The following is a 43,963-nucleotide window of genomic DNA, read 5'->3' as shown; positions in this document are numbered from 1 at the left end:
GTCTCGTGGGCTCGGAGATGTGTATAAGAGACAGGTGGCACCGGTAGCACCAGTAGCACCTGTGTTACCTTGAACGCCTTGAGGTCCAGTAGCGCCAGTGGCACCGGTAGCACCTGTGTTACCTTGAACACCTTGAGGTCCAGTAGCGCCAGTGGCACCAGTAGCACCTGTGTTACCTTGAACACCTTGAGGTCCCGTGGCACCGGTAGCACCTGTGTTACCTTGAACACCTTGAGGTCCGGTAGCGCCAGTGGCACCAGTAGCCCCCGTGTTACCTTGAGGTCCAGTAGCGCCGGTAGCGCCCGTGTTACCTCGAGGTCCAGTAGGCCCAGTAGCACCGGTAGCACCCGTGTTACCTCGAGGTCCAGTAGGTCCAGTAGCACCGGTAGCGCCCGTGTTACCTCGAGGTCCAGTAGGTCCAGTAGGTCCAGTAGCACCGGTAGCACCGGTAGCACCCGTGTTACCTCGAGGTCCAGTAGCACCGGTAGCGCCCGTGTTACCCCGAGGTCCAGTAGGTCCAGTAGGCCCTCTGCCGAACGAAGCTGAATTAACTAGAGTAGTTTGTAACTCTGCAATTAATTTAAGGAGTTCTTGGAGTGTACAATGATCGATCCGGAATAACTTTGTAATGTAAAGTAAATAATTAATTAAAATTTGGAGTTCAACAAATACAGCACTTGCTACGAAGGTTGGATTTCTTAATATAGTTATTAAGTTTTTTATAATAGCTAATCCTTGCGCTTTCAGGGAGGAAGTAGCGTCTAGCGAACAGATGAACTTACTTAGTAGGTTTAATGTATCAATTAAATCTTCGATGTTTTTAGGAGATGGATTGGCGAAAAGTTTTGGAATTATTTTAATTAAATCGTTAATAATCGCTCGAAATGTTCTAATTTGTGCTTTAGAAATTGGGATGGATGGTGTGTTTGAGATTCGCCCGGCACTACTTGGAAAGCATGGTTTGGAGAATTTGTTTTGACTGTCGTCATAACGAGACATTAAATCTCTCCTTTCTAATGAGAATGTGAATGAAACTCATCATAGTAAATGCAAAAATTAGTTAAATGGTCATAGTAAAATCGTTTGTTTAAAGAAAAAAATAGAAAAAACGCCTTACAATAAGGCGTTTTTTCTATTTTCTGCGTATTTATAATATCGTTTTAGTGAAACTTTTGATTTGAATCCAGCTAGTTTTATAATTTCTGATTCCGGCGTTTCTTTTTTTATTAAGTTTAAAATATAGGTGTTACGAAAGTGTTGTCCTGAGATGCCTTTGCGTAAATTAGCTCTAGCTACTTCAAGGCGAATCATTTTTTGGATAGCGATTTCTGTTAATCCCTTCGGTGAATCATTCTCGTATACCCATCTGTATGTTCCGCGGTTAAAATCGAATGCGACAAACAGTGGGTCATTACTATGGTATTTTGGACGAACGGGTTCAGGGATGCTTTTGTAGTATGTGTATAATTGCTTTTTGTCTTCTTTTGTTAATGTAATCGTTCTTTCCACTCCTGCGGTTGCTGGGATAGATAATGTATTAGTTTCAAAGTGAACGTGATACATAGTTAATGCTGTAAGCTCTTGTAGGGATAAACCATAGTCAATTAATAGGTTTAAAATAGTGATATTACGATCCATCAATAAAGGTCGTACAGGACGTTGTTTTTCTGATAGTCCTTCCAATGAAGTGACGATACGCTTTAATTTTTTTTCTTCATTAGATGAAATAAAATCTTCATTTCGTAGTGCGCGATCTGGTTGAATGGAAATTTCCATATTCTTTAATGGATTAGGGATGTTTAGGAAATGATTCATTCTATTTAGTACAATAAATACACGATGCATCGTCTTTTCTGAGTAGTGTCGATTCGTTTTTAAGTCAGAAAAGTAATCTTCGTAGTCTTTTGTACAAAGTGTAGCCCATATATTACTGGAAGGGAGCTTTTTGTTTTTTTCTAACCAATGTCCGAAATCTTCAATGTCATAAACATAACGTTTAATGGTTGAGGTTTTTCGGCCTTTATTCAATAAAAAAATAGAAAAGGCTTGTATTGTATCATGGAATTCCGTTGTCTCCATAGTCCCACCACCTTAATTATTTCTTATATTATAGCAAACTTTTCTGAAAATAGGCATTTGTAAGAAGGACGGGAATAATAATATGTGTTGAGTGGATAAAGTGAAACTTTAATCAGTGGGGGGTTTGTTCATCCTCCGCTGATTATCAGCCCACACCAATTGGGCATTTACGGGCAGTTATCCCCCGCCTAACTTCCTCACATTTGCTGAATTTTGAGGTGGGAGTCTTACTGCCTGCAAATTGCGGGATAAAATGAGGTGATTGTATGGAACAATCGATGCGAAAGAAAAATAATAATCAAATTAATATTGTGTTAAACCATCGAAAGAAAATTTCTTTACCAGCATCAGAAAATAAAACGGAAATTTCAAATGAAACTACAATTAAACATGAGATGCTGCAAAGAATTGAAGAAGAGATGGGGAAACTCGTTGGGATGGATGATATAAAAAAGATAATAAAAGAAATATATGCTTGGATTTATGTAAATAAAAAAAGACAAGAAATGGGATTGAAATCTGAGAAGCAAGTACTCCATATGTTGTTTAAAGGGAATCCAGGTACAGGAAAGACAACTGTTGCTAGAATGATAGGGAAATTGTTGTTTGAGATGAATATTCTATCAAAAGGGCATTTAGTTGAAGCGGAACGTGCTGATCTTGTAGGAGAATACATTGGCCATACGGCTCAAAAAACAAGAGATTTAATAAAAAAAGCAATGGGAGGTATTTTGTTTATTGATGAGGCGTATTCTTTAGCTCGAGGTGGAGAGAAGGATTTTGGGAAGGAAGCAATTGATACGCTCGTAAAGCATATGGAGGATAAACAACATGGTTTTGTATTGATTTTGGCTGGGTATTCAAGAGAGATGAATCACTTCCTTTCGTTAAATCCAGGACTGCAATCTCGTTTTCCGTTTATTATTGAGTTTGCGGACTATTCGGTAAATCAGTTGTTGGAAATTGGGAAGAGAATGTATGAAGAGCGTGAATACCAGTTATCAAAGGAAGCGGAATGGAAATTTAGAGATCATTTACATGCTGTAAAGTATTCGTCGCAAATTACATCGTTTAGTAATGGCCGATACGTACGGAATATTGTTGAAAAATCGATTCGTACACAGGCTATGCGGTTGTTGCAAGAAGATACGTATGATAAGTATGATTTAATTGGAATATCAAGTGTTGATTTAATGTTGGAAGAGGAGACGCACAGTACATAAACTGTGCGTCTGTTTTTTGTGCATATGTTCGTTTATTCTTTTTTTTCTTTTTCTTGGTGAGATTTATGGAAGCGTTCCATTTTAGCGCTCTTTTCGTGTGCTGAATTAGAATCGTGCCCAAATTGGTTTACTGAGCTTTTTTGAGCTCCTTTATTAACGTGGTTTGTCATTTGTATTCACCTCACTTTAAAAATTAGTATAAACATTAAGTAAAGAAAAAATCGTTAGAAAAGAAAAACCTCTTTACGATATGTAAAGAGGTTAGAATTGCTATTTATGCATTGAACGTTCGTTTGTGTCGATACGTCGATGCGGTAAATGCCATTTGTAATGAATAGAAAGCATGCGGAAGCAAACAATTAAAATGAATAAGGTGTAAAGAGCCCAATCACTAACAATAATTTGAGCCCCAATTAAGAAGCCTGCTAGAATTGTCCAAAAAGCATATACTTCAGCTCGAAGGACGAGAGGTTTTCTACGGGCTAAAAGATCGCGAATAATACCGCCACCAATACCGGTTAAAACAGCTGCTACGATTGTAGCGCTAATAGGTAAATTTAGTTTTTGAGCATATAATGCCCCTTGTACGGCGAATGCTGATAAGCCGATAGCGTCAGTGATGTTTTCCCATTTTTTCCAATGTTTAATTAATTTATTTGGAAAAAGAAAAATAATTGTCATTGATAAAAGTGCGATTTGGAATAACATGTCTTGTTGCCAAAACGCGACAATCGGATAACCGATTAGTAAATTACGAAGGGCACCTCCCCCAAATGCGGTTGCCATTCCTAAAATATACACCCCGAAAATGTCATAATCCTCTTCCATTGCAACAATGGCTCCGCTTAGTGCGAATGCGATTGTGCCTATGATGCTAAAAATCTCCCATGCCATGAATTTTCTCCCCCGCTAACTAGATGAAATGTGCTTCCTCTGCTATTATATTAGAAGGTTTAAATTTCGAAAAGGATGAGTGAACATATTTGATGGAAGAAAAAGAAAAAGTCATATTAGTAGGCTGTCAATTACAGCAAGATGACGATGAACAGTTTATGCATTCCATGAAAGAACTTGCATCGTTAGCAAAGACTGCGCGAGCGAAAGTGTTAGTGTCAACAACGCAAAAACGACCGAAGTTTCATCCAGTGACTTATATAGGTAAAGGTAAATTAGAAGAGCTTACAATGTTAACGGAAGAATTAGAGCCGGATGTTATTATATTTAATAACGAGTTAACGCCGAGTCAAATTCGGAATTTATCCTCAGTATTAGATGCAAGAGTGATCGATCGAACGCAACTCATATTAGATATTTTTGCGCAACGTGCGAAGTCGAGAGAGGGTAAGCTTCAAGTGGAGTTAGCCCAGTTGCAATATACAATGCCGCGTCTAATGGGGCAAGGTTTGTCTTTGTCACGTCTTGGTGGTGGTATTGGAACAAGAGGGCCGGGTGAGACGAAACTTGAGACGGATCGTCGTCATATTCGATCGCGTATTGATGAAATAAAGAAACAACTTGCGGTTGTTGTGGAACATCGAAAAAGATACCGTGAGAGAAGAAAAGACAATAAAGTATTTCAAGTTTCATTAATAGGATATACAAATGCAGGGAAATCGACGCTATTTAATAGATTAACGGAAGCGGATACGTTTGAAGAAAACTTATTGTTTGCAACGTTAGATCCGACAACAAGGAAGATGCCGTTACCTTCTGGTTATACAGTGTTGCTAACTGATACGGTTGGTTTTATACAAGATTTACCTACGTCGTTAATTGCAGCTTTTCGTTCAACACTAGAAGAAGCTGGTGAAGCAGATGTTATTTTACATGTTGTTGATTCTGCAGATCCAAACTATGTAGGGCATGAGAAAACGGTAAAGAAGTTATTGTCAGAACTTGAAATTAATCATATTCCGATTATTACGTTATACAATAAAAAAGATGCATTACATCAAAATTTTATTCCGTTTCCGAAAAGCGACTTCTTAATGACTAGTGCTTTTGAAGAAAGCGATTTATTACATATAAAAGAAGCGATAGAAACGAAAATGAAGGAAGAAATGGATCCATATCAAGTGGAGATTCCTCCGAGTGAAGGTAAGTTGTTAACGTTATTAAAGACGGAAACTCTATTAACAAAGATGGAATTTCTGGAAGATAAATTTGTATATAATTGTACAGGATATATATTTGCCTATTCGCCATATAATGGGCAGTTAAAGCGATTTTTAGTGGAAGAAGGAGAAAATGATAATGTTTGATCGTTTAAAAAATGGAGAAAAAATGGCTCCTATTGTAAAAGAAGTAGAAAGTCAAATTACAGAAGTGCATAAACGTGCAGATGAAGTGATTGAAAGTAATCAATTTCGTGTATTAGAAAGTTTTCGTAAACATAAAATTAGTGACTCGCATTTTATTCCAACGACTGGCTATGGATATGACGATATTGGTCGTGACACATTAGAAAAAGTGTATGCTGATGTATTTGGAGCGGAAGCGGGTCTTGTTCGTCCGCAAATTATTTCGGGGACTCATGCGATTTCAACAGCTTTATTTGGTATTTTACGTCCGGGAGATGAGCTACTATACATAACGGGGAAACCGTATGATACGTTAGAGGAAATCGTTGGTGTACGCGGAAAAGGTGTAGGGTCATTTAAAGAATATAATATCGGTTATAACGCAGTTTCGTTAACGGAAGAGGGGCTTGTGGACTTTGAAGCTGTTGCGGCTGCGATTCATAGTAATACGAAGATGATTGGTATTCAGCGCTCAAAGGGATATGCTACTCGTCCGTCGTTTACTATTTCTCAAATTAAAGAGATGATTTCGTTTGTTAAGGAAATTAAACCTGATGTAGTTGTATTTGTTGACAACTGTTATGGCGAGTTTATTGAAGAACAAGAGCCGTGCCATGTAGGTGCAGATTTAATGGCGGGCTCGCTTATTAAAAACCCAGGCGGTGGAATCGTTAAAACTGGTGGTTACATTGTTGGGAAAGAACAATATGTTGAAGCATGTGCATATCGTTTAACATCTCCAGGGATTGGTGCTGAAGCAGGGGCATCTTTATACAGTTTACAAGAAATGTACCAAGGGTTCTTCTTAGCGCCGCATGTAGCGGGACAAGCACTAAAAGGTGCAATCTTTACAGCGGCATTTTTAGAAAAGTTAGGAATGAACACGTCACCAGCGTGGAATGCGCCAAGAACGGACTTAATTCAATCTGTTCAATTCGATGATAAAGATCGTATGGTTGCCTTTTGTCAAGCGATTCAATATGCATCTCCGATTAATTCTCACTTCACTCCGTACGCAAACTATATGCCGGGTTATGAAGATGATGTAATTATGGCTGCGGGAACGTTTATTCAAGGTGCAAGTATTGAATTGTCGGCTGATGGCCCAATTCGTCCACCTTACGTTGCCTATGTACAGGGTGGATTAACGTATTCTCATGTGAAGATTGCAATTTGTTCTGCAATTGATGCGTTAATTGAAAAAAAATTATTAACAATTTCTTAAAGAGAAGCTGTCGATTTCGGCAGCTTTTTTCGTGTAAAAGTAATGATTTGTGCCATTAGAAAAAAGAATGAAAAAAAACCTAAAAAAATCATGTAAGAAAAGCTAACATCTATTGACACTAAACATAACATAATATAAAATGAGAAGCAGTTAAGGCGAAGGAGGAACTGAAACAATGAAAGAAGATAGACGTTCTGCCCCGCTGTTTCCTATTGGTATTGTTATGGATTTAACACAATTGTCTGCACGTCAAATTCGCTACTATGAAGAGCATAATCTTGTTTCTCCAACCCGTACAAAGGGGAATCGTAGATTATTTTCATTTAACGATGTAGATAAGTTGTTAGAGATTAAAGATTTATTAGATCAAGGCTTAAATATGGCTGGTATTAAGCAAGTGTTACTAATGAAAGAAAATCAAACAGAAGCAGTGAAAATAAAAGAAGAAACGAAAGAAATTTCCAAAACGGAGCTTCGCAAAATACTTCGAGATGAACTACAACATACAGGTAGATTTAATCGAACTTCATTGCGACAAGGTGACATTTCAAGGTTTTTTCACTAAAGATAACTGATTCTGAAGGTGTTTAGAGGGACTAAGGAGGAATTTATAATGGCTAGGTACACAAAAGAAGATATTTTCCGTTTGGCGAAAGAAGAGAATGTAAAGTATATCCGTCTGCAATTTACGGACCTTTTAGGAGTAATTAAAAACGTAGAAATTCCAGTGAGCCAATTAACAAAAGCTCTTGATAACAAAATGATGTTTGATGGATCTTCTATTGAAGGTTTCGTACGTATTGAAGAATCTGATATGTATTTATATCCGGATTTAGATACTTGGGTAATTTTCCCTTGGACAGCTGAAAAAGGTAAAGTAGCGCGTTTAATCTGTGATATTTATACTGCAGATGGTGCTCCATTTGACGGAGATCCACGTAACAATTTAAAACGTGTATTAAAAGAAATGGAAGCTTTAGGATTCTCAGATTTCAATCTTGGACCAGAGCCAGAATTCTTCCTATTCAAAGTTGATGAAAAAGGAAATCCAACATTAGAATTAAACGATAACGGTGGATACTTCGACCTTGCGCCGATGGATCTAGGGGAAAACTGTCGTCGTGATATCGTTCTTGAGCTTGAAGAAATGGGCTTTGAAATTGAAGCGTCTCACCATGAAGTTGCACCAGGTCAACACGAAATTGACTTTAAATATGCAAATGCAATTCGCTCATGTGATGACATTCAAACATTCAAACTTGTTGTAAAAACAATTGCTCGTAAACATGGTTTACATGCAACATTTATGCCAAAACCATTATACGGTGTGAACGGTTCAGGTATGCACTGTAACTTATCATTATTTAAAAATGGTGAGAACGTATTCTTCGATCAAAACGGTGATTTACAATTAAGTGATGATGCTCGTCACTTTATCGCAGGTATTTTAAAACATGCACCAGCATTTACAGCGGTAGCAAACCCAACTGTAAACTCTTACAAACGTTTAGTACCTGGATATGAAGCTCCTTGTTACGTAGCATGGTCTGCACAAAACCGTAGCCCATTAGTACGTATCCCTGCATCTCGTGGTATTAGTACACGCGTAGAAGTACGTAGTGTTGACCCAGCTGCAAACCCATATTTAGTAATGGCTACATTATTAGCTGCAGGTCTTGACGGAATTAAAAATAAATTAACTCCACCAGCTGCAGTAGACCGTAACATCTATGTAATGACAAAAGAAGAGCGGGAAGAAGCAGGTATCGTTGACTTACCAGCAACATTAGCGCAAGCGTTAGTTACATTACAATCTAATGAAGTAGTATGCAGTGCACTAGGAGAACATTTACTTGAGCACTTCATCGAAGCAAAAGAGATTGAGTGGGATATCTTCCGCACACAAGTTCACCAATGGGAACGCGATCAATATATGTCTCTATACTAAGAGAGAAAAAAGCCCTGATACTACGGTATCAGGGCTTTTTCTTTTTTATAAAGTTAACTTCAAGTGGCGCAAAATGAAAAGAAACCACAAAACAGCCACTAAAAATCTTCAGTATAAGAGTATCTTAATAATAGAGATGGTAATTCCAATAAACCTTTATTAGAATCGGTTCTTTTTTTAATAAATTGCTAGCGCTAAAAATTTAATAATTTTTTACTGCTTGTACAACGCGACCAATGATTTTTACATCTTCAGCTGAAAGGTCGTAAGTCTGTGGTTTATGGATAGGATCATTACTCAATGGTATTAAAGTAATGATGCTTCCAGATTTTGAGATTTTTTTCACAGTTGCATCATAACCATTGACTTTTACAACAGCAATTTGCCCATTCTCAACATAAGGAGTTTCTTCTACCAGAACATAAGAACCATCAGGGAATTCGAGATTCATGCTAGTGCCTTTTACAGTAAGATAAAAATACTTTTTACGCTTATTTAAAAATGTACTTAGCATTGGTAAATAACCTTCGATATTTTCTTCAGCGAATATAGGTGTACCGGCTGCGACAGAACCAATGATTGGGATATGGATAATGTTTGATTGGTCGTTTTGAATGGTTTCATAAATAGAAACTTCTTCTTTAACTGTATTATGCCCTTTAGTTGTGAGCACCTCTAAATCATCAGTAGTGATCCCTAATCCCTTACAAACTTTTATTACATTATCAACAGATGCTTTACCGATTCCTCTTGATAACATTGATTGCAGTGTTGTGGGAGGGAGCCCGATTTTTTCTGCGAAAGCTCTTTTGCTATATCCAGCTTCTTTTATTAAGCGTGTTACAATCTTTGCTTTTTCCATAAACTTCACCATCCTTCATATAAAATGTATACGATATTGAGTATATTTGTTACTATCATAACTTAGCTGAATGTATAAGTAAATAGTATTTCATACGATATTGAGTATGTTTTTCCTTTTATCCCATTGACTTTGTACGGAAATGCGTATATATTAAATTGTGAATGAACGCAATTTCGTATAAAAATTAAGGAGGTGAGCTAATGTATCCGAATCTGCGTGCAGAGATGGCGAGAAAAGGGATTGTAATTAGCCAAATCTCTTCGCATCTGAATCTTCGCTACGCAACAGTGTGCGACAAAATTAATGGTAAATTTCGTTTTTATTATGATGAGGCTCTTGAAATTAAGGAAACCTTTTTTCCTGATCATAATTTAGAATATCTTTTTGAATTTGAAGAAAACAAACCGAATTGTAGTGTGAAAAGAAACCCTACTTTTTTGGAACATAAAATATTGAATTTTTAACTCGATAACGAAATTATTAAGCAAAGCTTTATTGTAGAGTTAAGGAAATATTTTATATTAAATCACATAATTTGAATGTTGAGGATTGGTTAATGTTCAAGGAAACTGGTAAATAATAACACTTGATGTGAGGGTATGTAAATGTAAGGAAGGTAATTGAAAATTAAAGATGAGGAGGAGATAAGAATGGATCACTTAACCGAAGTATTAGTACATAGTGAACTAGTATTTGAAGTTAATGGTGAGGTAGTAACGGATAGTTTGGTAATTGCGAAAACGTTCGGGAAAGATCATTACTATGTTTTGGAGGATATTCGTAAAAATATTGTATATGCGGGTGAAGAATTTGCGCAAGGAAATTTTTACGAGTCCACTTATATCAATTCACAGGGTGAGCGCATGTCTAAATACAATTTAACTGAAGAAGCTTTCGTATTACTTGCTATGGGGTATAACTCTAGAGAATCTGTGCAAACGAAAATAAAATGTATTGAAGAGTTCAAACGGATGAGGAGGTATATACAAAGTCAGAACAAAATACCAAAGGATGCTATGGGAGTCCTAAAGTTAACGTTTGCAGCTTTAGAAGGACATACGCAAGAAATACAAGAGATTAAGACTGAAGTGAAGGGGTTACGAGAAAACGCTCCGCTATACGCCATTGAATGTGACGAAATAACAAAGGCTGTAAAAAGGTTAGGTGTTTTGTTACTGGGGGGTAAAAATTCGAATTCTTATCAGGATAACAGTCTTAGAAAAAAGCTGTATAGCGATATTTATAGTCAATTACATCGAGAGTTTGGTGTGAATAGTTATAAAGCTATTAAACGTAATCATTTGGATAGAGCTATACAAATAATTAATGAAGAATATTCAATTCCAACAGTTTTAAATGAAGAAATTAAAGTTAAAAACTCACAAATAAATATGGCAGAATTTCAATAGGAGGAAGAAACATGCAACGGAAAATTTTAGTGATTACTGGCAATTTAGTAGGTCTACCAACTGTCAGTGAATTTAAAACAAAAGATGCTGCAAAACAGCAGATTAAAAAGCTTATCCAAAAAGGAATAAGTCCAAATGTTATTCGTATAACACAAGAAATTTCTATGAATATCGAAATTCAAGTTGATGTTGAATTTGAGGAATAAGAAAGATTTAGGAGAAAAAATATGGATAGCATGATGGATTTAAATGAGTACATAAGAAAAGAATCCGTTGCAGCGGATTCTATAAAAAAATATCTCTGAATAAGTATAACATTGAATATCGATTTTGAGAATTTATGAGGTGACTAGTATGGGGATTATTCGAGTGAAAAAAGATAGTAATTATTCCGTCATAAATAATACTGGTTTAAAAGATAAAAGGTTGTCATGGAAGGCAAAAGGAATTTTGGCTTATACACTTACACTACCAGATGATTGGACTTTTCATATTAGTGAATTAGCTCAACATGCAAAGGATGGAGAAGATTCACTACGTACAGGTTTTAAAGAACTAAAAGAATTAGGCTATGTAAAGCGTTATCCCGTTCGTGATGAAAATACAAAAAAAATTAAAAGATGGGATACGGAAATTTATGAAACACCACAAAAGAGAATTCCACAAGTGGAAAAGCAAGATGTAGGAAAGCCATATGAGGAAAATCCGACACTACTAAATATTAATAAACTAAATACTAAAATACAAAATACTAATCATGATGATAAGGATAAATTAGAATCTCATATATTATTCGGTAGAGAGTTTAAAAAAAATTATAATTTTTTAAAAGAGAGAGGCATTCCGTTAAGTGAAATTGCATTTACGGAGTTAGGCGATTTTTGTGATTTGTTTAGTAGTGAGTTAATTCAGTATGCAACTAATAAAGCTATTGATGAGAATGCACCAAGATGGAACTACGTTAAAGCTATATTGAGTAATTGGAAGGAGCAAAAAGTTAAAACATTTGCTGATGTGACCGCGCTAGATAGACGTTTCAAAATGAGTAAGAATAAGAAATTTAATGAATCAGGTAGAAATTATTCGACTAGAAAAGAGCTTGTCCCAGATTGGTTATATAAAGATGACGAACACACGAATCAAGAAGTGGAAAGAAAACCCGCGCAGTATACTGAGGAAGAGCGTGAGAGATTAAAAGAGGTATTAAATAAATATAAGTCTTAAGAAAAGATGAAATGGTCGACGACTTTGGTGTTTAAAAATGTATTATCTTAATGCTAAGATTAAATGATTATATTCTTCAAAGATGTTTGAGGTATATTAAACATCTTTGAAGATATTCGTGAATGTTTGGAGCAAGTATTAACAATTTGTGATTTCTGTTTGATTATTAATGTCTTACAAGGATTGTTCGAAGGGTGTTTTTCATTATCTATTCAGGAGTTAATTACAGTATTGGAATTCTAAAGAGAAAATGAATTTATAAATAGTAGGAAATGGTTGTGTTTATTAAATGAAAGATGTTCTACAAATAACAAAGATTGAAAAAGCCAATAAAGATATAAGTTTTATTAAATTAGTAGTATTTAAATTTACAAAAAGGAAGTAGGTGAATCGTCAGATGTTTGAATGGCTCAAAGATTATAAGAAGCTAGAAGAAGAAATCGCTTATTTAGAATACAACTTAGACAAATCAAAAGCGGAATTAAAGCGCTGGACTAGTGGGGACTTGCAAAATGTACGATTAACCGCTGAGTCAGAAGGGGCTAAGGTAGAAGACCGGGTTGAAGCAATTGAATATGAATTAGCTCATAAGATGAATGAAGAATATGATTTAAAGCTTTTGATGAATAAGTTTGCAGGACTGGATCATCAAATACTTAAAATGAAATATGTTGATGGAATGACCTTAGAACAAATAGCATTTGAATTGCATTATAGTACAGGCTATATTCGACGCAAACACGCTGAAATAAGAAAAATTGTCAAGTTTTTAGATGGATTTTAATGTTACCTTTTTGTAGGGTACATGCGGTGTACAGAAAGTATTGAAAAAGTGATTTATAGTAGTAATATAAGATTTCGACGAAAGAGCAACTATTTTTATGGTTGCTCTTTTTGTTGTGAAAGAAGGTGAGCAACATGAAGTGATTTTATAGATTAATGGGTATTTGGCTGATAACCATATGTAGTGAAGTAGTAGTTTTTTAGACAAAAATAATAGGAAAATAAGGAGATGTTTAGTAATGAGTATATTAGCTGCTTCAGTTAAAACAAAGAATCTGCCACAACAAGTGTTACGTTGGCAATCAATGGTAGAAAGTGAATGTGCTGCACAAGGTGTTTCGGAATTAGTTCCTTACGTACTTGGAATTATTATGGTGGAAAGTGGAGGGAACTCTGAAACAACACCGGATATTATGCAGTCAAGTGAATCACAAGGATGGGCAATGAATACAATCAAGAATCCTAAAGATTCAGTGTATTACGGAGTAAAGCATTTAAAAGGAGCTTTTGATGATGCAAAGAAAAATGGTATTACAGATTTAAGTGCCATTGTTCAATCATATAATTTTGGACGAGCTTATCTTCGCTGGTTAGCTTCTAACAATAAACAACATTCATTACCGGTGGCAGATCTGTATTCTAAGACGGTTGTTGCGCCATCACTTGGAAATACAACTGGTGCTATGGTTAAATATAGTCATCCTATCGCTGTTGCGTACAATGGTGGTTATCGATATAAAAATGGCGGTAATTTTTTCTACGCTGAAATTGTTAAACAATATGTAGATTTTAATGCAGGCGGTGTTCCACAACCAGAAGGAATTGGGTTCGCGAAGTCAATATACTGGGAAGGCTATGGTATTAACTATCATGATAGACCACATGGCAACTATCAGGGAAACTTTACAACAGCAGCAGAAGTATTATACTGGGGTGCGTACTGGGGAGAAGATAATGATGTGTGGTTAGATTTAGGTAGAAGCCGTTGGGTAAAAGCGGAGCATTATTATTGGAGACCTTTCAAAGCAATATCAAAATATCCAGAAGGATATGGAGTAAACTTTTACGATGGAATTAACGGTTCATATAAAGGCCGTATCACTTCAAAAGAACCCCTTACAGTATTCTTCCGTAAAGAAGGCTGGATTGATATTGGTGGGAATAGTTGGGCACCTGAGGAACACTTTGATATTGTAGATATTCGATAAAAAACAACTCTACTAAGAGTTGTTTTTTATACTTAAACTGTAATGTAGGAAAGAAGAATTAGCCATATAAAATAATAGTTTTTCAAGAGTCTTTGGTAATCTTAATAATATTTAACTTATGGTTAAAAGAATAATATTTTGATGGTAGATAACAATGGAGAAATTCTCTGTTTTGTTCGTTTTAAGGTTGGAAAACCTACAATATATCTAAAAATAATAAAAATAGACAATATAAAATAGAAAGGAAGATTCATATGGCAACATTTATTTATCCAACAAATACAACGAGAGTAACAAGTGGTTTTAGAGGTGACAGACCAGATCATCATGGGGTAGATCTTGCTGAAGCAGGCTATCATCCGATTTATGCAGCGGCTAGTGGGAAAGTTAGTCGTTCGTATTTTTCATCTAGTTACGGTGAATGTATTATGATTGTTCATAATATTAATGGAGTTACATGGGAAACTGTATACGCTCACATGCGAAGTGGTTCTCGTACAGTTAAAGAAGGCGATTCTGTTACACAAGGACAAACAATTGGGGTTATGGGAGAAACGGGACAGGCTTATGGTCAGCACTTACATTTTGAAATGCATAAAGGCGGCTGGAATATTAATAAGAGTAATGCTGTGAATCCATTAGACTACTTGGGGAAAGGTGGCGCTGTTGGTACACCGCAACCAGAAGGAATTGGGTTCGCAAAGTCAATATACTGGGAAGGTTATGGTATTAACTATCATGATAGACCACATGGCAACTATCAGGGAAACTTTACAACAGCAGCAGAAGTATTATACTGGGGTGCGTACTGGGGAGAAGATAATGATGTGTGGTTAGATTTAGGTAGAAGCCGTTGGGTAAAAGCGGAGCATTATTATTGGAGACCTTTCAAAGCAATATCAAAATATCCAGAAGGATATGGAGTAAACTTTTATGATGGAATTAACGGCTCATACAAAGGACGTATTACTTCAAAAGAACCTCTTACAGTATTCTTCCGTAAAGAAGGCTGGATTGATATTGGTGGGAATAGTTGGGCACCTGAGGAACACTTTGACATTGTAGATATTCGATAAAAAAACAACTCTATTAAGAGTTGTTTTTTTATTCGTAAATTTTGATATAGGAAAGAAGAGGAATAGAAATGAAGAAAATTGCAGATTTATCTCATCACAATGGTTCAATAAATTGGGCGGCAGCTAGTAAAGAGCTTGAACTTGCTATTATACGTGTACAATATGGATCAAGGACAATTGATACACGTTATAAAGAGTATGTACAAGGTTGTAAAGACTATGGTGTCCCATTTGCACACTATGCTTATGGATGTTATGTAAGTGTTCAGGATGCTATTGTAGAAGCGAACGATTTTATGGCGCGCGCTGACAAAGAAGCGAAATTTTTAGTATTAGATGTGGAGGATGATACATTAGCAAGTTGTGGAGCAGTTAACTTAGCGAAAGCTTCACAGGCATTTATTGATACATGCCGTGCAGCTGGCTGGAAAGTAGGTCTATATGTATCACATCACATGTATACAAGCTATGGACTAAATACTGTGAATGCGGATTTCCTTTGGATTCCACGTTATGGAAATAAACCAGCCTATAACTGTGACTTATGGCAGTATACGGAAAGTGGTAGTCTTGCGGGCGTATCTGGTAATGTAGATTTAAATTACTTAAACGGAGAAAAATCTCTTGAATGGTTTACAGGTAAAGGTGGCGTTGTTGGTACACCGCAACCAGAAGGGATTGGGTTCGCAAAGTCAATATACTGGGAAGGTTATGGTATTAACTATCATGATAGACCACATGGCAACTATCAGGGAAACTTTACAACAGCAGCAGAAGTATTATACTGGGGTGCGTACTGGGGAGAAGATAATGATGTGTGGTTAGATTTAGGTAGAAGCCGTTGGGTAAAAGCGGAGCATTATTATTGGAGACCTTTCAAAGCAATATCAAAATACCCAGAAGGATATGGAGTAAACTTTTATGATGGAATTAACGGCTCATACAAAGGACGTATTACTTCAAAAGAACCCCTTACAGTATTCTTCCGTAAAGAAGGCTGGATTGATATTGGTGGGAATCGTTGGACACCTGAGGAACACTTTGACATTGTAGATATTCGATAAAAATTCCAGTAGTAACTGTTTTTGTATTTTATAAAGTTATGACATAAAAGATAGCTTTAGCAAGAATTATAAGACAGAGATAGCTATAAGGGCATATTGGTGTTAAAAGATGATAAAAGATTAGAGTCACTCGAATGAGTAATTATTTAGATTAGAAAAGGAGTGAGAATAATAGAAGAGCAGATCTTAAATTCAATGATTCAACAAGGAGCATTCGCAGCGTTATTTGTGTGGATGCTTATTACTACACAAAAAAAGAATGAACAGCGCGAAGAACAATATCAAAAAGTTATTGAAAAAAACCAACAAGTCATTGAAGAACAAGCAAAAGCGTTTAGCTCGTTGGCGAAGGATTTATCAGATGTTAAACAAAAAATTTTGGGACATGGTGATATGAAATAAAGCATCATGTTAAACTATTTATTCCGCAAGCAAGTTCACCAATGAGAACGTAATCGAAATACATCTCTATACTAAGAAAAAAAGCCCTGATACTACGATATCAGGGCTTTTTCGTCATTTATCTACAATGAATTGCAGTGAATATTGTCGTAATTTATGAGGTGTAATTAAGAAGTCATTTAACAAGAATAATTTATGTTGACTCGTTCTGTATAAAGAACTAAAATGGCATTAATTAGAAATGTTTGTATATTTGAAAAATAAAACATATTACTTTTATTTCTGTTTTTTTATGGGAATGTCAACTGGAATCTCATTGGTATTAAATGAGGGGGAGAAGTAATGAATAAGGAAATAAATTTAAAAAATCTATTTACTGTTATATGGAAAAGGGTATGGATACTACTGTTGTTTACGACTCTCACAACGGTAGGGGGAGCGATGTATAGTATGTATATGAAAACACCTTTGTATGCCTCCTCAGCAAGGGTTATTGTTCAAGCTAATGCTGAAACGATGAATACATTGAAAGCGATGGTAAATGAGCCTGTAATATTAGAAAAAGTAGCGGCTGAATTAAATATTAACAGATCTGCAGGTGCATTAAGTGGACAAATAAGTCCAGAAAGTGTACAAGGCTCTCAGATTATGAGAATAAATGTAGTGGATATTGATCCTGTACTTGCACATAAAATTGCAAATACGACAGCGGCTGTTTATAAGAAAGAAGTAGCAAATATACTAAATTTTAATAATGTGAGTATATTACCAGAAGACCCAGTTCAAAAACATTCGATGCCTATAAATATAAATCACTTTAAGACGATACTAATTGCGTTCTCTGTAGGTATGGTGCTCAGTATCGGTTTTATTTTTTTATTGGATTCATTTGATGATAGAATCAAATCGGAACGACGAATTGAACAATTGTTAGATGTCCCTGTTTTGGGTGGGATTTCTAAAATGAATAGGAAAAATACGGAAGACAAATTCAGTGAAAAAAATACAGTGGTACTGGGGGATGGAACGGAGTGGCCTACAAAAATAGACGAAAAACAAATAAAGTTAAAGGAGAAAGTATAATTGCTTATACAGCTCCAAGATCGAAAATTTCGGAGCAGTATCGTTCGATTCGAACAAACCTTCAATTATCTTCGTCTATTCATAAAAGCAGAACTATAGTTATTACTTCTCCAAGGTATGGTGAAGGAAAATCAACGATTACAGTTAATTTAGCAGTCTCAATAGCACAAAAAGGTGAAAAAGTATTGATAATAGATGCAAATTTACGAACACCCACGATTCAGGAAATGTTTGGAGTAGAAAATACAGTTGGATTAACTGATATATTGAACGGAAAAACAAATTTAGAAGGCGCTGTAAAAAAAACAGAGATGGAACGTCTTGATGTATTAACTAGCGGTCCAGTACCATTCAATCCATCTGAAGTACTTGGTTCAGATGAGATGGATATGTTAATTCAAAAGGCAATGGAACGGTATGACATCATATTATTTGATTCTTCCCCTGTATTAGAAGTAACAGATACGAGTGTATTAGTTGATAAGTGTGAAGGAGTACTTTTGGTGATCCGATACAATCGTACTGTGAGCGAAGATGCGCTTGAAACGAAAAGAGCGCTAAGTTTTACGAAAAGCAGAATATTGGGTGCGATTTTGAATGGGAAAGTATAAAGGGGATTAGAATAATAGATTTAACCTTCGTACATAAAAATGTTCGTTATAAAGAAAGAATAATAGAACTGTGATGTGGTGATGTCTCCTGACCGCTATCAATGGAGGCACTCGATTATACTGTGGGTTGTGAAAGCAACCTTAGATGCGAGTCATCAAAAGTGTAATGTGAGGGAGGGTTAGATGCCCATATTTTATTAAAGTTTCTAGCTATGTACTTTTAATAAAGAGTATATAGTTAGAAACTTTAACTTTGAAAGAGTTCAGTAAGGAATTGATTAAAGGAGGAAGTTATATGACGTATCGCCGGAGGATATCGTTATTGCTTTTAATGGATTCACTGATTGTATTAAGTGCAGTTTTTTTTAGTTATTTTTTTGTAAATGCTAGCTTTAGTGTTATCACTTTATCATCAGTTATTAGCTCTATCACTCTATTAGTTAGTCATCATTTATTTGCTTTTGTTTATAAATTGTATAAAAAAGCTTTGGAATATGCAAGTATAGGAGAGTTGCTAATTATATGTAAGGTCGTTACATTTTCAATACTTACTACAGCGGTTGTACAGCAAATCATTATGCAAAAAATGTATTTTCGATTGTTAGTTGTAACTTGGATGATTCATATTTTATTAATTGGTGGTTCCCGCTTTATTTGGAGAATGTACAGAGATATTTATTATGTAAAGAAGGGTGATAAAAAAAGAACGTTAATTGTTGGTGCTGGATCAGCTGGGACGATGGTGGCAAGGCAGTTGTTGAAGAATAATACTGCTGAATTAATGCCAGTCGCGTTTATTGATGATAATGTCAAAAAGCATAATCTTGATATTTGGGGGATTCCAGTAATAGGTGGTATGAATCAAATTGATTACGTTATTAAAAAACTGAATATTGAGATAATTATTTTAGCAATTCCTTCGTTAAACAAGAGAGAGAGAAATGTTATTTTAAAGGATTGTTTAAAAACAAAAGTAAAAACTCAAATCCTTCCCATGTTAGAAGACTTAGTAACAGGTAAGGTTTCAGTAAATGAATTTAGAGATGTTCAAGTAGAAGATTTATTAGGGCGAGATCCTGTAGAGTTAGATGTGGAAATTATTTCAGATTATATAACGGATAAAGTCATTTTAGTTACTGGTGCAGGTGGATCAATTGGTTCGGAAATTTGTAGACAAGTTGCGAAATTTAAACCGAAAAAATTGATTTTATTAGGGCATGGAGAAAACAGTATTTATTCCATAGAAATGGAATTAAATGAAAAATATAACGATATGAGAGGCGTGTTTATTCCAGAAATCGCGGATATACAAGATGAAAAGAAGATGCATTTAATAATGAATAAACATCTTCCAAATGTTGTATATCATGCAGCCGCACATAAACATGTACCATTAATGGAGAACAATCCTGAAGAGGCTGTTAAAAATAATTTGATTGGAACTATGAATATAGCAGAGGCAGCGAGAACACATGGAGTAGGAACGTTTGTTATGATTTCTTCCGATAAAGCGGTGAACCCGACGAGTGTTATGGGTGCAACAAAGAAATTAGCTGAGATGGTCATTCAGCACAAAGATAAAATAAGTCATACAAAGTTTGTTACAGTACGTTTTGGAAATGTATTAGGTAGCCGCGGGAGCGTCATACCTTTATTTAAGAAACAAATTCAAAATGGTGGTCCAATTACAGTTACTCATCCTGATATGGTTCGTTATTTTATGACAATTCCGGAGGCATCAAGACTCGTAGTGCAAGCTGGGGCGCTAGCTAAAGGAGGAGAAATTTTTGTGCTGGATATGGGAGAACCAGTAAAAATAGTTGATCTTGCTAAAAATCTCATTCGATTATCAGGAAACTCTTTGGATGAAATAGGAATAGAATTTACCGGTATACGCCCAGGAGAGAAGCTTTTTGAAGAATTACTAAAAGAAGATGAAATGAATGAGAAGCAAGTTCACCCGAGAATTTATGTAGGGCAAGAAATGAATGTTCGTATAGAAGAAATAGAAAAGTTAATTTTGGAATATACAGAGTTAGATGAGATGGAATTAAGAAAGCGATTGTTAAATTTAGTGAATCAGCGTAAAACTTTAAAACTATTAATACCAGTATCAGGTTAATAGCAAAAAATTATTATAAGACGGGTGCGTGGGATGGTGTCTAAAAAAGTTCTGTTTTGTGCAACTGTGGATTATCATTTTAAAGCTTTTCATTTACCGTATTTGAAATGGTTTGCAGACCAAGGATGGGAAGTGCATGTTGCAGCGAATGGGAATATACATCTTCCGTACGTAACTCAAAAATATAATATTCCTCTTCAAAGATCACCGATTAGCGTAAAAAACTTTCATGCATATAAAAAACTTACATCAATTATTCATCAAAATAAATATAATATCATTCATTGTCATACGCCTATGGGAGGAGCAATTGCTCGTCTAGCTGCTAGAAAAATGCGGAGAGAAGGCACAAAGGTTATATATACAGCGCATGGATTTCATTTTTGTAAAGGATCATCATTTATAAATTGGCTTTTATACTATCCAATCGAAAGAATTTTAGCTACTACTACGGATTGTCTTATAACAATTAATCATGAAGATTACAGTTTAGCAGTAAAGCATCGATTTCAGGCGGGAAGTATTAAACTCGTTCATGGTGTAGGAGTAGATATAGAACGATATATTCCTGTTAATGAAAGTGAAAAGGAGCAATTAAGACATAAAATTGGTTATAATTCTGAAGATTTTTTAATGTTTTATGCAGCTGAATTTAATAAGAACAAAAACCAAAGCTTTTTAATTCAATCATTGGCACAGTTAAAAAATGAAATTCCGCATGCGAAGTTACTACTTGCTGGTGAAGGGCCTTTAATGAAAGAGTGCAAAAATATAGCGGCTCAACTAGGCGTGAGTAGTATGGTGCATTTTCTTGGTTATAGAAATGATATAGCCCCTTTGCTGCAGATGTGTGACCTAGCTGTTGCATCGAGTTACCGGGAAGGTTTACCAGTTAATATTATGGAAGCTATGGCTTGTGGACTTCCAGTTATCGCCACGGATAATCGGGGACATAGGGAGTTAATTATTCATAATAAAAATGGTTGGATTATAGATCGTGATGATATAAAGACGATGTCTGAAAGAATAAATTCTATTTCTAAAAGTATTAAATTACAAGCTCAGTTTGGACGGTATGGGCGTACTATTATTACAAGTAAATATTCAGTTAATGAAGTATTAAAAGAGAAAAAAGAAATTTATACAACGTATATGGATGAAATGGAGGATTTAAATTGGGCACTCCATTGAGAGTACTACATGTAGTCGTAAATATGAATAGAGGCGGAGCCGAAACTTTAATTATGAATTTGTATCGTAATATAGACCGCTCAAAAGTACAATTTGATTTTTTAACTTGTAAGGAAGGAGTGTTTGATGAAGAAATAGTAAGGTTAGGCGGGAAAATTCATAGAATTCCATATGTTACAGATGTTGGTCATAGGGGCTATATAAAGACGCTAGATAACTTCTTTAGTACCCATACGCAATATAAAATCGTTCATTCACATATGGATAAAATGAGCGGATTTGTACTTCGTTCAGCTAAAAAAGCAAGGGTGCCAGTTAGGATTGCGCATAGTCATAATACTAGTAGTGAGGGTGGTACTGCTGCAAAAATCTATAAATGGTATGCGGGAAAATCAATAGCCATGTGTGCAACACATTTGTTAGCATGTTCAAATGCTGCTGCCAGATGGCTATTTACAGATAAAGCCGATGTAGCAAGAATTTTAAAAAATGGAATTGATTGTGATAAATTTTTGTTCTGTCCAGACATACGAAAACAAGTAAGAGAAGAATTACAAATTGAGAAAGACGCTCTTGTTATAGGTCATGTTGGAAGATTTGCTCATCAAAAAAATCATGCTTATCTTATAGAATTATTCACGCAGTTAACTCGATTTAAGCCGGATTCAATTCTTTTATTAGCTGGCGAAGGACCGCTTCGAGTGGGAATTGAAAATAAAGTAAGGGAATTGAATATGGAGAAGCATATACGGTTTCTTGGGATACGAGACGATATAGAAAGGATACTTCAAGCATTTGATGTATTTGTTTTTCCATCCATACATGAGGGGTTGCCACTCACTCTCATAGAGGCGCAAGGAGTTGGTTTGCCTTGTATTATATCGGATGCTATTACGAAAGAAGTAGACTTGGGAATGAATTTAGTTGAACATGTTCCTCTAACAGATAAATTTGCTTGGATAGAAAAAATGAAAAATATAGAAACTAGTAATTTTTCGAGGAAAACACTAGCTCAAGTAGTATTCGCAAAAGGATATGATATAAAACATACGGCTAAATTGACTCAAGACTATTATTCTGTACTTTCGAGGTGAGTAATTTGAAGAATTTAACGATTTTCACCCCTACTTATAATAGAGCGTATTGTCTTGCAAGTTGTTATGAGAGTTTAAAACGTCAAACATGTAAGGATTTTGTATGGTTAATAATAGATGATGGATCTAGTGATAACACAAAAGAATTGGTCGATAGTTGGATTGCTGAAAAATATATCAAAATTAAGTATCATTGGCAACAAAATCAAGGGATGCATGGTGCTCATAATACAGCATATGAAATGATTGATACGGAGTTAAATGTTTGTATTGATTCTGATGATTATATGCCCGATGAAGCGGTTGAAAAAATCATTTCTTTTTGGAGTAGCTATGGAAATGAAGAAGTTAGCGGGATAATTGGATTGGATTTGTATACAAATGGACAAATAATTGGTTCAAAGTTACCAGAGAACCTTAAACATTCCACGCTTTTTGATCTTTACAACAAACATGGTGTCACAGGTGATAAAAAATTGGTCTATCGTACAGAATTGACTAAGAAATATCCATACCCAATTTTTAAAAATGAAAAATATGTAGGGTTAGCATACAAATATTACATGTTAGATCAACAGTATGAGATGTTACTAATGAACGAAGCGCTTTGTTATGTGGAATACATGGCTGATGGATCATCAATGAATATGCTAAACCAATATCGTAGAAACCCAAAAGGTTTTGCTTTTTATCGCAAGGAACTTATGAAATTACCATTTACTAATCGACTATTTAAATATAGGCAAGCTATACATTATGTATCTAGTAGTTTCATATCGAGAAATAGAAAGTTTATACAAGAATCGCCATGTAAAGGACTGACACTTTGCGCACTACCATTTGGAGCTATCCTTTATAGTTACATTACAATGAAAACAAAAATGAAAGTAAACATGTAGAGACTTATTTAGTAATTAAATGAGAGGACAGAATAATGACCATACTTTGGATGAATCTTGCTATAGTATTCATGCTCGCATTTTTTGCAAGGTATTTTGCTATACCAGTGACTAATAGTCTTACATTGATAAAGCCCAATAGGCTGTTGATTATAATGGCGGCTTTATCTCTTGTGTTGGTGGCGGGGCTTCGAAATAATATTGGGGATACTTATTTTTATATGCATGCATATAAAATAACGGAGTTTAATTGGGAATATGTTCAAACTAATAAAGACATGGGCTTTAATATTTTTCAAATGGTTTTGAAAAAATATACGGATAATCCTCAAGTAATGGTTTTTACTACAGCATTGATAACAAATGTACTCATTGTAGTAACACTATATAAATATTCAAGACTAATTGAATTGAGTTTATATGTTTATATTACGTCGGGTATGTATTTAACATCAATGAATGGGATTAGGCAATATTTAGCCGCTGCAATTATTTTTGCTGCTACAAAATATATTTCTGAAGGAAAATGGAAAAAATATGCATTTATTGTATTATGTGCATCAACATTTCATGCAAGTGCATTAGTTTTAATGCCAATATACTTTTTTGTAAGAAAAAAAGCCTGGTCAGGAACGACATATTTGCTCCTTTTTTTAGCGGTATGTGTAGTAATAGGTTTTAATCAGTTTTCGGAAATTTTATTTTCGGCTATTGGAAATACTCAATATGGTCAATATAAGGAATTTCATGAAGGTGGTGCCAATATACTTAGGGTTGCTGTGAATATAGTGCCAATTATACTGGCTTACCTTGGGAAAGATAAAATGAGGGCGTTATTCCCTGAAAGTGATTATATTGTAAATATGTCTATATTAGGTCTTGTTTTTATGATTATTTCAACACAGAATTGGATATTTGCTAGATTCTCCATATATTTTGGATTGTATCAGTTAATATTAATTTCTTGGGTTGTGAAGTCATTTACAGATAAAGATCAAAAGTTGATTTATTATGCAGTTCTAGTGTGCTATTTTATTTATTTTGTATATGAACATGTAATTACTTTGGGAATTATCTATAAGAGTAATTTACTTTGATAATAAAGTGCAAAATGCTAGGAGAGGATTGTTGAATGGGGATAGATTCTAAGCCTGAACCTATAAATAAAAAGAAGGTTTTACACATTGTCAGCGCTCTGAATCGCGGGGGAGCTGAAACGTTATTAATGAATATATATAGGAAAATAGATAGAGAGCAGCTTCAGTTTGATTTTGTATCCCATCGAAATGAGAAAAATGATTACGAAGATGAAATAATGGCCTTAGGTGGGAGAATATATAAGGTACCTAGTTTAGGACAAATAGGACCTTTTGCCTATGTTAAAGAACTTGTGAAAATTATGTCGGATAATCAATATGAAGTTGTACATGCACATACGGATTATCAAGGTGGTTTCGTTGCTGTAGCGGCAAAAATAGCTGGTGTAAAAAAGAGGATTTGTCATTCCCATAGTAATAATTGGCCACAAGACTCTGGAATAAAAGCAAGAGTTATCCTAAAGGTTTTGCAATCTATTATTAAATATGCTGGAACTAATTATTGTGCGTGTAGCGTTGAAGCAGCACGTTTTTTATTTGGTGAAAGGATGCTTCAAAGTCAGAGGATAGAACTGATTAAAAACGGTATAGATATTAATCAATTTACTGATATAGATGCTGGAAGTAGTGTCAGCGTAAGAAGGGAACTTAATATACCGAATACAGCAAAATTAATAGGACATATAGGAAGTTTTTCAGAGTCAAAGAATCATGTTTTTATCCTAAAAGTTTTAAAGCAAATTTTAAAAAGAGATTCAAATTTTGTTGCTATTCTAGTAGGAGATGGTCCGTTAAGGATTTCTATTGAATTAAAAGCAAAGCAATTAGGGATTTTTGAAAACATTAGATTTTTGGGCGTTAGGAAGGATATTCCACGACTCATGAAGAGCTTTGATGTTTTTATTTTTCCTTCTTTGTTTGAGGGGTTTGGTATTGTAACTTTAGAAGCGCAATCTGCAGGTGTACCATGTGTTGTAGCAGATACACTACCTAATAATACTGATATGGGGTTAGGGATAATGTCATTTGTTGACTTAGATGAAGAAATTGAAATATGGTGTAAAGAAATTTATAAAGCCTTGTTAAAAGAAAGACCAGACAGGGAATTCATAATTAACAATATATCGAAATTAGGCTTTGATATTAACGATAACATTTACGAGTGGCTATCGTTATATGGAATTGTGTGCAAGGAAGAAGTAGGGTAATCTAATTTGTTTTCATTTTATATGTCTGATGTATAAGGAAAATTGGTAAGCGTAACAGCAAAATACTAATATAAAATGAAGAAGAGAAATCAATAATAGATTTTGTGAGGTATCCTATTATGAAAAAGAAAAGAATATTAATTACATCTTTTGATATGGAAATTGGTGGAGTAGAAAGAAGTTTGATTGGTTTATTAAATACAATTGATTACAGTAAGTATGATATAGATTTAATGTTATTTAAACATGAAGGAGGATTTTTCTCTTTACTACCCAAAGAGCCGAATTTATTAGAAGAATTGCAACAATATACTACTTTTAGAAAATCAATCAAACAGATATTACAAGAAGGGCATTTCTCAATTGGAATTACTAGGGTGATAGGAAAAGTCATGGGTGTTATGCATGGAAGGTTTGTAAATAGTAAAGAACCTGGATACTTTGTCATTCAATATGGATGGAGAATATCTCTTCCATTTCTTCCAAAATTGAGAGAAGAGTACGATGTTGCGATAAGTTTTTTATGGCCGCATTATTTTATAGGAGATAAAGTTCGAGCGAAAAGAAAAATTGGGTGGATTCATACTGATTATTCGAACATACAACTTAACAAAGAAATGGAATGTAAAATGTGGGGGGAAATAGATGATATCGTGGCGGTTTCTGAAAGTTGTAGAGAGACATTCCTGAATAGTCTACCTTATATTAATAAAGAGGTACAAGTGATAGAAAACATAATAGATTCTGAATTTGTTTGTGAACAATCCAATGAAGGAGATATTACTCAGGAAATATCAATAAATAGCAAGCGAATCAAGTTAATTACTGTTGCTAGACTTTCGCATGCTAAAGGAATTGATGACGCTATATATGCGCTTAGACAGTTATTAGATCAAAGGTATGATATCGAGTGGTACATAGTTGGATATGGACCGCAAGAAGCGGAACTTAAATTGTTGATAGATAAGCTAGGACTTCATGATAAATTTGTTTTACTAGGTAAGAAGATTAATCCGTACCCGTACATAAAAGCATGTGATATTTATGTACAACCTTCTAGGTACGAAGGGAAGGCAGTAACAGTTCGGGAAGCGCAAATTCTTAAGAAACCAGTATTAATAACTAATTTTTCAACTGCCAAAAGTCAGTTGGAGAACGGAGTAGATGGATATATTTGTCCAATGGGTATAAAGGGAATTGTCGAAGGAATAAAAAAAATGATTGATGATGTTGAATTCAGAAATGAAATTGTTAATAATGTAAGCCAAAAAAATTATGGTAATGAAATAGAAGTGGAAAAGATATATAGGTTAATTGAATTAGAATAGATTAAGCTATAAAACTAAAAAATCTTTTACTATTTATAAAAGATACTTGGGGGAATTATTTTTATGGATAATGTTTTAGTATTAGATACATCAGTAGGTTCTCTTAACAAGGGTGACGATATAATAATGAAGTGTGTAAAGCATCATCTTTCTGATATAACTAAAAATGCATATGTTTTAACATTACCTACTCATGTTTCACCTTTTCATTGGTACCAAGTAGCGAGAAAATCAAATAGGGTAAAGATTTATAGTGATGCGAAATATAAGTTTGTAGGTGGTTCGAATTTGCTAGCGATGGATATGTTTACTCATTTTCCGCAGTGGAATATAAATATATTTAATTATGGTCCTTTAAAGGGGAGTATTCTGGTTGGAGTGGGTGCAGGCAAAGGGAATAAAATAAATCCCTATACAAAAATGTTATATAGAAAAGTTTTATCACATGAATATATACATAGTGTTAGAGATGAAAGAACAAAAAAATTTTTAGAAGAAATGGGGTTTAAAGCTCTAAATACTGGTTGTGCAACTTTGTGGTCTTTTACGCCTGATTTTTGTAGGGGAATTCCGAGTGGAAAATCGGAATCGGTTGTTTTTACATTAACTCATCATTCTAAAGATCGTGAAAAAGATCAATTACTGATAGATATACTTAACAAAAGTTATGAAAATGTCTACTTTTGGATACAAGATGCTGATGATTTTGAATATTTAAAATCTTTAGAGGGTATACAAGGTATAAAAATTATATCTCCTACTATAGAGGCATATGAAAAAATCCTAAATACAGCCGTTGATTATATTGGAACGCGTTTACATGGCGGTATATTTGCTATGCGTCATAAAAAACGTGCAATAATTATCTCTATAGATGAAAGAGCTAAGGGGATGGGGGAAACGTATAATTTAAATCTGATTGATAGAGAAGATTTAAATTATCTCGAAAAAATGATAAATGCAGAGTTTATCACGGATGTTCAAGTGAATTTTGATGTAGTAAATCAATGGTTAAAACAGTTCTCTAATTAACAAATGTATTGTGATAAAAATGGCGATTTATTAGGAGGCTCAAATGAATAGTATAATTCTCGATAAAATTGTCGTAAGAAATAATAGAGTGGATTATTATTTTAGTATTAAGGGGGATTTACAAAAGTATTTTAAGACAAGTAATCATATGTTTCTTGAATATAACTATGATGTATCTGATACCCCTTTAAGTATTTTGGCTATTCCGTTTGTTGCGAATGTAGTTCCTCTTGTATGGATTACTAATTCAACAATAGTAATAAATGAATTAGATAAATCTTTTTATATTTGTTTAAATAATATAAAAAATGCATATCAAAACATGTTTCCTGGTGTGAAATTTAAAGGATCCATGGTTGTAGGAGAAATTATTGATAATGTTTACATTCCGGAACTTGAAGCGGCATCTTTATTTAGTGGTGGATTGGATGCACTTACTACATTTATAAGAATAAAAGATAAACACCCCTTGCTAGTTACTGAATATGGATGGCATGAAAATGAAATAGAGGGTAGTAAAGTATGGGAGGCAGATAAAGAAAATGCCGTAAATTTTGTAAAGGATAATGGACTAGAAAATATTTTTATACAATCTAACTATGGGACCTTTATAATTGCAGGGAACATTGACCATGATTTTAGAGAAAAGTTAAACGATACATGGTGGCATGGATTGCATCATGGTCTAGCAATAATATCTGCAGCTATTCCAATAGCTTTTAAACTTAAGATAAAATGTATATATATTGCAAGTTCTAATTCCCCATTATATCAAGTTACTTGTGCATCTGATCCAACTGTGGATAATGAAATAAAATATGCATCTGGAACAGTCTTTCATGATGGATACGAACTTACTAGGCAAGAAAAGATTAAAGTTGTTGTGGACCATTATTCAGCTAGTAAAGAACCTGTTAATATCAGGGTATGTTTTAAAAATGAAGAAAATTGTTGTAAATGTGAAAAATGTTTAAGAACAATTATGGGAATTATTGCTGAAGGGAGAGACCCTCGTGAATATGGTTTTAATATTCCAAGTAATCTTTATCAGTACGTTAAAACTTCTTTAAATAATGAGGTGAAGTTTTTTACTAATACATTCATTGAAATGTATTGGAATTTAATCCAAGTGCGAATGAAACAAAATTGTGATTGTATTACAGATAAAAATTTACTAAATTGGTTTCTAGATTATGATTTCAAGGCGCAACGAAGAAAAGCGTTATTAAAATACAGGATAACAAAGTTTTTCCCGATTTTAAAGAGGAAGATTAGTGCCAAATTTAGTAGAGTGGGTACGCAAAACAATTAAAATATAGAAGGTATTACGATGAGAATACAAAACTCCTTAAAAAATATTTTATTCGGTTTGTCTGGACAAATAATTAGTATTGGTATGGGATTTGTTGTTCGAACTGTTTTTATTTTTACACTCGGTATAGAATATTTAGGTGTGGATGGGCTTTTTACAAGTATACTATTGATGTTTTCCCTAGCTAATTTAGGATTTGATACAGCTATAATATATAGTTTATATAGGCCATTAGCTGAGAAGGATATTTATAAAATACAGGCATTAATGAATTTATATCAAAAAGCATACAGATTAATAGGAGTAGTAGTTTTATTAATAGGGTTATCTCTATTGCCATTTCTTGATCATTTAGTGAATGCAGATACTACGATTAAAGACATTAACATTATCTATCTTTTATTTTTAATAAGTTCAGTGTCATCATATTATTTTGTATATAAACAATCTATTATTATTGCTGATCAAAGTAACTATATTATTTCTAAAATACACACTTTGTTCATGATTATATCTAATGCATTACAAATTGTTTTATTAATAATTATTAGTGATTACATTGTAGTACTGGTAGCTCAATTAACATTAAAAGTAATTGAGAATGTATATATTGCAAATAAGGCAAATAAATTATATCCATTTTTAAAAGAAAAAAATAATGCGAAATTATCTAAGACAGACAGACGTGAGTTTTTTGAGAATTTGTATTCCTTGTTGCTATATAAAATTAGTGGTGTAGTAATTAATGCAACAGATAATATAGTTATATCGAAATTTATTGGGGTTATTTGGGTTGGGGTTTATTCAAATTATTTGTTGATCTTAAATACATTAAATACCTTATTAGGCTATTTGTTTTATTCTATCACTGCTAGTGTTGGAAATTTGAATGTGAAAGAAAATGCAGAAAAAAAATATTTTATTTTTCGTGTAATTAACTTTTTTAATTTTTGGATATATGGATTTTGTACAGTTTGCCTTTGGAATTTGATAAATCCTTTTATAACAATCTGGTTAGGTGAGGAATATGTGTTTAATAAGTATGTATTATTTTTCATATTACTTAATTTTTTCACTTCAGGAATGCAAAATACAACTACAATGTTTAGAGAAACCACAGGTTTATTTAAAAAAGGGAAGTACAGACCTATTATAGCGGCAATTATAAATATTGTAGTTTCTATAATTCTTGCGAAACAAATAGGAATAGCAGGAGTGCTTTTAGGGACTGTTATTAGTAGATTATGTACTTACTTTTGGTATGACCCTTATATTATATTTAAAATGATTTTCAAAAAATCTGTAAAAGTATATTTTATTAGATATATTTTGTTTGTAGTGCTTGTATTATTTTCTATTATAGCAACGGATTTTATTGGTTATATTTTTCACATAAATATATTTATGGACATGGCAATACGTAGTGTTTTGTGCCTGATTATTCCAAATCTGATCTTTTGGATGGTATTTAAAGAGGTGGAAGAGTATCGATATTTCCTTAATTTAACCCGGATATTAATAAAAAAAATAAAGTCGAAAATATTAACTCGGAAATTTTCGAATAATAATTATCCATAAATTAGCATTTTTATTTTTTCCATATCACAGTAAAAAATGCTTTATTTACGGAAGAGATTTTAGGTTGTTCTGAAAATAATAGTAGGTAATAATAGGGGGGTATGTATAAAGAGTATAGTGTCTTTTTAATAATATTGTAAGTTTAAATAGTATAAATAAAAGAGTATTGAAATAAAAACAGCTAGTAAGAATAGACCTTTTTAGGAAGGAGAAAGGAATTGTAAAAAGGCTTTCTAAATAATGGATCTCTAAAAACAATAAAAAGTGATATTACTTCTCTTATATCCAATCAATTTACCTTATGAAACATAAGATGTAGAAAAGCAAAAAAGAGGTGTGAATTGATGTGGAGAAGAAGGGATAATCTTGGGAATTTGAATGATTTAGATTTGGTGTCCAAGCCTCCTTTTCATAATGACATTTTAACTTATGATAGTACGCAATTAAAATGGATTCCAAAATCATTTGAAGCTACAAATCCTACAAGTATATATGTATTAGAATTAGATAGATGGGATGTTAAGAATGATGGGACTGATGCTATCAATACTTCCCAAGGTATTAATAATGCTCTAGTATGGGCGGCTCAACAAGGTTATACGGAAGTTGTGTTACCTAGAGGAATATATTTGATTGATAAACAAACACCCATCGAACCACCAAGTCATTTAACTTTGAATCTAAACGGTTCGACATTAAAAATGGAAACAAATAATTTGACTGGATATGCAATTATAAGTTTTCGTAGAAATCAAGTATATTCTAGGATAACAAATGGTATTATCCAAGGAGATAGATATACACATGATTACTCTAGTGGGGGAACACATGAGGCAGGGTACGGCATTGAATTGGGGAGTTTTACTCCACCTGCTGATGGGGGGAACAATACACGGTTTGTATCTTTAGATAATCTAGATATTTTAGATTGTACAGGAGATGCCATTACACTGAACAGTACTTTTGGGCAGATTTCACCTTTTCCTACAGCATTAGCAAGTTCATTTGAACAGGGAGCAATTAATACAACAGATGGTTCATTGGTAAGTAGTACAATAAAGATACGTTCCAATTTGCAAATTGATATGACCCAAGTGGCTATTGTAAAGTATGGTTACTTTGGATTATATGGAAATGGATTTGGAGCATTGGGTTCTGAAATAAAATGCGATTATTATGATGTCATTTTTTACACTTCAAACAATATATTTTTATCTTCAAAAACCAATGTACAATTCTTTGATGAAGTAGAAGTCCCTAATGGAGCCAGTTATGCTAAAGTTGTTTTGCATCAAGGGAATGTTCCTGCTCCTGCAAATTGTTTAATAAATGTTCGGGTACCTTCTTTTTCGCAATATACTTATATAGAAAAATGTAATTTACATGATTGCCGTAGACAAGGGATTAGTGTATGTGGGGCAAAGAATGTATATATTCGAGATAATGATATTCATCACATCGCAGGTACCAATCCACAAAGTGGACTAGATATTGAAGATGGATATGATTTAAATCAATATATATATATTGAAAGAAATAATTTTCATGATAATAAAAATTATAATATTATTGTTGTAAATGGGAAATTTATCTATATATCGAATAATTCTATTATGAATACCATTACAAATGCTTATGTTGGGTTGTCTATTAATGGTGGTGCAGATAGGGTAATCGTAACAGGGAATAATATCCGATTAACCAAGGTCTCTTTGTTAGGAGATGTTATTTTTTCCAATAATTATGTATACGGAGCGCAAGTAAATGTTCAAGGTGTATATGTAAATCGATCTATTAATATATCGGATAATGTTTTTTCTAATAGTAAAATGATTATTGATACTCCCTTTCCATATGCGGTTAAAGTTGATTCCTGTCGTTTTATAAACGATACAGATAAACTTAATTCCTTGTCATCATTGTATCAGTGGACATTAGAGCTGAAAAATGAACCGCAAACTATCTCAAATTGTATATTTGAAGGACAAGACGTTTTGTATTTAAATTATGTACCAGTAGGAACAGTTAAATCAGGATGGATATTTGAAAATATTATATTTAATAATGTTAAACCCCCAACCCTAGTTGCAGGGACGTATACAAATTGCTTTTTTAAGGATGTAACCTTTTTGGGGATAGCAAGTACAGGAAGTACTTTAGAATTAAAAGGTTGCAAGTTCTTTAGTATAGATAGAAATAACACGTTATTTACAGTGAATAACCTCAAAGCATTCAAGATGATGGATTGTCATATAGAAAAACCAAATGGTACGGTCTTGAATATTCAAAATGTATCTGATGAAATAGTGTTAAGGGGAAATACTATAAAAATTACAAATGATACTCTTCAGAGAGCTATTATTGTTTTGGATGCAGCGTTTACTGGTAAGCAAGTGATAATTCAAAATAATATTATAAATTCTACAAATTTGATGCAAGTTGGGATAGATAATAGAACAACGAGTAGTACACCTCAAGTAGTAATTCAAAATAACGTGTTAAATAATGCGAAAATTACAATTACGGGGAGGGAATTTTTACAAGGAAATATTGTTAATGGTGTAATCGATTCAAATTAATGCATGGTGATAATTAAATTTGAATAGTTTCAAAAAATTATGAGAAATGAAGTAGAGTGGCTCTTAATAAATATGTCTATAAAGTATTATATAATGGTACATGGAAGGGTTTTGTCCAATGTAATCATTCGAAATAGTCTAATTCCTAATAGATAATATGCTTATTGACTTTTAGTTACTACTATAGAAAAGAGAAAAGCTATTATGTTTTTTATAAACATAATAGCTTTTTGTTATTACGTTAACTGCATACTAAAAAACAGTGAGTAGGAGAATGTTTTAATAATAAATGTTTTTTTATACTATTAAGCGTTGTTTATAAAATTGTTTTTGTGAATATATTTTTTGAGATTTTTACAGTGTGTAATAGTCTCTTGGATAAGCATTTGGAAAATATATTTTGCACCTATGTGTATTGCTTTCTTCTACTTATTAAGTTTTAAAGTTGTGTACTAAAGAAAATGTTTGCAGGTGATAAGTAAAGAAAAATTGAATACAATTCTTTACTTACAACTTGAAAATACTTGATTTCAACCCGTAATGAATACTTTATATATTATTTCACTTTGGAAAAGCATTTGTAATAATTTAAGATGGGGGAATGATTGGTAATGAAGAGGCTGTTGGATATCTTTATTTCTTTATTATTATTAATTTGCTTTTTTTTCATTATTCTTTTAGTAGCAATTATAGTTAAAACCCAGATAGGATCACCTATTTTATTTAGACAACAACGTCCAGGGTTACATGGAAAACCCTTTTATCTTTATAAATTTCGTACGATGACCAATGAGCGAGATAATAGCGGGGAGCTCTTACCAGATTACGCTAGATTAACTAAAGTTGGAAAATTCCTGAGGAAATATAGTTTGGACGAATTACCACAATTAATAAATGTGCTAAAAGGTCAATTAAGTTTGGTGGGCCCTCGACCATTATTAATGGAATATATGCCTTTATATTCGCAAGAGCAAGCTAAAAGGCATAATGTTAAACCCGGAATCACTGGATGGGCTCAAATTAATGGAAGAAATAGTATCTCATGGGATGAGAAATTTAAATTAGATGTATGGTATGTTGAGAATCAAAGTTTTCTTTTAGATTTGAAAATTTTATATCTAACTTTTAGTAAGGTTTTAAAATCGGAAGGGATAACAAATAATAAGCATGTGACTATGCCAGTTTTTAAGGGGGGAATCGAGCATGGGGGGGAATAAAATGAATATTTTGTTTACTAGCTCTGGTAGGAGGGTCACTTTAATTAAAAAATTTAAGGAGGTATTTGAACAAGTAGGAATCAAAGGGAAAATCTTTACTGCAGACTTAAAAGAAACTGCTCCTACCATTTACTTTAGCGATAAGCATTTTATTGTTCCGCGTGTAAATGAAGAAGGGTATATAAATGAATTGTTAAAAATATGTAGATCTGAAATGATAAATCTAATAATTCCGTTAATTGATACAGAATTAATCCTTATGGCTAATAATTCGGAGGTTTTTGAAGGTATTGGTGTAAAAGTACTAGTTTCTAGTATGGAATTAAATAAAATTGCTAATAACAAAAAATACACATATAACTTTTTTGTATCTAATAATATACCAACGCCTAGAGTGTATAGTGATGAAGAGATTGGAAGAAAGGAATATCAATTTCCACTATTGATTAAACCTTATGATGGCAGTTCTAGTAAAGGTGTAACAAAAATAATGAATGAAAAGGAATTGGAATTTTTTAAGGAGTATATACCTAACGCTATGATACAAGAGTACGTTTCAGGAGAGGAATACACTATAGATGTCATGGTAGATTTCTATGGGAATATAAAAACGATCGTTCCTAGATTGCGTATAGAGACACGAGCAGGTGAGGTAAGTAAAGGTATAACCAAGAAAGATTTTGACATTATCCAAGCAGCAGAAACTGTAATAAAAGCTCTTCCTAATCCTATTGGATGTATTACTTTACAATGTTTTAAAAAGAAGGATGGACAAATTACATTTATTGAAATAAATCCTCGTTTTGGTGGAGGAATTCCATTATCCATAGAAGCTGGAGCGAATTTTCCACTTTGGACAATTAAAATGTGTCAGGGAGATGTTTTTACAGATAGAGACTTTAATTGGAGAGAAAATTTAACAATGCTTAGATATGATGAAGCGGTTTTTATGGAGAGTATTTAATATGGTGATTCAAGCAATTGTTTTTGATATGGATGATACTTTATATAAAGAGAAAGATTATGTCGTAAGTGGCTTTAAAGCAGTGGATGATTGGATTAAAGATAACTATGGAAAAATTGGTTTTTATAATATCGCAATTCGATTATTCAATTCAGGTGAAAAAAAGTTTGTGTTTAATAAAACACTTAAAAAGTTAGACATTGATTATGATGAAAAATTGATTAGTAATTTGATAGAACAGTATAGGTTCCATAAACCAGATATTCAATTGTTGGATGAAGCGGATTGGGTACTAAATAATTTGGTTAATACCGTTAAAATAGGACTTATTTCAGATGGATATTTAGTTGCTCAAGAAAGAAAAATAAATGCATTAAAGTTAAAAGAGAGGGTTCATTCAATAATTCTCACTGATAAGCTAGGAAAAGAATGTTGGAAACCAAGCAAAATTCCTTATGAAAAAATAAGTAAGGAATTACAGGTGCCTCATGAGCAATGTGTCTATATAGGAGATAATTTAAGTAAGGATTTTATAACGGCCAAGAAATTGAAATGGTTAACGATCCATATTAGTAGAGAAGATGGAATTTACCATAATCTTATAGTTGAGCAAGCTTATAAAGCACATTATACAATTGATAATTTAAGGAGATTATCTGATATATCTGTATTAAAGCATATGTTTTTAGATACATAGTATTGAAATATGTATAAAGGATGTGTTTACATGCACACAGTTCAGCATAAAAAGCGAATTTACCTTTCCTCTCCGCACATGAGTGGGAATGAACAAAAATATATCCAAAATGCATTTGATACAAACTGGGTTGCTCCTCTTGGGCCAAATGTCGATGGGTTTGAACGAGAACTTGCATCTTTTGTAGGAGTTAGGGGAGGTACTGCAGTTAGTTCAGGTACTGCTGCTATTCATTTAGCTTTGCAGTTATTAGGTATTCAAAAGGGAGATACAGTATTTTGTTCCAGTTTTACTTTTGTAGCGAGTGCAAATCCGATTGTTTATTTGGGAGCGGAACCGGTATTTATTGACTCAGAACCGGAAACCTGGAATATGTCACCGAGTGCATTGGCACATGCATTATATGAAGCTAGTAAAATGGGGAATTTGCCTAAGGCTATCATTCTTGTTCATTTATATGGTCAGAGTGCTAAACTAGATGAAATTCTCTCACTTTGTCATCAATATAATGTTCCTATAGTTGAGGATGCAGCAGAATCTCTTGGATCTACATATAAAGGAAAAGCAAGCGGTACATTCGGAAAATTTGGTGTTTATTCATTTAATGGAAATAAAATTATTACAACTTCAGGTGGTGGAATGCTAGTTTCTAATGATGTAGAAGCATTGGAAAGAGCGAGATTTTTAGCGACACAAGCAAAGGATCCAGCTCCACATTATGAGCATAGTGAGATAGGGTATAATTATCGACTAAGTAATATTTTAGCTGGTATTGGTAGAGGACAATTAGAAGTGTTAGAAGATAGGGTGAGAGCTAGAAGATTTGTATATAAACGGTATTACGAAGCGCTATCTCACATGCCAGGGTTTTATTTTATGCCTGAATTAGAACATACTCGCCCAAATCGTTGGCTTACTACATTGACAATTGATGAAAAGGAATCTGGGATTTCTATTGGGAAATTGTTGAGAATTTTAGCAGAAGAGGACATTGAAGCGCGTCCTATGTGGAAGCCACTTCATATGCAGTCGCTCTTTAAAGAGAAGAAGTATTATCCGCATAGCAAAAATGAAGATGTGTCGCAGTACCTATTTCAAAGTGGAATTTGTTTGCCTTCAGGATCTAATATGTTAGCAGAAGATCAACAAAGGGTAATTCAAAGCATTTTAAAAGTTGTAGAATGGAAGAATTAAAAGAAAAGTAAGTGAAAATGGAATTTGAATTAGATTTGTATACGTACCACTAATTGTTCTTTATAATGAATTCTTTCTAGTGTTCAGTTTCAATTTACATAAAAAAAGGGAGGAGTATAGATTTGAAAATGTCTATAATATATAAGTCTGAAAGTAAATTAAAGCATGTAATTGAGAAAGTAATAAAAATAAATAATTTCGTTCTTTAAAAAGAATGATAAAGGGGTATGTTTAACGAATTTAATATGTAAATAGTAATTGTAGTAACTTTTCATATATTAGGAGGAAGAAATGAGCGCTATAACTGGCATTATTCACTTTAATAATGAACCTATATCAATTGAACATGGCACACGATTAATGAGTGAATTACAAAAGTACCCTGCTGACGATATTCAAATATGGCACAAAGAAAATGCTTTTCTAGGATGTCATGCACAATGGATTACACCAGAGTCAGTTGGTGAACAATTACCCTTTTATAATTATGAAAAGCAATTGGCAATTACAGTAGATGCTATTATTGATAATCGTGATGAGTTATTTGAAAAATTACAAGTGGATTATTCGGATAGAAAAAACATGACAGATAGTGAGTTGATTTTACTCTCTTATCAGAAATGGGGGGAATCGGCTCCGAAATATTTGGTAGGCGATTTTGCTTTTATGATTTGGGATGAGAAAAAACAAATTCTTTTTGGTGCCAGAGATTTTTCAGGAAGTCGGACTCTTTATTTTTATCGTGGTGAGGAAAAATTTGCTTTTTGTACCATTATAAATCCGTTATTTACTCTACCGTATATTGAGAAAAAATTGAATGAGCAGTGGCTTGCTGAATTTTTAGCTATACCTGTAAATTTCGAATCGGTAGATCCACAGTTAACAGTTTACAAATATATAGAACAAGTGCCTCCATCACACACTATTTTGGTAAAGGAAGGCGAAGTGAAGTTTTCACGATACTATACACCAACTGTTGGGAAAATGCTTAATTTAAAATCAAATGAAGAGTATGAAGAGGCGTTTCGAGAGGTGTATAAAAGTGCAGTGAAGGCACGTTTGCGAACACACCACCAAGTCGGAGCCCATTTGAGTGGAGGGTTAGACTCAGGTTCTGTCGTTAGTTTTGCTGCAAGGGATTTACGGACTGAAAATAAAAAATTACATACGTATAGTTATGTTCCAGTAGAAGGATTTGAAGATTGGACACACAAAGGTAGGATAGCTGACGAAAGACCATTTATTCAATCGACTGTAGAGCATGTAGGGAATATACAGGATTATTATTTAGAATTGCCAGAGAGAAGCCCACTATCGGAAATTGATGATTGGCTGGAAACAATGGAGATGCCATATAAATTTTTTGAGAATACTTTTTGGTTGAGTGGAGTTTATGAAAAAGCATCTCAGCAGGGAATAGGAGTACTTCTTAGTGGTCAAAGAGGTAATTGGACAGTATCATGGGGACCTATTTTAGATTACCAGGCAATGTTATTGAAAAAGCTACATTGGATTCGTTTTTATCGTGAACTATATTTATATAGTAGAAATATAGGAGTAAAAAAATCACGTGTTTTTGAAGTGGTAAGACGAAAGGCATTTCCATTTTTGCATCAGTTACTTTTTTCAGGAAAACAAGATGCAAATTCCGTAATAATTAATCCGGAATTTGCAAGGGAAATGAATGTTTTTGACAGACTTAGAGAACAAGAAATCGATATAACAGGCACCTCTATTTCTAATGCATATGACATGAAAAGAGAACAGTTTGAAAAACCATATTATTGGAGCATAAATGGCACGTATGAAACGAAATTATCATTACGTTATGCCTTATGGGATCGTGATCCCACAAATGACTTACGATTGATTCAATTTTGTTTATCAGTCCCAGAAGAACAGTATGTTCAAAATGGTTTAGATAGAGCCCTGATCCGGAGAGCCACAAAGAGCTTCCTTCCTGATAAAGTACGATTGAATCAACGGGTTCGCGGTATTCAAGGTGCAGATGGTGTTTACCGTATGGCTCCTTTTTGGAATGAATTTATTGAGGAAGTTGAAGAACTTAGTGTAGATCCAGTTATCTCTGAATTTCTAAATGTAGAGGTAATTAAGAAAGCTATCTCAAAAATTTGTAAAGAACCTCGACCAGAATATGCATTTGATTTAGATTTTAGAGTTTTAATGCGCAGCTTAATCTTTTATCGATTTATAAAAAAAGCAATATGAAAGGAGGTGATACGTATGAAAAAGGAATGGAAACAACCTGTATTAGAAGTACTTAATATTAATATGACTATGGCTGGGCCTGGGCATAAATATCCAGATGCTGTTCAACCTGACCCAGATGACCCAGTGAAGTACAGTTAAGTCACTGGAAAAATAAAGCTCTTATATAGCTTTATTATATAAGAGCTTTCAAAAAATTGACAATGTGGGGGATAGGATGTTTGATTCTGTGGGGAATGTGTTATATCAAGCCTTCGGGTTAAAAATAGTAAGTGAAATTCCATTACCCGAATTGTCTCAGCTGAATGAAAAAAAAGAGATGGCAGATGTTCAAGTTGAAATAACGGATTTGTCAGAACAGTGGAGTAAATATAGCGCAGAAAAGCAAAAAACAATTGTAGTGGAGGATGATGTAGTTATGTTTCATGTTCCTCAAACTGCAATATTTTCTGTACAAGCCGGCGAGAAAATCACCTTTTCACCTATGGCAGACGCAGAAGAAGATAAAATTCGCCTATATATTCTGGGCACTTGTATGGGGGCGCTTTTAATGCAACGTAAAACACTCCCATTGCATGGGAGTGTAATTGCCATAGATGGAAAAGCGTATGCATTAATTGGTGATTCAGGGGCTGGAAAATCAACGTTAGCCTCGGCTTTTTTGAATAAAGGATATCAGCTTTTAAGTGATGATGTAGTTGCCGTGTCTCTTTTGAATAAAAATACTGCAATAGTTCATCCTTCTTACGCACAACAAAAATTATGGCAAGAGAGCATAAATGAGTTAGGAATGGAAGTAGCGCAATTTAGCCCTTTATTTGAAAGAGAAACGAAGTATGCTGTTCCTGTGAATTCTCAATTCTTTCCAGATCCATTACCTCTTGCTGGTGTTATTGAATTAGTAAAAACACAGGGAGAAGATATTGAGATGACCCGTATAGAAGGGCTCGCACGCTTGTATAAATTATACCGTCACACTTTTAGGAGTTCTTTGATTTCTAAATTAGGATTGATGGAATGGCATTTTGAAACTTCAACTCATCTTGCAAGTGGAATGGAAATGTTTCAAGTAAGTCGCCCGATTTCAAGGTTTACAGCTCATGAGCTTGTGGAAGTTATTTTAAATACTATACAGAAAGGGAGTATGGTTGATGGTTGTCCACTCGAGAAAAATATCATTAAAACATAACGTTGTCCAAAGTAAAGGTAATATAGTAAGCGATATGGATGGAGAAAAAGTGATGTTAAATGTCCAGAAAGGAAATTACTATAACTTAGGTGAAATAGGCGGAGAAATATGGGAGCTTATTGAAAAGCCAATAATAATTAATCAGCTTGTTACTATGCTAGTATCCAACTATGATATTGAACAAAAAGATTGTGAAGAGCAAGTTCTTTCCTTTTTAGAATGTTTATTTCAAGAAGGGTTAATTCAAATAAAAGATCAGCCTAATAGATAGATTTGTAATTTCAAAAGAACTGTTAGGAAGGGATTAATGAATATTGTGAAAAGGTTAAGGGTATTTTTATTGCTGAACATGGAAACAAAGCTTTTATTTTTAGAGGCTTTTATTTTTTTAGGATGGGCGCGTGTACTAAAAAGTATTACCTTTGCCAAAGTTGCACCTTCTTTAGGGGATTATATGAACGAAACATCAGTTGCTCAAATTCAGCAACACGAGGATACACTAAAGGAGGTGTCCGAAGCAATTTCTATTATGAGCCGTTATACTTTTTGGGAAAGTCAATGTCTCGTTAAAGCGATAGCTGGGATGAAAATGCTTGAAAAACGTGACATTGAGAGTACTCTTTATTTAGGAACTGCTAAGGATAATAGTGGGGAACTAATTGCACATGCATGGTTACGTAGCGGTTCTTTTTATGTTACTGGATCGGAAGGAATGGAGAAATTCACTGTCGTTGGATCATTTGCAAAGAGGCTAAGTGAGAACACTATTAAAGGAGAGTAAAATGGAGAAAGATTTTGGTCTTAATGTAGAGTTCATGTCTAAGGAATTGAAACTTCTTTTTGCAATTTTGAAGTTAAAAGATGATGAAACAATGCAAACTTACAGCAATGAATGGTTTTCGGATATTGATTGGGAATTATTTCTTGAACAGGTTGTGCATCATCGCGTTTATCCGGTGATATATCAAAAACTTAAACAGGTAGATGAGGAAATAATTCCTTCACATATTGTACAATCCTTGAATAGAAAATATAAAAAAAATACATTTCAAATGCTTTATTTAAGTGCTGAAACGGAACGAATAAATAAAATATGTAATGAAAATGAGATTCGTATGATTTTTCTAAAAGGGCCTGTACTATCTCAGGATTTATATGGAGATATTTCTTTACGAACATCCTGTGATTTGGACGTTCTTATTCCAATTCAAAATTTAGAAAAAGTAGAAATGTTACTTTTAGAGCAGGGGTATGTAAAAGACGATTATATTCAAACGATATTAAATGATTGGAAATGGAGGCATCATCATATAACATTTTTTCATCCGACAAAACAGATTAAGCTTGAGATTCATTGGCGGTTAAATCCCGGACCTAGTAAGGAACCTGGGTTTGAAGAGCTTTGGAAGCGAAAGAGAAAAAGCACCCTTACGAGTAATTCCGTATATATGCTAGGGAAGGAAGATTTATTTTTATTTCTTGTATCTCATGGTGCTAGACATGGTTGGTCCAGATTACGCTGGTTAGTAGATATAAAAAAAATTGTCAATCAAGATCTTAATTGGAGTGAGATTCATAAACTAATGAAAACATATCAAATGCTACATTTAGGAGGACAAGCATTAATTTTGTCATCTCAATTGCTAGGTGTACGGATGGATGAAAGAATGATGGAATTAGTAGCTAAAAAACATTCAAAACAGTTAGCGCAAGAAGCCTTGTTTTATTTCAAGCAAATGATAAACTTGCATACCGATCCGGTTCCTGAAGAAGTACTTGCTTATCATAGTCGACATTTATTTTCGTTAATGTCTAATCAGCAAAAAACTTTATTTATTATGAGCCAACTATATCCTTATCCAATTGATGCGAAAACATTGCCGTTACCTAAATTTCTTCATTTTTTATATTTTCCTTTACGTCCGTTTCTATGTATTTGGAGAAAAACGAAGAAGTTTGCTTTGTTATTGGGGGAACATCGATGAATTATATTATATATTTTATGAAGAAATTATATTCTTCAGCAGGAAAAATACTGTATGTGAATTTATTTGGTATGGTGTTAATAAGTTTACTTGAAGGGATAGGTATTATTTTATTACTTCCTATGATAAGTATGACTGGAATAATTAATACAGGTGAGGAGACTTCTTTTATTGCACCTGTCTATAAAATTTTGCAGAATTTCCCTAAAACAACAAGTTTAATTTCTATTTTAGGTATATATGTATTAATAGTGTTAAGTCAAAATATACTGCAAAGAAATATAACGTTAAGAGATGCGAGAACGCAACAAGTTTTTGTACGAAAGTTAAGAGTAGAAACATATAGTATGATTTTAAAAGCAAAGTGGAGATTTTTTTTAGAAAAAAGGAGAACAAATCTAATTAATATATTAACTACAGAATTAGCTCGTGTTAGTTATGGGATTAATTTAATTTTACAATTGCTAGCTACTATTCTATTTACATTCATACAGGTAGGGCTTGCGTTTTTATTATCTCCCCAAGTCACTGTATTTGTTTTGGGCTTT

At 33.7% G+C, this 43,963-nt stretch carries 43 protein-coding genes (1 of these 43 cut by a window edge); 38 read left to right on the top strand and 5 right to left on the bottom strand.

Translation table 11 applies throughout. The features are described 5' to 3' along the window. Together JDS81_RS11455 and JDS81_RS11450 are read right to left on the bottom strand one after the other, a co-directional pair. The coding region (locus JDS81_RS11455; protein WP_199688515.1) for a collagen-like repeat preface domain-containing protein at positions 1 to 999 on the bottom strand (999 nt) is incomplete at its 3' end. A gap of 114 nt (positions 1,000 to 1,113) precedes the next feature. Continuing rightward, on the bottom strand, positions 1,114 to 2,079 hold the full coding sequence (locus JDS81_RS11450) for a tyrosine-type recombinase/integrase (RefSeq protein WP_000450334.1): 966 nt from the start codon (positions 2,077 to 2,079) through the stop codon (positions 1,114 to 1,116). A 266-nt stretch (positions 2,080 to 2,345) separates the two neighbouring features. Here JDS81_RS11450 and spoVK point away from each other — a divergent pair, with 266 nt between their 5' ends. Next, positions 2,346 to 3,302: a stage V sporulation protein K gene (spoVK, locus tag JDS81_RS11445; RefSeq protein WP_000438193.1), complete on the top strand. Its 957-nt coding sequence runs from the start codon at positions 2,346 to 2,348 to the stop codon at positions 3,300 to 3,302. A 32-nt stretch (positions 3,303 to 3,334) separates the two neighbouring features. On the opposite strand, the gene JDS81_RS11440 is transcribed toward spoVK, so the two are convergent. Together JDS81_RS11440 and JDS81_RS11435 are read right to left on the bottom strand one after the other, a co-directional pair. After that, complete coding sequence (locus JDS81_RS11440; protein WP_000181509.1) at positions 3,335 to 3,472, bottom strand: hypothetical protein; 138 nt, start codon at positions 3,470 to 3,472, stop codon at positions 3,335 to 3,337. A gap of 100 nt (positions 3,473 to 3,572) precedes the next feature. Next, a complete protein-coding gene (locus JDS81_RS11435; RefSeq protein ID WP_000312263.1) occupies positions 3,573 to 4,196 on the bottom strand; it encodes a trimeric intracellular cation channel family protein in 624 nt (207 codons plus the stop codon). Positions 4,197 to 4,288: 92 nt separating this feature from the next. On the opposite strand from JDS81_RS11435, the gene hflX reads away from it, so the two are divergent. From hflX to glnA, 4 genes are all read left to right on the top strand, one after another. Beyond that, positions 4,289 to 5,563 carry a GTPase HflX gene (gene hflX / locus JDS81_RS11430; protein ID WP_000391424.1) on the top strand — a complete coding sequence of 425 codons (1,275 nt, stop codon included), beginning with the start codon at positions 4,289 to 4,291 and terminating at the stop codon, positions 5,561 to 5,563. After that, positions 5,556 to 6,827, top strand: coding sequence for a methionine gamma-lyase family protein (locus JDS81_RS11425; RefSeq protein ID WP_097955213.1), 1,272 nt, complete (start codon positions 5,556 to 5,558; stop codon positions 6,825 to 6,827). Before hflX ends, JDS81_RS11425 begins: the two co-directional genes overlap by 8 nt. A gap of 175 nt (positions 6,828 to 7,002) precedes the next feature. Next, positions 7,003 to 7,392: a transcriptional repressor GlnR gene (gene glnR, locus JDS81_RS11420; protein WP_000656782.1), complete on the top strand. Its 390-nt coding sequence runs from the start codon at positions 7,003 to 7,005 to the stop codon at positions 7,390 to 7,392. A 48-nt stretch (positions 7,393 to 7,440) separates the two neighbouring features. After that, complete coding sequence (glnA, locus tag JDS81_RS11415; RefSeq protein WP_000135333.1) at positions 7,441 to 8,775, top strand: type I glutamate--ammonia ligase; 1,335 nt, start codon at positions 7,441 to 7,443, stop codon at positions 8,773 to 8,775. A 202-nt stretch (positions 8,776 to 8,977) separates the two neighbouring features. Here glnA and JDS81_RS11410 read toward each other — a convergent pair whose 3' ends face one another. Then, the gene (locus JDS81_RS11410) at positions 8,978 to 9,637 is read right to left on the bottom strand and encodes a LexA family protein (protein WP_097955211.1); all 660 of its coding nucleotides are present in this window, start codon (positions 9,635 to 9,637) and stop codon (positions 8,978 to 8,980) included. 203 nt (positions 9,638 to 9,840) lie between these two features. On the opposite strand from JDS81_RS11410, the gene JDS81_RS11405 reads away from it, so the two are divergent. The 33 genes from JDS81_RS11405 to JDS81_RS11245 form a co-directional block, all read left to right on the top strand. After that, a complete protein-coding gene (locus JDS81_RS11405; protein ID WP_016108936.1) occupies positions 9,841 to 10,104 on the top strand; it encodes a helix-turn-helix domain-containing protein in 264 nt (87 codons plus the stop codon). 186 nt (positions 10,105 to 10,290) lie between these two features. Then, the gene (locus JDS81_RS11400; protein ID WP_097955210.1) at positions 10,291 to 11,049 is read left to right on the top strand and encodes an ORF6C domain-containing protein; all 759 of its coding nucleotides are present in this window, start codon (positions 10,291 to 10,293) and stop codon (positions 11,047 to 11,049) included. A gap of 11 nt (positions 11,050 to 11,060) precedes the next feature. Next, positions 11,061 to 11,255, top strand: coding sequence for a hypothetical protein (locus JDS81_RS11395; RefSeq protein WP_001189063.1), 195 nt, complete (start codon positions 11,061 to 11,063; stop codon positions 11,253 to 11,255). Positions 11,256 to 11,403: 148 nt separating this feature from the next. After that, positions 11,404 to 12,273, top strand: a complete 870-nt coding sequence (locus JDS81_RS11390; RefSeq protein WP_097955208.1) for a DnaD domain protein — start codon at positions 11,404 to 11,406, stop codon at positions 12,271 to 12,273. A gap of 397 nt (positions 12,274 to 12,670) precedes the next feature. Further along, positions 12,671 to 13,057 (top strand): hypothetical protein, encoded by a 387-nt coding sequence (locus JDS81_RS11385; protein WP_097955207.1) that lies wholly within the window; start codon positions 12,671 to 12,673, stop codon positions 13,055 to 13,057. Between the two features lie 238 nt (positions 13,058 to 13,295). Then, positions 13,296 to 14,264 carry a lysozyme family protein gene (locus tag JDS81_RS11380; RefSeq protein WP_000025073.1) on the top strand — a complete coding sequence of 323 codons (969 nt, stop codon included), beginning with the start codon at positions 13,296 to 13,298 and terminating at the stop codon, positions 14,262 to 14,264. Between the two features lie 254 nt (positions 14,265 to 14,518). Further along, positions 14,519 to 15,340, top strand: a complete 822-nt coding sequence (locus JDS81_RS11375) for a M23 family metallopeptidase (protein ID WP_085450476.1) — start codon at positions 14,519 to 14,521, stop codon at positions 15,338 to 15,340. A gap of 68 nt (positions 15,341 to 15,408) precedes the next feature. Beyond that, positions 15,409 to 16,404 carry a GH25 family lysozyme gene (locus JDS81_RS11370; RefSeq protein ID WP_199688514.1) on the top strand — a complete coding sequence of 332 codons (996 nt, stop codon included), beginning with the start codon at positions 15,409 to 15,411 and terminating at the stop codon, positions 16,402 to 16,404. Between the two features lie 171 nt (positions 16,405 to 16,575). Continuing rightward, positions 16,576 to 16,806 carry a BhlA/UviB family holin-like peptide gene (locus JDS81_RS11365; protein WP_073990767.1) on the top strand — a complete coding sequence of 77 codons (231 nt, stop codon included), beginning with the start codon at positions 16,576 to 16,578 and terminating at the stop codon, positions 16,804 to 16,806. 342 nt (positions 16,807 to 17,148) lie between these two features. Further along, positions 17,149 to 17,889 (top strand): YveK family protein, encoded by a 741-nt coding sequence (locus JDS81_RS11360; protein ID WP_097953739.1) that lies wholly within the window; start codon positions 17,149 to 17,151, stop codon positions 17,887 to 17,889. Continuing rightward, positions 17,838 to 18,500, top strand: coding sequence for a CpsD/CapB family tyrosine-protein kinase (locus JDS81_RS11355; RefSeq protein WP_000323600.1), 663 nt, complete (start codon positions 17,838 to 17,840; stop codon positions 18,498 to 18,500). Before JDS81_RS11360 ends, JDS81_RS11355 begins: the two co-directional genes overlap by 52 nt. A 295-nt stretch (positions 18,501 to 18,795) precedes the next feature. Further along, positions 18,796 to 20,622: a polysaccharide biosynthesis protein gene (locus JDS81_RS11350; RefSeq protein ID WP_000222376.1), complete on the top strand. Its 1,827-nt coding sequence runs from the start codon at positions 18,796 to 18,798 to the stop codon at positions 20,620 to 20,622. Between the two features lie 33 nt (positions 20,623 to 20,655). Continuing rightward, entirely contained in the window at positions 20,656 to 21,813 is a 1,158-nt protein-coding gene (locus tag JDS81_RS11345; RefSeq protein ID WP_097953738.1) for a glycosyltransferase family 4 protein, read from the top strand. Continuing rightward, positions 21,798 to 22,907 carry a glycosyltransferase family 1 protein gene (locus tag JDS81_RS11340; RefSeq protein ID WP_097953737.1) on the top strand — a complete coding sequence of 370 codons (1,110 nt, stop codon included), beginning with the start codon at positions 21,798 to 21,800 and terminating at the stop codon, positions 22,905 to 22,907. The genes JDS81_RS11345 and JDS81_RS11340 overlap by 16 nt, the downstream gene beginning before the upstream one ends. Before the next feature lie 5 nt (positions 22,908 to 22,912). Further along, on the top strand, positions 22,913 to 23,806 hold the full coding sequence (locus JDS81_RS11335; RefSeq protein WP_097953736.1) for a glycosyltransferase family 2 protein: 894 nt from the start codon (positions 22,913 to 22,915) through the stop codon (positions 23,804 to 23,806). Between the two features lie 35 nt (positions 23,807 to 23,841). Beyond that, positions 23,842 to 24,903, top strand: a complete 1,062-nt coding sequence (locus JDS81_RS11330) for an EpsG family protein (protein WP_097953735.1) — start codon at positions 23,842 to 23,844, stop codon at positions 24,901 to 24,903. Positions 24,904 to 24,938: 35 nt separating this feature from the next. Then, entirely contained in the window at positions 24,939 to 26,111 is a 1,173-nt protein-coding gene (locus tag JDS81_RS11325; protein WP_000510528.1) for a glycosyltransferase family 1 protein, read from the top strand. 119 nt (positions 26,112 to 26,230) lie between these two features. Next, positions 26,231 to 27,439, top strand: coding sequence for a glycosyltransferase (locus JDS81_RS11320; RefSeq protein WP_097953734.1), 1,209 nt, complete (start codon positions 26,231 to 26,233; stop codon positions 27,437 to 27,439). Positions 27,440 to 27,502: 63 nt separating this feature from the next. Further along, positions 27,503 to 28,471, top strand: coding sequence for a polysaccharide pyruvyl transferase family protein (locus JDS81_RS11315; RefSeq protein WP_097953733.1), 969 nt, complete (start codon positions 27,503 to 27,505; stop codon positions 28,469 to 28,471). A 43-nt stretch (positions 28,472 to 28,514) separates the two neighbouring features. Next, positions 28,515 to 29,783: a hypothetical protein gene (locus JDS81_RS11310; RefSeq protein WP_001084458.1), complete on the top strand. Its 1,269-nt coding sequence runs from the start codon at positions 28,515 to 28,517 to the stop codon at positions 29,781 to 29,783. An 18-nt stretch (positions 29,784 to 29,801) separates the two neighbouring features. Further along, positions 29,802 to 31,361, top strand: a complete 1,560-nt coding sequence (locus tag JDS81_RS11305; RefSeq protein ID WP_097953732.1) for a lipopolysaccharide biosynthesis protein — start codon at positions 29,802 to 29,804, stop codon at positions 31,359 to 31,361. 344 nt (positions 31,362 to 31,705) lie between these two features. Then, the gene (locus tag JDS81_RS11300; protein ID WP_097953731.1) at positions 31,706 to 33,940 is read left to right on the top strand and encodes a right-handed parallel beta-helix repeat-containing protein; all 2,235 of its coding nucleotides are present in this window, start codon (positions 31,706 to 31,708) and stop codon (positions 33,938 to 33,940) included. Positions 33,941 to 34,551: 611 nt separating this feature from the next. Next, positions 34,552 to 35,157: a sugar transferase gene (locus tag JDS81_RS11295; protein ID WP_000825901.1), complete on the top strand. Its 606-nt coding sequence runs from the start codon at positions 34,552 to 34,554 to the stop codon at positions 35,155 to 35,157. After that, entirely contained in the window at positions 35,144 to 36,121 is a 978-nt protein-coding gene (locus JDS81_RS11290; RefSeq protein WP_000509382.1) for an ATP-grasp domain-containing protein, read from the top strand. Before JDS81_RS11295 ends, JDS81_RS11290 begins: the two co-directional genes overlap by 14 nt. A gap of 1 nt (position 36,122) precedes the next feature. Next, positions 36,123 to 36,818: an HAD family hydrolase gene (locus JDS81_RS11285; protein ID WP_000236579.1), complete on the top strand. Its 696-nt coding sequence runs from the start codon at positions 36,123 to 36,125 to the stop codon at positions 36,816 to 36,818. Between the two features lie 30 nt (positions 36,819 to 36,848). After that, positions 36,849 to 38,012 carry an aminotransferase class I/II-fold pyridoxal phosphate-dependent enzyme gene (locus JDS81_RS11280; RefSeq protein WP_097953730.1) on the top strand — a complete coding sequence of 388 codons (1,164 nt, stop codon included), beginning with the start codon at positions 36,849 to 36,851 and terminating at the stop codon, positions 38,010 to 38,012. 291 nt (positions 38,013 to 38,303) lie between these two features. After that, positions 38,304 to 40,241, top strand: coding sequence for a lasso peptide isopeptide bond-forming cyclase (locus JDS81_RS11275; RefSeq protein ID WP_097953729.1), 1,938 nt, complete (start codon positions 38,304 to 38,306; stop codon positions 40,239 to 40,241). A 15-nt stretch (positions 40,242 to 40,256) separates the two neighbouring features. Continuing rightward, a complete protein-coding gene (locus JDS81_RS11270) occupies positions 40,257 to 40,382 on the top strand; it encodes a paeninodin family lasso peptide (RefSeq protein WP_000712621.1) in 126 nt (41 codons plus the stop codon). A 76-nt stretch (positions 40,383 to 40,458) separates the two neighbouring features. Then, positions 40,459 to 41,430, top strand: coding sequence for an aldolase (locus JDS81_RS11265; RefSeq protein ID WP_097953728.1), 972 nt, complete (start codon positions 40,459 to 40,461; stop codon positions 41,428 to 41,430). Next, positions 41,393 to 41,701 (top strand): lasso peptide biosynthesis PqqD family chaperone, encoded by a 309-nt coding sequence (locus JDS81_RS11260; RefSeq protein ID WP_097837401.1) that lies wholly within the window; start codon positions 41,393 to 41,395, stop codon positions 41,699 to 41,701. The genes JDS81_RS11265 and JDS81_RS11260 overlap by 38 nt, the downstream gene beginning before the upstream one ends. Before the next feature lie 36 nt (positions 41,702 to 41,737). Beyond that, entirely contained in the window at positions 41,738 to 42,211 is a 474-nt protein-coding gene (locus JDS81_RS11255) for a lasso peptide biosynthesis B2 protein (protein WP_070173642.1), read from the top strand. A 1-nt stretch (position 42,212) separates the two neighbouring features. Beyond that, a complete protein-coding gene (locus JDS81_RS11250; protein WP_097837400.1) occupies positions 42,213 to 43,415 on the top strand; it encodes a nucleotidyltransferase domain-containing protein in 1,203 nt (400 codons plus the stop codon). Further along, on the top strand, positions 43,412 to 43,963 hold the 5' end (the start) of the coding sequence (locus JDS81_RS11245; protein ID WP_097953727.1) for an ABC transporter ATP-binding protein. The gene runs 1,248 nt beyond the window's last position; the window shows 552 of its 1,800 coding nt (coding positions 1–552); its start codon is at positions 43,412 to 43,414; its stop codon lies off the right edge, out of view. Before JDS81_RS11250 ends, JDS81_RS11245 begins: the two co-directional genes overlap by 4 nt.

The organism is Bacillus cereus group sp. N31 (assembly GCF_016483245.1).
In the GTDB taxonomy this organism is placed as follows: Bacteria; Bacillota; Bacilli; order Bacillales; family Bacillaceae_G; genus Bacillus_A; species Bacillus_A toyonensis.
Note: the sequence above shows the minus strand (reverse complement) of the source record. Positions and strands in the feature narration are given on the sequence as shown.

Bases quoted from the DNA above. Each gene is read 5' to 3' on its own strand.
- JDS81_RS11450 (WP_000450334.1), bottom strand. From the start codon at position 2,079: ATGGAGACAACGGAATTCCATGATACAATACAAGCCTTTTCTATTTTT.
- spoVK (WP_000438193.1), top strand. From the start codon at position 2,346: ATGGAACAATCGATGCGAAAGAAAAATAATAATCAAATTAATATTGTG.
- JDS81_RS11440 (WP_000181509.1), bottom strand. From the start codon at position 3,472: ATGACAAACCACGTTAATAAAGGAGCTCAAAAAAGCTCAGTAAACCAA.
- JDS81_RS11435 (WP_000312263.1), bottom strand. From the start codon at position 4,196: ATGGCATGGGAGATTTTTAGCATCATAGGCACAATCGCATTCGCACTA.
- hflX (WP_000391424.1), top strand. From the start codon at position 4,289: ATGGAAGAAAAAGAAAAAGTCATATTAGTAGGCTGTCAATTACAGCAA.
- JDS81_RS11425 (WP_097955213.1), top strand. From the start codon at position 5,556: ATGTTTGATCGTTTAAAAAATGGAGAAAAAATGGCTCCTATTGTAAAA.
- glnR (WP_000656782.1), top strand. From the start codon at position 7,003: ATGAAAGAAGATAGACGTTCTGCCCCGCTGTTTCCTATTGGTATTGTT.
- glnA (WP_000135333.1), top strand. From the start codon at position 7,441: ATGGCTAGGTACACAAAAGAAGATATTTTCCGTTTGGCGAAAGAAGAG.
- JDS81_RS11410 (WP_097955211.1), bottom strand. From the start codon at position 9,637: ATGGAAAAAGCAAAGATTGTAACACGCTTAATAAAAGAAGCTGGATAT.
- JDS81_RS11405 (WP_016108936.1), top strand. From the start codon at position 9,841: ATGTATCCGAATCTGCGTGCAGAGATGGCGAGAAAAGGGATTGTAATT.
- JDS81_RS11400 (WP_097955210.1), top strand. From the start codon at position 10,291: ATGGATCACTTAACCGAAGTATTAGTACATAGTGAACTAGTATTTGAA.
- JDS81_RS11395 (WP_001189063.1), top strand. From the start codon at position 11,061: ATGCAACGGAAAATTTTAGTGATTACTGGCAATTTAGTAGGTCTACCA.
- JDS81_RS11390 (WP_097955208.1), top strand. From the start codon at position 11,404: ATGGGGATTATTCGAGTGAAAAAAGATAGTAATTATTCCGTCATAAAT.
- JDS81_RS11385 (WP_097955207.1), top strand. From the start codon at position 12,671: ATGTTTGAATGGCTCAAAGATTATAAGAAGCTAGAAGAAGAAATCGCT.
- JDS81_RS11380 (WP_000025073.1), top strand. From the start codon at position 13,296: ATGAGTATATTAGCTGCTTCAGTTAAAACAAAGAATCTGCCACAACAA.
- JDS81_RS11375 (WP_085450476.1), top strand. From the start codon at position 14,519: ATGGCAACATTTATTTATCCAACAAATACAACGAGAGTAACAAGTGGT.
- JDS81_RS11370 (WP_199688514.1), top strand. From the start codon at position 15,409: ATGAAGAAAATTGCAGATTTATCTCATCACAATGGTTCAATAAATTGG.
- JDS81_RS11360 (WP_097953739.1), top strand. From the start codon at position 17,149: ATGAATAAGGAAATAAATTTAAAAAATCTATTTACTGTTATATGGAAA.
- JDS81_RS11350 (WP_000222376.1), top strand. From the start codon at position 18,796: ATGACGTATCGCCGGAGGATATCGTTATTGCTTTTAATGGATTCACTG.
- JDS81_RS11345 (WP_097953738.1), top strand. From the start codon at position 20,656: ATGGTGTCTAAAAAAGTTCTGTTTTGTGCAACTGTGGATTATCATTTT.
- JDS81_RS11330 (WP_097953735.1), top strand. From the start codon at position 23,842: ATGACCATACTTTGGATGAATCTTGCTATAGTATTCATGCTCGCATTT.
- JDS81_RS11325 (WP_000510528.1), top strand. From the start codon at position 24,939: ATGGGGATAGATTCTAAGCCTGAACCTATAAATAAAAAGAAGGTTTTA.
- JDS81_RS11320 (WP_097953734.1), top strand. From the start codon at position 26,231: ATGAAAAAGAAAAGAATATTAATTACATCTTTTGATATGGAAATTGGT.
- JDS81_RS11315 (WP_097953733.1), top strand. From the start codon at position 27,503: ATGGATAATGTTTTAGTATTAGATACATCAGTAGGTTCTCTTAACAAG.
- JDS81_RS11310 (WP_001084458.1), top strand. From the start codon at position 28,515: ATGAATAGTATAATTCTCGATAAAATTGTCGTAAGAAATAATAGAGTG.
- JDS81_RS11305 (WP_097953732.1), top strand. From the start codon at position 29,802: ATGAGAATACAAAACTCCTTAAAAAATATTTTATTCGGTTTGTCTGGA.
- JDS81_RS11300 (WP_097953731.1), top strand. From the start codon at position 31,706: ATGTGGAGAAGAAGGGATAATCTTGGGAATTTGAATGATTTAGATTTG.
- JDS81_RS11295 (WP_000825901.1), top strand. From the start codon at position 34,552: ATGAAGAGGCTGTTGGATATCTTTATTTCTTTATTATTATTAATTTGC.
- JDS81_RS11290 (WP_000509382.1), top strand. From the start codon at position 35,144: ATGGGGGGGAATAAAATGAATATTTTGTTTACTAGCTCTGGTAGGAGG.
- JDS81_RS11285 (WP_000236579.1), top strand. From the start codon at position 36,123: ATGGTGATTCAAGCAATTGTTTTTGATATGGATGATACTTTATATAAA.
- JDS81_RS11280 (WP_097953730.1), top strand. From the start codon at position 36,849: ATGCACACAGTTCAGCATAAAAAGCGAATTTACCTTTCCTCTCCGCAC.
- JDS81_RS11275 (WP_097953729.1), top strand. From the start codon at position 38,304: ATGAGCGCTATAACTGGCATTATTCACTTTAATAATGAACCTATATCA.
- JDS81_RS11270 (WP_000712621.1), top strand. From the start codon at position 40,257: ATGAAAAAGGAATGGAAACAACCTGTATTAGAAGTACTTAATATTAAT.
- JDS81_RS11265 (WP_097953728.1), top strand. From the start codon at position 40,459: ATGTTTGATTCTGTGGGGAATGTGTTATATCAAGCCTTCGGGTTAAAA.
- JDS81_RS11260 (WP_097837401.1), top strand. From the start codon at position 41,393: ATGGTTGTCCACTCGAGAAAAATATCATTAAAACATAACGTTGTCCAA.
- JDS81_RS11255 (WP_070173642.1), top strand. From the start codon at position 41,738: ATGAATATTGTGAAAAGGTTAAGGGTATTTTTATTGCTGAACATGGAA.
- JDS81_RS11250 (WP_097837400.1), top strand. From the start codon at position 42,213: ATGGAGAAAGATTTTGGTCTTAATGTAGAGTTCATGTCTAAGGAATTG.